We start from the raw sequence: 56987 nt of genomic DNA on the forward strand, positions 1-56987 counted from the left end.
CGAGCTGACCGTCACGTCGATCCCGGCGCGCAGCGCGGGCGCGAAATCGGTATCCACAGTATCCAGCCAGGTCAGCACCGGAGCGGTGATCCCCGACTCGCGCAGCGCGAGCGCCTCGGCCACCGAGCAGGCTCCCAGCCAGTTCGCACCGCCCCGCAACGCCGCCCTCGCCACCGGCACCGCACCGTGACCGTAGCCGTCGGCCTTGACCACCGCCATCGTGCCAGCACCCGACTGCCTCGCCTTCCCGGCCAGCACGGCGACATTGTGGCTGATCGCGGACAGGTCGATGACGGCCTCAGCTCGGGGTGGGTACACGGTTCATCCTCGCACGCGACGCGGTACCGGCATCCTCGGGTGACGCGTCACCGGACCGGACGATACACCGCGGGCGCACACCGTGCAGGCGACCACGATCCCGTCCCAGTGACGTGCTCCCTATCGGCACCCGCGCAAGACTTCCCCATCCGCGCTACTCCCGCGCTAATCCGTGGGCGGAGCGTCGGAGGTCACGGCTCGCACCGAACGCACCGCTTCCGGGATCGCCGCGAGCACATCGGAGGCCGCCACCGGCGCCCCCAGCGCCGCGATCTCGGCGGCCTCGGCGTGCACGTACGCGCAGGCACCCGCCGCCAGCCACGGCTCGACCCCGGCAGCGAGCAACGCGCCGATCATGCCGGAGAGCACATCACCCGACCCGGCCGTGGCCAGCCACGAACCGGGCGGGACCGTCACCAGCACCGCCCCGCCCGGTTCCGCGACGAGCGTGTTGTGCCCCTTGAGCAGCACGACCGCGTCGAACCGGGCGGCTGCCGACCGCACGGCAGCGACCCGGTCGGCGTCGAGTCTCGCACCCACCAGCCGCTCGAACTCCCGCGCGTGCGGGGTGAGCACCAACGGGGTGCCCGGCTCCCGCGCGTCGAGGAGTTCAGGGAAGGTGGCGAGCAGGTTCACCGCATCGGCGTCCACGCACACCGGAACACCCGCTCCGAGCACGGTGCGCAGCGTCTCCCGCGCATCCGTCGCCGTGCCGAGACCCGGCCCCACCACCCAGGACTGCACCCGCCCCGCGTCCGACACCGCACCGGTAGCGATCACCTCGGGCCAACGAGCGCGGACCGCGTCGGCGGCCAACCCGGCGAACCGCACCATGCCCGCGGTCGACCGCACCGCCGCCCCGGTGGCCAGCACCGCGGCCCCGGGGTAGGCGCTCGATCCCGCCGCGATACCGGTCACCCCCTGGGTGTACTTGTCATCCGCCTGCTGCGGGATCGGCCACGCCGCGGCGGCATCGACCGAGTCGATCCGCCACAGCTCCGGTTCCCCCAGCTCACCGGCCAACCCGATGTCGACGTAGCGCACCTCACCGCAGTACGCGGTGTTGAGCACGTGAACCGGCTTCAACGCGCCGAAGGTGACAGTGGCCGCTGCCCGCACCGCGGGGCCAGCCACTTCGCCGGTATCCGGATCGACCCCACTCGGCATGTCCACCGCGAGCACGGGCACTGCGTTGGCGTCGACCTCGTCGATCAGCGGCACGGCCGGGCCGCGAAGCGCGCCCCGCGCGGACAATCCCACGATGCCGTCGACGACAAGGTCCGCGCTCGCCAGCGCGGCGAAGGCCTGCTCGCCCGCAGACACCGCACGACCGCCTGCCGACCGCAGCGCCGCCAATCCCTCAGGGTGGGTGCGCTGCTCCGCCAGCAACACCGCAGTGACCCGCACGCCTCGCTTGCGCAGGAGCGCGCCCGCCCACAACGCGTCGCCACCGTTGTTTCCCGCACCGACCAGCAGCACGACGTGGCGGGCAGCCACCTGCCCCGTGTGCTCGGTCAGCATTCGGGCGGCGTGCACCGAGACCCCGAAGGCCGCCCTACGCATCAGCTCACCCTCGCGGGTGCGCGCCAGCAGCCGCTCTTCAGCGGCGCGTACCTGCTCGGTCGTCCACACTCCGCGCATGGCGCTCCCCCAACTACTCCACCGTGACGGACTTGGCGAGGTTACGGGGCTTGTCGATGTCGTAACCGCGGCTACGCGCGATCTCGGCGGCCAGCACCTGCAGCGGCACGGTGGACACCAGCGGCTGCAGCAACGTCGTCACCGCAGGAACCTCGATCAGCTCGTCGGCGTACGGGCGCACCACGTCGTCGCCCTCCTCGGCGATCACGATCGTGCGCGCGCCGCGCGCCTGGATCTCGCTGATGTTCGACACCAGCTTCGAGTGCAACATCGCGCGCCCCTTCGGCGAGGGCATGACGATCACCACGGGCAGCCCGTCCTCGATCAACGCGATCGGACCGTGTTTGAGCTCACCCGCCGCGAACCCCTCGGCGTGCATGTACGCCAGCTCCTTGAGCTTCAGCGCGCCTTCCAGTGCCACCGGGTAACCCACGTGCCTGCCGAGGAACAGCACAGCCTTGGCGTCAGCTATCCGCCGCGCCAGGTCCCTGACCTGATCCGTGGTGGTCAGCGCCTTCTGCACCGCGGAGGGAGTGTTCGCCAATTCGGCGAACTCCCTGGCGACCTCGTCCGGGTACTTGGTGCCACGTTCCTGCGCCAACGCGAGCCCGACCAGGTAATTCGCCGCGATCTGCGCCAGGAAGGCCTTGGTCGATGCGACCCCGATCTCGGGTCCGGCGTGCGTGTAGAGCACGGCGTCGGATTCGCGCGGGATCTGCGCCCCGTTGGTGTTGCACACCGCCAGCACCCGTGCCTTCTGGCCGCGGGCATGACGCACCGCCTCCAGCGTGTCGGCGGTCTCACCCGACTGCGACACGGCGACCACCAGCGTGTCCCTGTCCAGCACCGGATCCCGATAGCGGAACTCGCTGGCCAGCTCAACCTCGACCGGCAACCGGCACCAGTGCTCGATGGCGTACTTGGCCACCAAACCCGAGTGGTAGGCCGAACCGCACGCCACGACGAACACCTTGTCGATATCCCGCAGGTCCTGCTCGGTAATGCGCTGCTCGTCGAGGGTGATCCTGCCCGCGGCGAAGTGCCCGCGCAGCGTGTTGGCCAGCGCGTCGGGCTGTTCCTCGATCTCTTTGAGCATGAAGTAGTCGTGGCCGCCCTTCTCCGCGGCCGACAGGTCCCAGTCCACCGTGAACGGCCTAGCCGAAGCCGGCTCACCGGTGAAGTCGGTGACCTCGTAACCGTCCCTGGTGATCACCACGACCTGGTCCTGACCGAGCTCAACGGCCCGGCGGGTGTGCTCGATGAACGCCGCGACATCCGAAGCCACGAAGTGCTCGCCGTCGCCGACACCCACGACCAGCGGGGAGGAGCGGCGCGCCGCGACGATCCTGTCCGGGACATCGGAGTGCGTGATCACCAGCGTGAATGCCCCGCGGAGCCGGCGACACACCTCGCGCACGCTCGCATCCAGGTCGCCCGCCGTCTCCCCGCTCGCGTAGGCGCGAGCAACCAGGTGCGCCACCGTTTCGCTGTCGGTGTCGCTGGTGAGTTCGACACCGGCCGCCTCGAGCTCACCGCGTAGTTCGGCGAAGTTCTCGATGATGCCGTTGTGCACCACCGCCACCTGGCCCGATTCGTCCACGTGGGGATGCGAGTTGCGGTCAGCGGGCGGACCGTGCGTCGCCCAGCGGGTATGCCCGATCCCCACGGTCCCGCCGAAGGTGGCACGGCCGTCAGCGTCCAGCACGGCTTCCAGGTTGGCGATCCTGCCCGCCTTACGCGCCACACGCTGCGCACCTCCCCCGCCGAGGAGAGCGACGCCAGCCGAGTCGTACCCGCGATACTCCAACCGGTGCAACCCGCCCAGCACCACCTCCAGCGCCTGCCGGTGCCCCACGTATCCCACGATTCCACACACGAAAGCCAGGGTATCGGGGCGTGCTCGCCCGCCGGGAAGGGCGGTGGCCACGCCTCGGGTCGCGTTTAGCAGGCTAACCGTCAAACCCGGCCACGGCGCGGGTCGCGTTTAGCAGGCTAACCGTCAAACCCGGCCACGGCGCGGGTCGCGTTTAGCAGGCTAACCGGGGGCCCGCTACCCTCGACAGCCATGGCGACCAAGCCCCAAGCCCAGCTCGAGCCGCTCATGGCGCACGGACCCTACGACGTCCTGCGCGGCGACTTGGCGCTCGTCGGGCTTCCCGGCGTCGTGTACACACCACGAGGCGGCCTCGGCCTCCCCGGCATCGCCTTCGGGCACGGCTGGATGCAGCCGCCCGCGCTCTACCGGGGGTTACTGCGCCACCTGGCTTCCTGGGGCATCGTGACAGCGGCGCCTGCCACGCAGCGCGGTCCGCTGCCCTCCCATCGCCTGTTCGCCACCGACCTGGAGACAACTCTCCGGATCATCACGTCGGTGCGGCTCGGCCCGGGCGGTATCAGCGTGGATCCGGAACGACTCGGCCTCGCCGGTCACTCCACGGGAGCTGGAGCGGCCATACTCGCCGCCGCAGCAGGGCAACCGGACGTACAGGCCGTGGCATCGGTGGCCCCCGCAGAGACGGTGCCCTCCGCGATCCAGGCGGGACGCACGTTGCAGATACCGGGATTGCACCTGGCAGCCGCCGAGGACCTCGTCGCGCCCCCTGACGCGCACGCCAGGGCCATCGCGGCCGCGTGGGGTGGCCCCGTGCAGCTGCGCAGCCTGGCGAAATCGACCCACCTGTCGGTCACCGAAGGCATGCACTGGACGCGCCTGCTCCTGCATGGCAAACCCCGCTACGGCACCCAGCGCCTGGTGCGGGGCCTGTTCACCGCGTTCTTCCTCCGCCATCTGGCGGGTGAGAGCGAGCACCAGGAGCTGCTTGACGGCGAGCTGAAGCGTGCCCCCATCGAACTCGATCGCCAGGCGGAACGCACCCGCTGAAGCAGACCTCACTCCCGCTCCGGTGGCCACCGCAGGAAGTCGGTGTACGAGTAGTCCTCCTCGAAACCGCCCTCTTCCACGGTTACCTGTTCATCCGGTACATCCGTCGTAACGGTCCGCTCGCGTTCCCGCCGCGCGAGTGCCTCGGCGCGTTCGACCAGCTCCTCGCGAACTTGTTCGGCGCGCGTACGGAACCGGTCGAGCACCTCGTCGAACTGCACCCGCGCGCGCCGGTACTCCGGGGTGCCCTCACTCACCACGACCTGGCCCTCTCTCCCCAGGCGCCGGCCGCTGGCTCGGCACCTCGCCCCCCTCCTGGCGACCTCCCGCGATGACTTGCCCGGCAGCAGCGTCCGGCCAGTCAGCCTCCCCGCCGAGCAGCCCGCCGATACGGCCACTCGGCGTCGCGCTCGGCACCTCCGACGTATCCGCGAGACCGGCACCCATCGGGGCGTCGTCGGCGCTACCGGTATCGGACACGAGGCCCGCGCCCGCGAAACCGCGACGCTGCTCGCGACCAAGCGCCTCACCGTCGAGATCGACCAGCCCGGCCCCCACATCACCACCGCGCTCGCCCTCGGACCCATCGCCGGGTACGGCTCCCGCCAGGCCTCCCGCGCCGGTAGCACCACCGAAGACGGGCGGTCTCGGATCATCCTCGCCTGCCGGGGCGCCCAGGCGGTAGGTGGTCGCCCCCGATCCGTCGTCCACCGTGACGACGACAGGGCCGTGAGGCCCGTCCGTACGTTCCGCTGTGATCAGCATGCCGCGCGCCTCGAATTCGATCGCACCGTCGTCACCAGGCACATGGACCTCCTCGTCACCCCAAGAATCCAGGAGCCCTGTTGCTTTTCCGGAGCCTGCGTCGCCGGTGAAGTCCAGCAAGTGCCGCTCGCTCGTACCGTCCTGACCTCCAAGCGTGATACGCAACCGGCCGCTATCGGTGACCGGCGTCATCGACAGTTCGTGGTCCCCCTCGGTAACGGTCACCGTCGCCGCTCCCGGCCACGAAGCTCGCGTGGTGTCCCCTGGCTCGGCAACCGAGCCGTGCCCGGCCGCCTCCGGCTCGTCGGTGGTGGCCACGACGCTCGGGCTGGTGCGACCGGTTGCCGCCTGCGCATCGGAACCGGTAGTGCCAGCAGTCGCGGTGCCTGCAGGCGGTACCGCAGCCCGGTCCAGAGGCTCGGTCGCCGCCACCGGCTCGCCCTTATCTCGTACCCCGGTCTGAGGTGAGGTGAACCCGAGGCCGGTGAACGGCTGGCTATGTGCCGGCAGGTGCCCGAGAGCGGCCTCCATCGCACTCGCGCAGTCCGACACCAGGTCGTGGGTGATGGTGACCATGTCACCGAGCGCGGTCACCACCGCACCGTAGTGCTCGGCGAAAACATCGAGGGTGTGCGCGGCTTCCGCGATGTCGTCCAACGTACGAAGCCCGTCGGGGAACTCTTCGACCCGCACCGACCGAAGCCACAACGGTGCAGCATCGATACCGCCACCGTCGACACCATCGAGCCGCGACACCGCAGGCGCTCCAGCCTCCTGCGCGACGCGTTCCGTCAGGTCGTCCCAGGTCGGATACTGGCGCGAAAGCATCATCAATCGATCGGCCAGGTAAGCGTGCTTGTCACGTTCCTCGGCAGGCAGCTCCGCGTAACTCTGGAGGAAGTCCTGCACAGCACCCTCGCGCACCATCCGGCCGAGCTCGCGCACGGCCTCCCTCGTGGCACACGAGAAGCCATCCAGTGCGCCGACGAGCGCGTTGCTCTCGTCCTGGTACACGGCAGCGTCCGAGATCACCTTCGTGATCCGCTCGTACGCCACCTCGGCCGTGTAGCCCTGCCAGTCAGCGACCGCTTCCAGGTGACTGCGGGCCTTCTTGTAGACCGCTCCCAGCTCGTCAGCGATCTCGGCCATGTTCACCATGCGATCACGCAGCGCGTCGATAGCCCCCCAGTGGAACTCGCTGAGCTGGGGCAACACCTGCTGCGCGCCGGTCTCGCACCATTCCGGTGACGCGCCGTCGAACTCGCTGTACGAGCAGCTGCGCCACGTGCTGTAGATGTGCCCCCATCCCGCATGGTCGAGGTTGGTGGCCAGCGCGTTCAGCTCGGTGAGGACGTTCTCGCCGGTATCCGCCGGATCGATGTGCGGTTCGCGGCCCGCGAGCTGCTCGATCACAGCGCCGCCCAGTACTCCCCCCATTACGTCATCTCCTCGTCATGCTGGCGAAGGGCATGCCACGCCGCCGACTCGATTGATTCACCGCCGTCCGCCGTCCCGGTCAACGCCGCACTCAGCTGCTCGGTGACCTCGGAGGCCCCTCGCAGCGCGTCGCCAAGCGCATCGCTGCGCTCGAGAATCCTGGCAGCGGCGTCCCGCGCTTCGGCTACGGCACTGAAGTGATCCACGGACGCGTACCCCCTACCCCCATGCTCCGCAGCGTATCGCAAAGCGCTGGCCACCTCGGCGAGCTCATCGCCGATGCGGCGCAGCTCCTCGGACTCCATGCTCTGGTGATCACCGCGCACCCTACGAACCCCCTTCGTCCGCTGCCCCGTGTCTCCAGTGTGGTGCACAGGGCAGGTATTCGGTGGCGCTTCGTCGCCCCCACGAACGTATCGGGCGAATTCGCGGTCCGCAGCCCTTCCCTGCCGCCTCCTATGGGAAAGCTGAACGTGCTTAGCGAGGTGCATGGGCGACCAGGGTCGCGACGAGCAGAGCCCGAGCGGCCCACGTGACGGGTCAGGACGCTGCTGAGACGACACCGGCGAGCCGGTCGGCGGCTGCTTGTGCCGTCTCCTGGTCCGGTGCTTCCACCATGACCCGGACGAGCTGCTCCGTGCCCGACGGCCGCAACAGCACCCGACCTTTCTCGCCGAGCTCCGTTTCCACATCGGCGACAGCGGTGGCGACCTGCCGCGATTCGACGACGGCAGCCTTGTCGGCCACGCGCACGTTCACCAGCACCTGGGGCAGTCGCTGCATGACACCGGCGAGCTCCGCGAGGGACTTTCCGGTCGCGGCCATGCGCCCCATCAGTCGCAGGGCCGTCAGCAAGCCGTCCCCCGTGGTGGCATGCCCTGGCAGGACCAGGTGTCCGGACTGCTCACCACCGAGCGAGTAGCCGCCCGCGTACAGCTCGTCGAGTACGTAGCGATCCCCGACCGCAGTGGTGCGCAGCTGCAGCCCGTGCTCGCGCATGGCGAGATGCAAGCCGAGGTTGCTCATCACCGTGGCGACGACCGTGCGTTCGGCCAGCTCCCCCGCATCGGCCATGGCGAGCGCGAGGACGGCGAGGATCTCATCGCCATCGACCTCGTCACCGGCAGCGTTGACGGCCAGGCAACGGTCGGCGTCGCCGTCGTGGGCGATCCCCAGGTCCGCCCCGTGCTCCACGACGGCCGCCCGTAGCCCGTCGATGTGGGTGGACCCGCACTCTTCGTTGATGTTGATGCCGTTCGGGGACGCGTTGATCGCCACGACCTCCGCGCCCGCCCGGCGGTAGGCAACGGGGGCGGCTTCCGATGCGGCACCGTTGGCGCAGTCGACCACAACCCGCAGCCCAGCGAGGCGCTGCGGGGCTGCCGTCAAGAGATGATCGACATAGCGATCAACGGCCCCCTCTAGCGCGGTGACACGCCCGATCTCGGCTCCTGTAGGCCGGGTACCCGGGCGATCCAGTTCCTGCTCGATCTCGTCCTCGATGCCGTCGGGCAGCTTGTGGCCGCCCTCGGCGAACAGCTTGATCCCGTTGTCCGGCATGGGGTTGTGCGAGGCGGAGATCACCACGCCGAGGTCCGCCCCGGTGTCGGCCACCAGGTGGGCTACTGCCGGAGTGGGAAGCACCCCGGCTCGGCGCACATCGGCGCCCGCGGAGGTCAGCCCAGCGACGACGGCGGCGTCGAGCATCTCACCGCTCGCGCGTGGATCCCGCCCCACCACCGCGACCGGACGGTGCGAGCGATCGTGCGCGGCGAGTACGCGTGCCGCACTGGCCGCGACCGCCATCGCGAGTTCCGGTGTGAGCTCTGCGTTCGCCAGCCCCCGGACCCCATCCGTGCCAAACAGCCGTGCCATCTCCACCGACCTCCTCGTAGCCGCGATGTGGAACAACGTAACGGGCCCCGCTGCGACCGCACCGCCGGGGCCGGGTGACGTTTCGCGGGCTAACCGCGGTGTGCGAACAGGCCTCCACACACACGAAAGCGCCCACCCGTACGAGGATGAGCGCTTTCGAGTGCTGCCTATCGTGAATAGGCGCGGGTCAACGCTTGCTGTACTGCGTGGCCTTACGCGCCTTCTTGAGGCCGTACTTCTTCCGCTCCTTCGCCCGGGAGTCGCGGGTGAGGAAGCCGGCCTTCTTCAGCGCGGGCCGGTCGTCGGGGTCGATCTCGGCCAGCGCGCGGGAGATGGCCAGGCGGAGCGCGCCTGCCTGTCCCGTGGTGCCGCCACCGACCAGATTGCCGACGACGTCGAAAGAATCCGGCTTATCCACCGTTGCCAGTGGCTCGCGGATGAGCTGCTGGTGAACCTTGTTCGGGAAGTACTCCTCAAGCGGCTTCCCATTGAGCTTGAACTCACCGGTGCCGGGCTTCAGACGCACCCGCACGACAGCTTCCTTGCGGCGCCCCACAGCGTGGGCACTTCCACCAGCGTCACGCGAGGGCCTGGCGGCCGCCGGGGTCTCGCTGGTCGTCACGGCGTCGCCGGACTCGGTCTCAGTGCTGGTCACAAGCTGTTCCTCACTCATTGGGCAACCTTGCTGATCTCATGTGGCTGCGGCTTCTGCGCCGTGTGCGGGTGCTCCGGGCCGGCATAGACCTTGAGCTTCTTCGCCTGCGCACGCCCGAGCTTGTTCTTCGGCAGCATGCCCTTGACAACCTTCTCCACCAGGCGCTCCGGCTTCGTGTCCAAGAGCTCGCCGAAGGTGCGCTTACGCAGACCCCCAGGATACCCGCTGTGGCGGTAAGCGAACTTCTGCTCACGCTTCCGTCCGGTCAACACGACTTTGTCGGCGTTGACGACGATGACGAAGTCACCGGTGTCCACGTGCGGAGCGAATGTCGCCTTGTGCTTGCCGCGCAGCAGTGTCGCCACCTCGGTCGCCAAACGGCCGAGAACGACGTCCTTCGCATCGATCACGTGCCAGGCTCGGGTAATCTCGCCAGGCTTCGGACTGTACGTGGGCACGGTGCTACCTCTGTATCCTACATTGCTTCTGGATGTCTGTGCGGGCCAAGCGCGTCCCACCTGGACGCGCCCCCATCGCACAACGAGGTACCAATGTACCGGCTCGCCCACTCAACGCACGAACCGGGGTCCCTCCATCACCCTGGCACAGGTCGCCAACCGCATCCACGCGCCCTGCGCCTCCCAGCGACCCGCGAGTGACGCGAACGCACCGGAACACCCGCGTGCCACGCGGGTGTGGTGGCCACCACTCCCCGGCCACACAGCTGTGGCCCCGAGCGAGGGTCGCTCGGGGCCACAGGGTGCTGCTCGCGGCGCGATCAGCCACCGAAGCGACGGGCCTGCTGCCCTTCCATCTCGCGGTAGCTGTTGCCGATCTCGTTCAGCGTGATGCCGATCTTGGCAAGGACCTGATTGAGCTCGGCGTGAGCCTGATCCCACTGGTCTTGCAGTGCCTGGTAGTTGGTGTATGCCTCACCTTCCCAAGTGTTGACCAGAGGCGCCAGGTCACCCTTGAGGGTGTCGCTGGCCTGGGTCATCTCGGTGGAGGCCCGGCTCACCTCGTCGGCGGCACTGAACAGCGTCTCGTAATGAACCTTCATTCCTGCGGGCATCTATGCTCTCCTCAACTGATCGTCACGACGTTCGATGGGTGGCCGGAGTCGCTCAGCCGTCCAGCGTGCTGGAGATGGAGCTGACCTGCTCGGAGACCTCCATCTCCTGGGCCTCGTACGTGCTACCCGCAGCTTGCAGCTGCTCACCGATTCCCTGCAGCGCCTGGTTCATCTTCAGCGCGTTCGCGTCGAAGCGCGCCATCAGCTCCTCGAACGCCTTGTTGGCCTGACCCTGCCAGCCGGCGCGGGTCTCCTCGACCGTCGACCGCACCTTGTTGAGGATCTGGTCCAGGTTGGCCTTCGTCGCCTCTACGTTCTGGTGTGCCCGTGTGAATTCCTCGATCTCACCGGAAAATCCCTGTGCCATGCGGGACGAACCCCCTTCGATCATGTCGCGTTCGTACGACGATCTCCGTCGTACGTTGCCTACGACGGAGAGACTGCCACGCCTGGTTCCATGGTGTCCGGCACTTCCGGCAAGTTGTTGCGAGCGCAAACGTCGCACTCGCATCTGCACATGCGCCAGTCACCCGATCGAAGCCGGGCGGCACGTCCCGTGTGGCTGCCCCATTGCATCCAGACCGCAGTGACAGCAACGGGCAGGTGGGGCGGACAACCTCATTCGACGATCGCCAGGGTGCGCACGACCTGCTCGCACGCTTGCTCGACCGGTTCCATCCCGGAACGGGTGTACCGGCATCCCACGCTGACCTGCACGTGACCTTCGGCCATCACGTACCAATCCGTGGTGTGACGCTGGGCCGGCTCGATGTAGTGGATCACATCCCGGCCGGCGAACCGCGCGTCACGCTCGAACCCGGTGAAGCGGTCCCCCGCATCGTGGACCAGCTCTTCCAGCTCATCGGCGAAGCTGGCGAAGTCCCCGTCGATACTCACGTTCAGATCGAACTGCCGCACCACCACGCGGTCATCGCCGCCAGTCGCCTCTTCGGGTTGCATCACCAGCAGCTGACTCTCCTGATCACTACCGGTCTTCACCCATCCAGGCGGCGCTGTGAAGCGGAAGTCATGCTGCTCGATCTGTGTTTCGCCGAAACCGCGCTCGGTCACCGCCAGGATCGCCCCGGTGGCAACGGTCGCCGCGAGAGCGAGACCACCTCCCACCAGCCACGGCACCGTGCGGCGGCGGCGCGTACCGCCACGCGCCGTCCCGGCATCCTGTCCCGGTGCCGCAGTGGCGCGCATCCCGGAGTCCGCCTGCATCGCCTGTCTCGCTCCCGTCGGTGGTGTTCCCGGCGGCACCGGAGGCACCGGCGGCGGCATGCCCGCGGCGACCTGGGCAGGTAGGTGGGCGGGCGGGCGCTGCGGCCCCTGCGGGATGTCCACTGGTCCGACAACGGCGGTGCGCTGTTGCGCCGGTGGCACGACGGGCCCGCTCGGCGACAGCATCGTGCCGGGTAGGGCTCCGGTACGGTCCGGCTCCACCAGCACCGCCCGCATCGCTCCGCGTGCGACCACGGTCTCCGGCTGGTCAAGCGTGGTCGGGACGATACCCAACCGTTCGTGCACCAGCCGGGAGATCAACGGGATACGGCTCGACCCTCCCACCAGGAATATGCCCACGAGCTGCTGCGGTCGCAGGCCCGCATCCGTGATCGCCGCCGAGGTCATCTCGACCGCCCGCCCCAGCGGCGCCGTGATCAGCCGTTCCAGGTCCTCTCGTGTCACGTGGGCATCGGAGAAAGGTTCCGGGAGGGGCACGTCGGTGTAGGCGTGTCGCGACAGCGTCTCCTTCGCCCCCCGCACGTCCTGCCGGAGCATCCGGCGTCGCCGCCTGCCGTCGAGCTCGCGTCCCTCAACCAGCTCCCGCCACGCCTCGGGGGCGTCGGCGGCGACCAACGTCCCGACGTGTTCGAGTAACGCCTGGTCGATATCGGCCCCACCGAACGCGGGGTCGCCACGGGTGGCCAGCACCCGGAACCCTCCCCGGCTCGTGCGCGGCTGCACACCTCGCCCCGACACGGCCAGCCGCTGCACCACGCTGACATCGACCGTGCCGCCACCGAGGTCCAGGACCGCGAGCGCGTCATCGTTCTGCCCGCTAAACGCGACCGTCCGGCCGTCCCCGGCAAGCCGGCCGGCGGCTCGGGATTCGGCGTGGAAGACGGCCGCGGCGACGGGCTCGGGGACGAGCGCGACCTCGCGAGCGAGGTTGCCTGCGGCCTGGCGCAGCACCCGGGTCCGGACGATGCCCCAGTCGGCCGGGTGGGTGAGCACCAGCAGCTCCACCTCGGCGTCACCGGCGAAGCGCCGGGCCTCGGCCACCGCTCTGCGCAGCACCGCGCCCACCGCGTCGCGCACCGGGACCACCGAGGTACCGAGCAGCAGCTCCCCCTCGTCGACCCGCCGCTTGGGATGCGGTTCGTAGCGCGACGGGTCCACAGCGGCGTGCCGCTCGGCCTCGAGACCGGCGAACAACGTGCCGTCGACCGCCGCGTACACCGCCGAGGGCAGCAACGGGTGGCCGTCGATGACCACCACCTGTGGCTCACGCCCGTGCAGCGACGCCACGACACAGGTACTCGAGGCGCCGAAATCCACAGCGACCCGCAGGCTCATGACCGCACCCTACGCACCACCGACGCTGTCCGTGTGCCGCATGCGCAGGATCAGTCCGGGTCGATCCACGACACCTGGATGAGCTGCTTGCCGACCTTCCTGCTGATGAACGTCCCGCGCCCGGGGGGCATCGGGGACGGCTTGAGGTTGCCGAGTAGCTGCCCTTCGTCCTTCGAGCCGTTCATGATCAGACCCGGCATAGCCAGCTCCTTCAGCTTACCGAGGACCTGGTCGTACAGCGCACGGCCTGCACCACCGGTACGGCGGGTGACCACCAGGTGCAACCCGATGTCCTTCGCTTGCGCGAGGAACGGCCCCAGCGGCTGCAGCGGGTTCTTCGACTGGGAGGCCACCAGGTCGTAGTCGTCGACCACCAGGAACAGCTCCGGTCCCTTCCACCACGACCGGTTCTTCAACTGCTCCTGGGTGACGTCCGGGCCGGGGAGCCGCTTGTTCATCGAACTGGCGACGTCGCTGACGATGCCGTCGAGCTGGTTCGCCGATGCCGCGTAGCTCAGCAGCTGGTCGCCTTCGAGGAAGCCCAGCATCGTGCGGCGGTAATCGACCAGGATGACAACGGCTTCCTTCGCGGTGTACCGCTCGCTGATTCCCCGTACGATCTGCCGCAGCAGGTTCGTCTTTCCGGACTCGCCATCAGCGAACGCCAGGAAGTGCGGGTCGGCGTTGAAGTCCAGGTAGACCGGGGCGAGCTCGTCCTCGTTGATCCCGATGGGGATGAGCTTGGAGTCCCGGCGCGAGTCGGCGGCGAGCACGTCCTCGTACCGCACCACCTCGGGTAGGAGCCGCACGCTCGGTGCCGGGCGCCCCCGCCAGGCTCCCTTGATCCGAGTCACGGCATCGGCGACACCCTCACCGATGGTGGTGTCGTCGCTGGACCCGTCGATGCGCGGCAGTCCGGCCAGGAAGTGCAGCTTGTCGTGGGTCAGCCCGCGCCCTGGCCGGTTGGCTGGCACGTTGGCAGCGGTCTTGCGCTCGATATCCGATTCGCCGGGGTCACCGAGTCGGAGCTCGAACCGGGTGCCGAGCATGTCCTTGATCTGCGGCCGGAAGTCACCCCAGCGATTGGTGGCGATCACCACGTGCACGCCGAACGCGAGTCCCTGCGTGGCCAACCTGGTGATCTGCGGTTCCAGCTCCTCGAACTCGTCACGCAACGCTTTCCAGCCGTCCACGATCAGGAATGCGTCACCGAACGCGTCCTGCTCGGAGGTGATCCGGCCCTGGCGCTTCATCGCGCGGAAGTCACCCATCGAGTCGATGCCGAGCTCACCGAAGCGGCCCTCGCGTTCGGACATCAACGTGGTGAGCTCGGCGACGATGCGTCGCGCCTTGTCCGGTTCCCGCCGCGCGACCGCCACGCCGCTCATGTGCGGCAGCTCGGACAGCGAGGCCAGCGTGCCACCACCGAGGTCGATGCAGGCGAACTGTGTCTCCTGCGGGGTGTGTGTCAGCGCCATGGACATGACGAAGGTACGCAACATCATGGACTTGCCCGATTGCGGCCCGCCCACGACGGCCATGTGCCCGGCGCCGCCCGAGACGTCCGCCCACAGCAGATCACGGCGCTGCTCGTAGGGCCGGTCCACGATCCCCAGGGGCACCTGGAGCCTGCTGTTGCCGAAGAAGTCCACCGGCGACAGTCCCCGCTCCTCGGTCGGGTTGAGGTTGGGGAGCAGGGTGTCCAGCGAGTTCGGCTCGTTCAGCGGCGGCAACCACACCTCGTGCGCCGGAGGGCCTTGTCCAACCAGCCGGTCCACGATCACATCGAGCTCGCTCGGCTCGTTCGACTCGTCGGCCTCGGCCTCCTGCTGCTGTTCCTCTTCCGCTTCCGGTTCCGGTTCCGGTTCAGGCTGGGCTGGAGGTTCGATGTAGTCGGGCACGAACAGCTTCGGCCGCTTGTCGGCACGCACCCCGGTTGCCGAGGGCCCGGAGGTCTTCATGCCCGCGGGACGGTAGGGACCCGACACGTAGGCAGCCTGGAAGCGCACCAGGGACTCGGTGTCGTACTTGAGGTAGCCGCCACCGGGGCGAGACGGCAGCTCGAAGGCGTCAGGGACACCGATCGCCGCGCGGGACTCCGCCGCCGAGAAGGTCTTCAGGCCGATGCGGTACGACAGGTGCGAATCCAGCCCGCGCAGCTTGCCCTCCTCAAGCCGCTGCGAGGCCAGCAGCATGTGCATCTGCAGGGATCGGCCGAGCCTGCCGATCGCGACGAACAGGTCGATGAAGTCCGGCTGCGCAGACAGCAGCTCGGAGAACTCGTCGACCACGATGAACAGCGCGGGCATGGGATCCAGGTCGGCGCCATTCTCCCGAGCCTTCTGGTACTCCCACACGTTCTTGAAGTTGCCGCCGTTCTTCAACGCCTCCTGCCGCCGGTTCATCTCACCGGCCAGCGCGTCCTTCATACGATCGACCAACGTGACCTCGTCGGCCAGGTTGGTGATCACGGCGGAAACGTGTGGCGCCTTCTCCAGCCCGAGGAACGTCGCCCCGCCCTTGAAGTCGACGAGCACGAAGTTCAGCACCGTAGACGAGTGCGTGGCCAGCATGCCGAGCACGAGCGTACGGAGGAACTCCGACTTCCCGGATCCGGTGGCGCCGACACACAGCCCGTGTGGACCCATCCCCTCGAGCGCCGCCTCCTTAATGTCCAGCTCGACAGGCTGGCCCTGCTCACCGATACCGAACGGCACCCGGTACCTGTCGCGGATCGGGCGGGGACGCCACGCCTGCTGAATGTCGAAGGTCATCGGATCACCGGGGATGCCGAGCAGCTCGAGGAAGCCGGGCGCCGATGCCAGCGGCGACTCCTCTTCCTCGTCACCCGTCTGCGTGGTGCTGATCCGATACGGCGCGAGCTTGCGTGCCAGCGACTCTGCCTCGACGAGGCTCAGCATGTCGATGCTGCCGAACCACTCGATGCCGCCCGCGTTCTCCGCACCGAGGTTGTCCTTCTCGGCGATGAACCGCATTCCACGACGCGCCGAGAGCCGTTCGAGCTGCCCGGACACATCGATGACGGTCACCCCAGAGATGCCCTCCTCGAGGACGATCCGCTCTTCCTTGGTGAGGTCGGCCTCCTCCACGATGATCACGATGTGCGGGCCGTCGGCGTAAGGCGTCTTCCTAGTGAACCGCGGCCGTGGCGCGAGCTCGTCGGCCAGCCAGCTCTCGATCTCCTCGAGCGAGTTGGACATCATACGGAGCTGACCGATGCCGTCGGTCATCGTCGGGTGCTGCGCGTGCGGCAGCCACTTGACCCATTCCCAGTACTGCTTCGCCCGGCCGGCACTGGCCACCGCCACGAGCACGTCCTCCGGGCTGTGCAGCGTGACGATCTGGCCGAGGAGGGCGCGCACGAACGCCCGGGCGTCCTCCCTCTCGCCCTGCACGGTCACCGAGGCGAACCCCCGGAAGTTCACCTGTGTGGGCAGGTCACGCACCATCGAGTTGGAGCGGGTGAACCGGCGCAGCGCCAGTGTGGAGATGGGCTCGAGCTCATCAACGGGACCGGTCTGGGGAGGAACGAGGCGGGTGGCCAGCCGTTGCGACCCGCGCCCCACCCGCAGGTGCATGAAGTCCTTGTCGCCTGCCCTGCGTTCCCACATGCGGCGGCTGGTCGCGATGGACAGCAACGTCTCCGGATCGGGATGCGCCCACTCCAGCGCGGCCCGCTGCTCGATCATCACGTTGCGGGTCCGCTCCCGCATCTGACCGAGGTACCGCAGGTAGTCCTTGCGGTCCTCGTTCATCTCGGCCTTCTTCTGGTTACCCCCACGATTACCGCCGAAGAACATCGCCGCCATCGACAGCATCATCATCAGCGGCATCATCAGGAACAGCGGGCTGCGAAAGCCACCACCCGAGTCACGCATGGCGGTGAACATGAACGCCACCATGCCGAGCATCGCGACGATCATGACCACGGGCATGAGCTTCATCAGGATGTTGCCCGGGATCTGGCGCGGGATCTCCGGCGGCGGCTCGAGGTGAATCTCCCCGCCCGGCATCCGCGGCGCGGGCAGCCTTGGCGATCGCTTGAACTTCAGCGTGCTCACCGGATGAAACCCCTCTTCGACCTCAGCATGACAGCCCGCATCGTGATCGGGTCGTCAGACTAACCGACCGCGCGTCCACCGACGGCGCCCACGGTAGTCAAGCATGACCGCCGGGGGTAGCACACCCGGAATCGCCCAATCAGTCCCGAACGCGGGCCCGCGCGCAGGCGACGAACTTCCGTAACTGCGAGCGAACCGGCCCCGCCATCCGGTATATGTCACCCGGCAGCGTGCTCGGCACCGGATCGCCCGCCACCGGCTGCGGCGCCCGCGGGAACCGGTTACCGTGCCTGCGCTGTGTCGGCACAGAGGGTTCCGGTAAGTTTCGACACGCAGCATGCTCACGCGTTCAGGGGGCGGATACCAGTGGCTACCGGCACGACGGTTTTCAGCCGGGTAACGATTGTGGCACCGAGGACGCGCATCGACGTCGCGTTGCCATCCGATGTGGCGGTGGCGGATCTCGTGCCACTCGTGGTCGATATGGCCAACGAGCGCACACCCGACGGTGGTTCACGTCACGGCGGCTGGGTACTCGCCAAGCTCGGCGACGCACCCCTCGATCCGAGCCGCACGCTCGCCTCGCTCGGGATCGTCGACGGTGAGCTGCTGCAGCTACGCAAGCGCAGCGAGAATCCCCCGCCGCCGCTGTTCGACGACGTGGTGGACGCGATCGCCGAGACCGATCCCGACAACTTCCGGCCGTGGACCCCCGACACCGCCCGGCGCGCGGGCCACATCGCTGGCACGCTCGCACTGCTGGCCGCCGCCGTGGCACTGTTCGCGGGCGGAGCGATGTTCGGCGGTGGTCACCTGGTTCCCGCCATCGTCGGCGGGGTGGCCGCGGTCGCCTGCCTCGCGCTGGGTTCGGTGCTGGCCAAGGTCTACGAGGCGGAAGCCACCGGTGTGGTGATCGCGGCGGCCGGGGCATTACCGATGGCTTTCGTCTGCGGCTTCTACGCGGTGCCCGGCGTATCGGTCCGTGCCAACCTGTTACTCGCCAGCGTGCTGGTGGTGATCGTGGCCGCCGCGGCGATCATGCTGATCGGCGCAGGCCTGGCCGTGTTCGTCGCAGCGGCCACGACCGCAGCCATCGGCGCCGTTACCTTCACGTTCGCGGTGTTCATCGCCCACCCCCCGGACGGTCTCGCCGCAGGGGCCACCGCTGTCGCCCTCGGGCTGATCTCGGTGCTACCCAGGGCCACGATATGGCTGGCCAAGCTACCGCTGCCGCATGTGCCCAGCACCGCAGAGGAGCTCAAGCAGGACACCGGCATGTCCGATTTCGGGGCGATCGAACAGCGCACCAGCATCGCGCACGAGCACATGACCGGCCTGCTCATCGGCTGCGGTGCCGCGGTGGCCGCCGGTGCGATCGTGTCGGCCTCGGACGGGAACGTCTTCGGCATCATCCTGGCGATCACCGCCACGGTGGCGCTGCTGCTCCGCTCGCGCACCTACGCCAACGGAACGCAGGCCGTCGCGCTGCTGACCACGGGCATCGCCTCCGGAGCGGGCCTGCTGCTCGCATGGTTGTGGGTGTCCGACCCCACCGCGCGGACCGCGTGGGTGTTCAGCGCGCTCGTCCTCATCGCGGCGGGAGCGCTGGTGCTCGGCGTGATCTTCCCCCAGCAGCGGTTCTCCCCGCCGATGCGCCGGAGCGTGGAGATCTTCGAGGCGATCTGCATCGCCGCCGTTCTGCCGCTGGCGCTCGGCGTGATGGGACTGTACGGACACCTGCGCGTCGTCGGTTCCGGCATCCTCGGATAAGGCGAGGGTTGTTCGATGCACACGCTCAGGCACCTCACGCTCCGGACCACCGGCCGCCGCGCCACCCGCGATGGCCAGTACGAAGGGCGGTGGGCAGCCCGAGCACACACCCGCGAGGGAGCCGCGGCCCGCTCGCCGCACAAGCGAACCACGCGGGCTGGCGCCATGCTGGTCGCCACCACGCTCGGACTGCTGACCGCGGCCATGCCGCCGCTGCTGTCGGCTTCGGCTACCGCGGTAGCGGACGAACGCCCGGAATGGGCGCCGCCCCCACCGAGCGGTTCGCCTCCGGACGACAACAACGGCGAGCCGGACCAGCGGTACACCCAGCGGCAGGAATGCGTCGAGCGGGCTGAGCTGGACGACGACGTCTCGCTGCCCAACATCCCGTGGGGGCAGATGCACCTGCGCATCGACGACGTGCACTCCTACGTCAAGCAACATGCCGACTCGATCGGCGACGGCATGGGCGTCGCCGTGATCGACACCGGCGTCACCGAGCATCCCTACCTCGACGGGCGGGTACACGACGGGGGTGATTACGTCCTCGGCGAGGACGGCCTGCACGACTGCGACGGGCACGGAACTCAGGTCGCGGGCATCATCGCCGCCGACCCTGACGATCCCAATATCGGCTTCACCGGGGTAGCTCCGGACGCCGAGATCGTGTCCATCCGCCAGTCCAGCCAGAACTACTCCCCCGAGACGGAAGACGAAGCCGAGCAGCGCAGGCTACGAGAGGAAGCCGAAGAGGACGACGACAACGGCGACGAGGACAACGGCGACACCGAACCGGACGCCGTCTCGCCGGGAACCGTACCGTCACAGGACGACGGTGCGCCTCGGGTACTCGGCGAGGAAGGCGCGGGCGACTTGCGCACGCTGGCGCAGGCGGTCCGGCGCGCCGCGGACACCGACGGCGTCGAGGTCATCAACATGTCGGTCGACAACTGCCGCAGCGCCGACGGACCCGAGATCACCAGCAAGGAACGGGAGCTGCAGGCGGCGGTGCGCTACGCGGTGGACAACGACATCGTTGTCGTAGCCGCCGCGGGCAACGTGTCCGAAGCCTGCGAGCAGAACGATCAACCGAACCCGCTCGCGCCGCGCACGATCGTTTCCCCACCCTGGTTCTCGGAGGACCTGCTCGCCGTAGCGGCGATCGACCGGACGGGTGGTGTCGCACAGTTCAGCATGAACGGACCGTGGGTGAGCGTCGCCGCCCCCGGCACCGAGATCATCTCGCTCGACCCGGCCGAGGGTGCCGAGCACCTCGCCAACCTGACCATCGAGGGCGGCGAGGCAGTCGAGTTGCAGGGCACGAGCTTCGCCGCGCCCTACGTCGCCGGGCTCGCCGTGCTGGTCCGACAGATGCATCCGGACCTCGACGCCAGGGAAGTGATGCACCGGATCAAGCACACAGCACAGCATCCCGGCGCCCACGACGGGCACGATCAGTTCATCGGCCACGGGGTCGTCAACCCGATGGCCGCACTGACCGCCACCGTTCCGGAGGAGGAAGGCATCACCCCCGCCTCCGACGTCGAGCTTGCCTCCGACGTCCCACAGCCGGGTGGTCCGCACCCGATGGCTGTCACCGTGGCGCTGTCGGGTTCAGCCGGTGCGCTTGCCGCACTCGGCATCACGTTGTTCGTGGTGCACACGGTACGGCGCAGCCGAGCGAAAAACGCCAGCGCCACAGCAGGCGAGGTCGGCTCCGGCTGAACTACGGCAGCGGCGATCGGCTTCGGCAGGCGGGGCAGCGTCACTGCGCGCCATCGTGGCACGCAGGCGCCCCTGCCGCTGCCTGCCCTCACGGCCTCGGTTCTCGTCGGTGGCCTCAGCCCTCGTCGCCGTCGGCGTCGTAGTAGCCGGAGTCAGGGTCGAGTCGCACGGAGTCGAACGTACGCATGGCATCCTGGGGGTTCAGCGACGAGCCGGTCGGCAGCAGCCGCACGATCGCATCGGGCGCGGGCCGTTGCTCCGGCACCCCGAGATGCGCCGCGGTCTCCTGATCCGGGATGCCGTAACGCAGCCCGCGATCGGAGATCAGGTAGATCGGGCCGCTGTCGAAGGAATGCCGCGACGTCGCCGCACGCACCGGCGCGGCGTTGCCCGGCGGCATGAAGAACCCGTCCAGCCGGACACCGTCCGGGCTGGCCTGGCCCACCTCGAGCATGCGCATCGGTGTGCCGTCCTCGTCCTCCGGCAGCGGCATCTCGTTGCCGACATAGACGGCCGTGCGCTCGTCTACGTCGTCACCGTCACCCCGCAGGGTCCATCCGAGGCACATGGTGGAATGTCCCTGGAACGGGTCGAGCACCGTCGGAACCTCACCGGGGTAATCCTCCACGTCGAGGTAGCCCTCATAGTCGTCGGAGACGGTCGACACCTGAGCTGCCCGCTCGGGCATGATCGCCGGGACGGGGTCGGGATCGGTTTCCTCGGCGAAGCGGATCATGTCCGCCACCGCTTCGGAGACCGGCTGCCTGCCTTCCGGGAGCAGCACGTTGTACTCGGTGGTCTCGGCGCGATGCACGGCGAACACATCACCCACGCGCAGGTCCTCGATGTTGTACTCGCTCTCCTCGCCGTGCTCCGGGACGCTCGGCGCCTCCAGCGCGCTCACCTCGGGAATCGCGTTGAGCACGCCCATCGACATGCTGCGCGGCTCGTGCCCTGACAGCTGCAGCGCCGTCGTGACAGAAGGCTGGTCGAGGTCCACCCGCGCGCGCACCATGTCCGACGGGCGGTTCGGATCCTCCTCCGGCCGGTAGATCAGGTAATCGTTGCCGTCGTCGCCAGCAGCGAGGATCGCCTCGTCCCCACCGAGCTCGGTGCCGAGCTCGCTCACCCCCGCGAGCACGGCCGTCTCACGCTCGGCCTGTTCTCGTGCCTCAGCCTCGGTCAGGTCGTCCCGGAAGTCGATGTTGTCGCACACCGCCCAGTGATCGGAGACGATCTGGTCCTCCTCGGGGATCAGCGGCGGCCCGTCCGGGATCCCGTGCATCCGGCCGCGCTCGATACCCTCCAGACGGTCGTCCGGCACCACCTCCGGCTCCACCGCCTCGATCCCGCCGCCGTCACCGCCTGCTTCCTCCTCGTCCCCCTGCTGGCGCGCCATCAACACCAGCCGAGCCGAGGCAAGGTTGAAGGTGGGCGTCAGCTGTGCCGGATCCTCCTCGGTCGCCGGGGTCTTGACGTAGACCTGGCCGGATTCCTGGCCGATGACGATGCCCTCGTTGGGTGGCTGCGGCGCGGGCCGCAGGATGCCGAAGATGAGGAACCCGAGCAGGCCGATTGCGGCGATCACCACGCCAACGCCGGTGGCGCGGTTGTGCGTGCGCAGCGGATCGTGCAGCATCACTGCGTCCCTGCGCACCAGCGCCGACTGCATCCGGCGCAACACGAAGCGGTAAGCCTGGACCTGAGACTTCGTCGTCGGATTCGATGGCATTACGGACCCACAGCCCTCCCAGTCGGGGTACGGTACCGCAGGATAGCCGCAAGCGGACCGTCAGTGTTGCTTTCTACCAATGAGCGATAGTCTGCACACTCGCGGGGCCAGTACGTGTCGGCCGTACACGACGAGGGGAAAGAGATCGAGCGGATGTCCGTCAGCACATCTCCGCGCCCGACAGGGCCACAGCCGGCTACACCGCCGCCCGGTGGCCGCCCCCCGACACCGCCTCCCGGCCGCGAACGCGGCCCGGCACCGCCACCGGCCCGGCCCACAGGGCCCGGACGTCCCGGTGGCCCGCCTGCGCAGCCGGGCGCACCAGGAGGACGACCTCCCGGTCCCGGCCCGGCGCCGGGCGGGCCTCCAGCCCCTGGCGGGCCCGGGGGCCGGCCAGGCCCGGGAGGCCCGGGAGGGCCAGGCGGACCTGGGGGACCTGGCGGACCGCGAGGCCCCGGCGGACCAGGCGGCCCCGGGGGACCAGGCGGGCCTGGGGGACCGGGTAGGCACGGCGGGCAGCAACCGCAGCCCGAAGGTGAGGAACCCACCGCGCAAGACCGGCCCACCTACGTCAATACCTCGGCACGGCGCAGGAGCACCAGCAAGCAGCTGTTCGGGCTCCCGGTGGCCAACCTGATCGTGCTCGAGGTCGGACTGGCCATCGGTCTGATCCTGATCGCGATCGACCCCTCGCTGCGCTATGTCGCCCTCGGCGTGCTGCTGGTGGCCACGCTCGCCGCATTCCTGCGCGTACGCGGTCAGTGGTTCACGCACTGGTGCGCACGGATCGTGCGTTTCCGGCTCCGTTCACGCCAACGAGTGGCCACACCCGTCGCCCAAGCGAGCCTGGCTGACATCGCGGAGGAAGCCGAGGACGACAGCTCCGTGATCGCCGACGGCGATCCGCGAGTCAACCTCCTCCGGCTGACGATCCCCGACCTGTTCGTGGCTCAAGGAATGGATCACGATCGCCGCCCGGTCGGGCTGGCCTGGCACGACGGTGTCTGGACCGCGGTCCTGCTCGTCGAGCCCACCCCGTCGCTGGTCTCGCGCGCGAGCGAAGCACCGAGCCTGCCGCTATCGGCGCTGGTGCCGTGCCTGGAGGATCGCGGCGTGGTGCTGGACTCGCTCAAGGTCATCTGGCACTGCTACCCGGGCAGCAACGCCCTGCCGTCCGATTCGCCCGCGCTAGGGGCATACATGGAGCTGCTCGGGCCGCTTCCTGCCGCGGCTCGGCGTACCACCTGGATCGCGGTGCGGCTCGACCCGCGCCGCTGCCCGGCGGCGATCCGCGAACGGGGTGGCGGGGTCGTCGGGGCGCACCGCGCGCTGATCGGGGCGATCTCACGTATCCGCAGCGCGCTGGACGCCTGCGATATCCCAACCCGCCCGCTTGATCCGGACGAGCTACTGCGCTCCGGCATCTCCAGCGCCGAACTCACCTCCGCGACCGCATCGGACGAACCGGTGACGATGAACGAGCGGTGGGAAGGAGTGACCGCTGCCGGTATCGGTCACGCCAGCTACGCCATCACCGGCTGGCCTAAAGGCAAGATCACCGATACTCTCAACGCCTTGACCAGCGTACGTGCGCTGTCGTCCACGGTCGCGCTGGCGATCTCGCCCGCCACCGACGACGGTGAGGTCGGCCTCAGCGGCCTCATCCGCGTCAGCGCTCGCAACCCCCGCGAACTCGATGCCGCCGACCAGCGGTTGGAGAGCATCTCCGAACGGCTCGGCTTCTCGCTGACCCCGTTACGAGGTCTCCAGGTGGCTGGACTCGCCGCGACGCTACCGATGGGAGGAACTGCGTGAGCACACGTGTACGTGAGGGCAGCGCACGCACCGAGGTAGCACCGGAATTCATCGTCGAGCCCGAACTACTCGACGCGATCAGCCCATCGGGAGATCGCGGGGGGATCGTGCTGGGGTCTACGACGAACGGGGAGCCGCTGACGGTGTCCGCGTTGCGAGCGAGCCCCACCCGGATCGTCCTTGTCGGCGGCCTGTACCTGGCACGCCAGGTTGCCTTGCGCGCCATGGCGGTCGGTGCGTGGATCGTCGTCGCCACAGGCCGCCCAGCGGCGTGGCAGATGCTCAAGCACGCCGCGGGTACGCAAGCGGACGGGCGCCCCTCCCCGCACGTCCAGATCCGACGCCTCTCCCCTGTCGAGCTGCCCCGGCCGTCCGAGAACGCCCCGCTGCTGGTGATGCACGACGGCGGTCCGACGCCACAGGACCTGTTCCCACCGCGGTCGCCGTGGCAAACCACGGTGTACGTGCTGCCGTACCTGCACCCGCAGGCCAGCTCCACGGCGAACGCGTCGGATCTGGTGTTCATGCAGCGTCTGCCCGCCGGCCAGGCCGAGCTGGCCGGACGTATGTGGTCGCTGCCACCCCACCTGGTCCAGCAGCTGACCACCCTCGCCGACGATCAGGTCATCGCCCTCGGACGTAACCTCTGGCAACCCATTCGCCTGGTCACCACCCAAAGCGAGCAGCAGATACTCGGCCCGATCCGCCGCGGCGACTGACACCACCCCAACGCCCTTGCCCGAGCCGGTGTCGTTGCCGACGTGGCACCTGTCCGCGTTTAGCGGGCAAACTGTCGCGCGGCGGTAGCGGTTAGCCCGCTAAACGCGGACAGGTAACGAGACCGAGGAACACAGCACCGGACAGCTTTTCGGGGATTGAACGAAAATTTGTGGTACCGAGTGTCCCACCGGTACAACGATAGTCTTGTCGACCCTTCGCGGTTGCCACATATTGGTCTTCGTGACTGTTTCACGTACTCCACAACTCACCGACGTGTTCCGCGGCTCCGAAGCGCGGAAGGCTGGACTCATCACCGAATCTCAGCTTCGAAGTGGCCGGTATCGCAGGTTGTTCCAGGACGTATACGCACCTGCTGATCTGCCCGTCACCCACGAGCTGCGGTGCCGGGGTGCCGCGCTGCTGGCGCCTCCACAGGCGGTACTCACCGGCCGATCCGCTGCGACAGTACGTGGTATCGAACTAGCGAAGCCACACGATCCTGTGGAGATGGTTGTCCCCGAAGAACACCGTTTCGGCCCCATCCGCGGCATCGAGATACGTCGCACCGAAACCAAGCCCGCTGAAACCAAGCCATGGCATGGGATCAAGATAGCGCGCTCTCGCCGTATCGCCCTGGATCTCGCACTACGACTGTCGCCGCGGAAGCATGGCTGGATCATGCGTCTCCGCATCGCCACACCTGACCTGGATGCTGTCTTGCGTGCCGGTTTGGTCAAACGTGGGGCGCTGGTCAGAATGTTCCGGAACCGACGCAACCGAGGAATCCGTCTCGCGCGAGCCGCGTTGGATCTCACCGACAAGCGTGCTGAGTCATTACCCGAATCAGATCTCCGCGTTGTTCTGCATTTCGGCGGGTTCAACGTCACACCACAACATGTCGTACGCCACAACGGCAAATTCATCGGCAGACTGGACCTTGCACTGCGGAAACACAAGATCGGTATCGAATACGACGGCCGATGGCACAATACCGTGGACCAACGACGACGCGACCAGGTGCGACGCGCGCGGTTACGACAAGCTGGGTGGCACATCATCGTAGTGACAGCCGAGAGGCTCCTCCACGATGTGCCCGGACTCCTGGAAGAGGTGCGCCAAGCTCAAGCGGGCAGCTTACGTGATCAACTCACGGCGTGATCATCAGGAGTGCGTCGACGCCGGGTACGAGTCGCCTGCGCTTCGAGCTCACTACTATCCGGGTACTCGACCTCGGTGAGCGTCAGCCCGTGCGGCGGCGCGACAGCACTGCACCGCTCACCCCGCGCCAGCATCGCTCCGGGCCACTCCACTCCCCGGCGCCCATCGCCAACCAGTAGGAGTGCTCCTACGAGACTGCGTACCATCGAATGGCAGAACGCGTCGGCGGCTACGTGAGCTTCGAGTACGTCCTCCGAAACGCGGCGCCATGTCAGGTCTTGAAGTTCCCTGATCGTCGTTGCCCCCGCGCGCTGCTTGCAGAACGCAGCGAAGTCATGCAATCCGATCAAGGCAGCCGAAGCCCTGTTCATCCGTTCGACGTCAAGCGTGTGGTGCCAAGCCAACGTATCGGCTCGTCGTAACGGATCGACCCCCCACTTCGCGTCCGAGACGCGGTACCGATAATGCCGCCGGATCGCCGAGAAGCGAGCATCGAACCCCTTCGGCGCCACGGTAAGACCAGTGACTCGGATATCTCCAGGAAGGAAACGATTCCAGCGGTGGCACACGCGATCAAGTTCCGGCACCCCCCAGGAGTCGACGGTTAGGCCGCTAAACGTGTCCCCCGGTTCGGCGGGCTCGACATCGATATGGGCGACCTGGCCGGTCGCGTGGACACCGGCATCGGTGCGGCCCGCGACGACAATGGCGCGCGCCAGCGCGGCTCCGGGAGGGTGTTTGGCCAGCGCGTCGTCCAGGACGCCCTGCACGGTACGCAAACCCGGTTGCTTCGCCCAGCCCGAGAACGCAGTGCCGTCATAGCGGATGTCGAGGCGCAAACGGACGAGCCCGCCCTCCCCGTGCGGGAGGGCGGGCTCGTCGTGGAACTCCTCAGATGTCAGGATTCGTCCTTCTTGTCCTCGCCGGTCTGGCTGGTGTCGCCGGACTCGGATGCCACTTCCTGGTCATCCGCGACCTCGGCTTCCGCTGCTTCACCGCCCTCAGCGGTCTCGGCATCCGCGACGGTACCCTCCTCCTGCTCACTGGCGGATTGGGTGTCCTCGGTCGATGTCTCCGCGTCCGCCACATCGCCCGAGTCCGCGAGTACCTCGTCAGCGGCGGCGTGGCCAGCCGCCTTGGCCGAATCCTTCTCCTCGTCCTTCGCGAACCGCGTGCCGCGCGCCCGCTCCGCCTCGGAAGTCACCGTCTTCTCCGAGACCAGCTCGATCACGGCCATCGGCGCGTTATCGCCCTTCCGAGGAAGCGTGCGTGTGATCCGGGTGTACCCGCCATTGCGGTCCTCGTAGAACGGACCGATCTCGGTCATCAGCCGGTGCACCACCGACTGGTTACGGATTACCTTCTGGATCTGCCTGCGGTTGTGCAGATCACCGCGCTTCGCCTTGGTGATCAGCTTTTCCGCCAGCGGGCGCAAGCGCCGCGCCTTCGCCTCGGTAGTGGTGATCCGACCGTGCTCGAACAACGATGTCGCCAAGTTCGACATCATCAACTTCTCGTGAGCAGGTGACCCGCCGAGACGGCGGCCCTTCGTTGGAGTAGGCATTTACAGCTGCTCCGTCTCTGCGTAGTCCTGGCCGTCATCGTGGCCGTTATCCGAAATCTCGTCGACGTCCGAGACTGTGTCGAAGCCCTCGGACCAGCTCTCGCTTTCGAAGTTCGCCGCAGCCGCACTGGGATCGAACCCGGGCGGGCTGTCCTTCAACGCGAGGCCGAGGCCGACCAGTTTCATCTTGACTTCATCGATCGACTTGGCGCCGAAGTTCCGGATGTCAAGGAGATCCGCCTCGCTACGCGACACCAGTTCACCGACGGTGTGAATGCCCTCCCGCTTGAGGCAGTTGTAGGACCGCACCGTCAAGTCAAGGTCCTCGATCGGCATCGCGTACGCCGCAATGGTGTCCGCTTCCTGCGGCGACGGCCCGATCTCGATCCCCTCGGCGTCGATGTTGAGCTCCCGCGCGAGACCGAACAACTCCACCAGCGTGCGCCCGGCCGACGCGACAGCGTCCCGGGGAGTGATGGACGGCTTGGTCTCCACGTCCAGGATCAACTTGTCGAAGTCGGTCCGCTGCTCGACACGTGTCGCCTCGACCTTGTACGACACCTTGAGCACCGGCGAGTAGATCGAGTCCACCGGGATTCGACCGATCTCCGCGCCTGACTGCTTGTTCTGCACCGCGGGCACATAACCGCGGCCACGCTCCACCACAAGCTCCATCTCGAGCTTGCCCTTCGCGTTGAGCGAGGCGATGTGGAGATCCGGATTATGCACGGTCACACCGGCCGACGGCACGATGTCCGCCGCCGTCACCTCACCAGGCCCCTGCTTGCGCAGGTACATGGTCACCGGCTCGTCCTCCTCGGAGGAGACGACCAGTTCCTTGATGTTCAGGATGATGTCGGTGACATCCTCCTTCACACCGGGAACCGTCGAGAACTCGTGCAGCACACCGTCGATCCGGATACTGGTAACGGCAGCACCCGGAATGGACGACAGCAGCGTACGCCGCAACGAGTTGCCGAGCGTATAGCCGAATCCGGGCTCAAGCGGCTCGAGCGTGAACCGGGAACGGGTCTCGGTAACTGTCTCCTCGGACAGTCCCGGGCGCTGGGAAATCAGCACTGTCGATCTTCCTTTCCTGCCGGCGCCCGCCATATGACGCCGGGTTTCTTTGTCATCCTCGTGCCCGGCCTCGAAGCCGGGAACACGATCACTTCGAGTAAAGCTCCACGATCAGCTGCTCCTGCACCGGAACATCGATCTGAGCGCGTTCCGGAAGCTGGTGGACGAGCACCCGCAGGTTCGACGGCACGACCTGGAGCCAGCCGGGAATCGGTCGCTCACCGAAAGCTTCCTTGGCGGCAACGAACGGCAGCATCGACAGCGACTTCGGCCGCACGTCGATGATGTCGAACTTGCTCACGCGATAGCTCGGGACATCGACCTTCTTGCCGTTGACCAGGAAGTGGCCGTGGCTGACCAGCTGTCGTGCCTGCCGGCGGGTACGTGCGATACCCGCGCGGTACACCACGTTGTCCAGCCGCGATTCGAGGATCTGCAGCAGGTTCTCGCCGGTCTTACCCTGGCGGCGCACAGCCTCTTCGTAGTACCGGCGGAACTGGCGCTCGAGCACACCATAGGTGTAACGAGCCTTTTGCTTCTCCTGCAGCTGCAGGAGGTACTCGCTCTCCTTGATCCTGCCGCGACCGTGCTGCCCCGGCGGGTACGGACGACGCTCGAATGCCTGATCGCCACCGACAAGGTCGACCTTGAGCCGGCGGGACTTCCTGGTTACGGGTCCGGTGTATCGGGCCATATCTTCTCTCGCTCCTCCCCGCTCGTCAGACCCTGCGTCGCTTCGGTGGGCGGCAGCCGTTGTGCGGCTGAGGCGTCACGTCCTGGATCGTCCCGACCTCGAGGCCTGCGGCCTGGAGCGAGCGGATCGCGGTCTCGCGGCCCGAGCCCGGACCCTTCACGAACACATCCACCTTCTTCATACCGTGCTCGCTCGCCTTACGGGCAGCGTTCTCGGCAGCCATCTGCGCGGCAAACGGGGTCGATTTCCGGGATCCCTTGAACCCGACGTGCCCGGACGACGCCCACGCGATCACCGCACCCGTCGGGTCGGTGATCGAAACAATGGTGTTGTTGAAGGTGCTCTTGATGTGCGCATGACCGTGCGCTACGTTCTTTTTCTCCTTGCGCCGGACTTTCTTTGCGCCCGACGCCCGAGACTTCGGTGGCATAGTTGGGGCTTCTCTCCTCTTAACGCGAGTTCTCTCGGTGTGCGGCTGCTGCTTCACGCTGACCCCGCCGGATCACGGATCCGGCGTCGGCGTAGAGCTGGCGCAGGGCCAGTGGCCGGGCATACAACGCCTTCGCTGACATACACGAGCCACGGCGGCGCTGGCCACGAGCCATCCGCACGGGCTTTCCACGTTGCGCGTTCACCGTTACCTGGCCTTCTTCTTCCCTGCGACGGTCTTCTTCGGGCCCTTGCGTGTGCGCGCGTTGGTCTTGGTGCGCTGACCGCGCACCGGGAGACCGCGCCGCCAGCGCAGGCCCTCGTAGCATCCGATCTCGATCTTGCGACGGATGTCCGCGTTCACCTCGCGCCGGAGGTCGCCCTCGACCTTGTAGTTGTCCTCGATGTGATCCCGCAGCTTGACAAGGTCCTCGTCGGTGAGCTCCTTTACCCGGGTGTCCGGGTTCAGGCCGGTCACGTTAATGAGTTCCTTGGCACGCGTGCGGCCGATACCGTAGATGTAGGTGAGCCCGATCTCCAACCGCTTCTCACGGGGAAGATCGACACCTGCGAGTCGTGCCATTGACCCTTTCACTCCTCGTGTCGTCAGTGCTTCAGGTTTGCTCCCCGTCCGTTTCCGGGACCGACTCGCGTCACCACCGCCTGCTCTCGCCTGCGGTGTCCCGGCCCCGGCCTGAAGTCCCGGGGGTAGGTCGTGGCATCCCGCCACGACAGGTACGGGGAGGCATCATGGAGTTGTCGTCGCGAATCCCGCGTCGCGCCTCGCTGTCAGCCCTGCCGCTGCTTGTGCCGCAGGTTGTCGCAAATGACCATGATCCGTCCGTGACGACGGACGATCTGGCACTTGGCGCAGATCCGCTTGACGCTCGGCCTTACCTTCACGTCTGCTGCTCTCCTGCTTGTGGTGTCCGTGTCAGCCCCTCGACGGAGCCATCCCCTCTCACGCTCGCCCCGATCACTTGTAGCGGTAGACAATGCGACCGCGTGACAAGTCGTAAGGCGACAGCTCAACGACCACCTTGTCCTCAGGCAGGATACGAATGTAGTGCTGTCGCATCTTGCCGCTGATGTGTGCAAGGACCTGATGGCCGTTCTCCAACTCGACGCGGAACATCGCGTTGGGGAGTGGCTCGATCACGCGGCCTTCGACCTCGATGGCCCCGTCTTTCTTGCCCATGTCCTCCGCGTTTCGTGATTAGTTGAGCACGGTATGTTCGTCACTGTTCTCCAGCGGCACGCACGCCACCCCGACTCCTGTGAGCCATGTTCGCGAGGGAGTTCACGAGCAGGTCGGAACCGGCGTGATGAGCACGCCAAATACCTAGTGTACGCAGCCGTGTCGCGCCAGGGTAACCGGGGCTCCCTCTGCTAGGTAGAGCACCCCACCCCGAACCGCGTTTCGCAAGCTAACCGTAGTTCCGGGAGGCCCCAGGGGCCGCGTTTAGCCCGCGAAACGTGTCTCCTCGACAGAGGTGAGTACCCACGGACCGTCAGCCGTGATGGCGACTGTGTGTTCCCAGTGAGCCGCGCGCGAACCGTCCGCGGTCACCACCGTCCAGCCGTCTTCCAGCTCGAGGGTTTCTTCGGAGCCCCCGGTCAGCATCGGTTCGATCGCGAGCGCCATACCGGGAGCGAGCCGCGGTCCCCTGCCCGGGCTACCGGCGTTGGGCAGGAACGGCTCCATGTGCATCGCACGCCCAATGCCGTGACCGCCGTATTCGGTGATCAAGCCGTAGGTTCTGTCATCCTCGTTCTCGGCTTCCTCCACCGCGCACTGCACCGCGTGGGAGATGTCCGTCAGCCTGCCGCCGGGCCGAGCGGCCGCGACCCCGGCCAGCATCGCCTCCCGCGTCCGCCTGGAGAGGATCTGGTCACTCCGCGTGACCTCGCCGACCTCGATCGTGACCGCTGCGTCGCCGTGCCACCCGTCCAGGATCGCGCCGCAATCCACCGAGAGCAGGTCGCCCTTTTCCAAGACCTCGTCCGCTGCCGGTATGCCGTGCACAACCCGCTCGTTCACCGAAGCACAGATCGACCTGGGAAAGCCGTGGTAGCCCTTGAACGCGGGTACCGCACCGGCATCCCGGATCCGCTGTTCGGCGAGCTCGTCCAGCTCGGCCGTACTGATCCCCGGCTTCGCCTCAGCCTCGATCGCGGCGAGCGTGCGGGCCACGATCAACCCGGACGCGCGCATCGCCTCGAGCTCACCGGGCGACTTGAGCTCGATGGCGTGCTTACGCCGCAGGCCACGTAGCATTCTGAGAAACCGGGAGCTCATGAACCGCCGGTGAAGGCGTTCAACGCGTCAAGCGCACGCGCGGAGATCTCGTCGACGTCTCCCAGACCGTCGATCGTGATCAACCGGTCGGCGTAGTACTCAAGCAGCGGAGCTGTCTCGGTGTGGTAGACGTTCTGCCGGTTCCGGATAACGTCCTCGGTGTCATCGGTCCGTCCCCGCGCGAGCAACCGCTGCACCACTTCCTCGGTGTCGACCTTGAGCTCGAGCACCGCATCCAGCTTCGCGCCGTACTCGGCGAGCATAGACTCCAGCTCGCCGGCCTGCGCCGTGTTCCTGGGAAAGCCGTCCAACACGAAGCCGCGCTGTGCGTCGTCCTCGGCCAGCCGCTGCCGAACCATCCCGTTGGTCACGCTGTCCGGCACGAGCTCGCCGGCGTCCATGTAGCGCTTCGCCTGCACACCGAGCTCGGTCTCCTCGCTGACGTGCTTGCGGAACAGGTCGCCCGTCGAGATGTGCGGTACGCCGAGCTTGCCGGAGAGCGCGACCGCCTGCGTCCCCTTACCTGCTCCCGGTGGGCCGACCAGAACAACACGCGTCATCGGAGGAACCCTTCATAGTTTCGTTGCATCAGCTGGCTTTCGATCTGCTTGACGGTGTCGAGACCCACACCCACCATGATCAGCACCGCGGTGCCGCCGAACGGGAAGTTCAAGTTCTGGCCTTCCTGCGTGACCGCGAGGAAGAAGTTGGGCAGGATCGCCACGGTGCCGAGGTACAGCGACCCCGGCAGGGTGATCCGGTTCAGAACGAACCTCAAGTACTCGGCTGTCGGCCGACCCGGACGGATCCCCGGCACGAAGCCGCCGAACTTCTTCATCTCCTCGGCACGGTCATCCACGTTGAACGTGATCGAGATGTAGAAGTAGGCGAAGAACATGACCAGGGCGAAGTACCCGACGATGTGCACCGGACTCGACTGATCGACAACGTGGCTCTGGATGAACGTCTGGAGCCAAGTCGCGTCGGTCTGCTCGACAGCCAGTCGCTGAAGCAGGTCAGGTAGGTAGAGCAGTGAGGTCGCAAAGATCAGCGGAATGACACCGGCCTGGTTGACCTTGATCGGCAGGTAGGTCGATGTCCCGCCGTACATCCGGCGGCCCACCATCCGCTTCGCGTACTGCACGGGGATGCGGCGCTGCCCCTGCTCGACGAAGATCACACTGCAGATCACCGCGAGGGCGAGGAAGCAGACGACGACGAAGACGGCCTCGGAGTTGTTCTCCAGGATGTTCGCACCCTCGACCGGGATCTGCGACGCGATGTTCAGGAAGATCAGCAGCGACATGCCGTTGCCGATGCCGCGCTCGGTGATCAGCTCACCGAACCACATCATGGTCGCGGTGCCCGCGGTCATGGTCAGCACCATCATCGCCGTGGTCAGCACGGTGTCCTCGGGGATGACCGGCTGGTCACAGCCAGCGAACATCTGGCCGCTGGCTGCCAGCGCCACCAGACCGGTGGCCTGCAAGGCAGCGAGGGCGAGGCACAAGTACCGGGTGTACTGCGTGAGCTTGGCCTGGCCGGACTGCCCCTCCTTGTTCAGCTGCTCGAAGTGGGGGATCACCACCTTGAGCAACTGCACGATGATGCTGGCGGTGATATACGGCATGATGCCGGTCGCGAAGATGGACAGCTGAGTTAAGGCACCGCCGCTGAAGAGGTCCATCAGCCGGTGCAGGACGTCCTCGTCCATCTGTTCCCGGCAGGCCTGCACCGCAGGGTAGGACACTCCTGGAGCCGGAATAACCGCGCCGAGCCGGTAGGCGGCCACGATCATCAGCACGAACAGGATCTTCCGGCGCAGGTCCGGCGTGGCCATAGCCGAACGGATCGCGCTTAGCACCCGGGGGACCTCCTCGGCTCGCCGGCGTGGCTGCCGGCGGTGAGCTCAGCCGGCACAATCACCGGCAGGCAACGTCACATCACACTGGCAAACTGGCCAGCGGCACACCCGGCATTCTTCACCGGGAGCTCTCGCGACTCTAACAGCCGCGGGCACAAGTCGTGCAGGTAGCCTGTACTTCCTGAGACTATCTATCCATCGCGTAAGAGACGTGTCAACCGGCGTTCGTGCCGATATACACGACCACGACAACGATAGGCTCGGCCGTCCCGCCCGATCACGTTTAGCCCGCTAACCGTGATGCCACACCCGAGTCGGCACCACGGTTAGCCCGCTAAACGTGGTCCCCGCCCGGCGCGACAACGCCCCCTGCTGTGGCGGGAGGACACAGCAGGGGGACGAAGTCGGTAGCGGAGCGGGTCGGGAGGGATCAGCTGGTGGCGGTCCGCTCGACCGTCGCCGAACCGCCCGCGCTCTCGATCTTGGTACGGGCCGATGCGGAGAACTTGTCCGCGGTGATCTCGAGCTTGATGCCCCCGACCTCGCCGTCACCGAGCACTTTCACCGGCCTGCCCTTGCGGACGAGACCGTTCGCCGCGAGATCAGCCGCGGTGATCGTGCCGCCGGACGGGAAGGCGCTAGCGATGTCTCCGACGTTGACCGGCTGGTACTCGACCCGGAACGGGTTGTTGAAGCCGCGCAGCTTGGGCAGCCGCTTGTGCAGCGGCATCTGCCCACCCTCGAAGCCGGCAGGCACGTTCTTACGTGCCTTGGTGCCCTTCGTGCCTCGGCCCGCGGTCTTGCCCTTCGAAGCCTCGCCACGCCCGACGCGGGTCTTCTCCTTCTTCGCGCCAGGCGCAGGCCGGAGGTGGTGAATCTTGATGGTCATGAACTGACCTCCTCGACCGTCACGAGATGACGGACCGTGTGTACCAGTCCGCGCACCTCGGCAGTGTCGTCGCGCACCACGGACTGGCGGATCTTCCGCAAGCCGAGGGTGCGCAACGTATCGCGATGGTTCTGCTTCGCCCCGATCTTGCTTTTGACCTGGGTGATCTTGAGCTGTGCCACCGTCGTCACACCTCCTGTCCAGCACGCTGCCGCAGCATGCGCGCGGGAGCCACATCCTCCAGCGGCAGGCCGCGGCGTGCGGCGACCTGCTCGGGCGGCTGCAGCTGCTTGAGCGCGGCCACAGTGGCGTGCACGATGTTGAGCGCGTTGTCGCTGCCGAGCGACTTCGTCAGCACGTCGTGCACCCCGGCACACTCGAGCACGGCACGAACCGGGCCGCCGGCGATGACCCCGGTACCGGGGCTCGCGGGACGCAGCAGCACCACACCCGCGGACGCCTCTCCCTGCACCGGGTGCGGGATGCTGCCCGCGATCCGCGGCACGCGGAAGAAGTTCTTCTTGGCCTCCTCGACGCCCTTGGCGATCGCCGCGGGCACCTCCTTGGCCTTGCCGTAGCCGACACCCACGTGGCCGTCACCGTCACCGACGACGACCAGCGCGGTGAAGCTGAAGCGCCGGCCACCGGAGGCGACCTTGGCTACGCGGTTGATCGAGACCACGCGCTCGAGGTAGTTGGACTTCTCCTGGGCGGCCCCACCGCGGCCGCCATCACGACGGTCCTTGCGGTCCTTGCCACCACCGCGTTCACGGTCGTTGCCTGGGCCGCCCTGGCCGCCGGAAGCTCGGGTACGTCCCGGCATCAAGCTGTCCTTCCGTTATCGATCGTGCTGAACATCTAGAACTCCAAGCCCCCTTCACGAGCCGCGTCAGCCAGTGCCGCGATTCGGCCGTGGTAGGCGTTGCCGCCCCTGTCGAACACCACGGCCGAGACACCGGCGGACTTGGCACGCTCGGCGACCAGTTCGCCGACCTTCGTCGCTTTGGCTTTCTTGTCGCCGGAGACCGCCTGTACATCGTTCTCCAGGCTGGAAGCCGCCGCCAGCGTGTGACCCACAGTGTCGTCGATGACCTGCACGGAGATGTGCCGCGACGAGCGGTGCACCGCCATGCGCGGACGCTGCGGCGTCCCGCTGATCTTCTTGCGGAGCCGGAAGTGCCTGCGGGACCGCGACACGCGCCGCCGGGTGGATACGTCCTTGCCGACGGGCTTCCTCTTCGTCGTTTCGCTCATGATCACTTACCCGTCTTTCCGACCTTGCGCCGAATCCGCTCGCCCTCGTAGCGCACGCCCTTGCCCTTGTACGGGTCGGGACGGCGCAGCTTGCGAATGACGGCGGCCGTCTGGCCGACCTTCTGCTTGTCGATCCCGCTCACCGAGAACCTGGTGGGGCTCTCGACGTTGAACGTGATCCCTTCCGGGGCGGCGACGTGCACCGGGTGGGAGTAGCCGAGCGAGAACTCCAGATCTGAACCCTTCGCCTGGACGCGGTACCCCACGCCGTGGACCTCGAGTCGCTTCTCGAAGCCTTCCGTCACCCCGACCACCAGGTTGTTGATCAAAGTTCTGGTCAGCCCGTGCAGCGAGCGCGCGTGGCGTTCGTCGTTCGGCCGTTTCACCTCGATGCTGCCGTCCTCGGCGCGCTCGACACTGATCGGCTCGGGGACGGAGTGCTCCAGCGTCCCCTTCGGCCCCTTGACCGTGACGTGCTGGCCATCGATGGTCACCTCGACCCCGGAGGGGACGGTGATCGGATGCTTTCCGATACGGGACATGCCTCGCTCCCCTCTCACCACACGTAGGCGAGGACTTCCCCGCCCACACCGTTGCGCATTGCCTGCCGGTCGGTTTGCAGCCCGGACGAGGTGGAGATGATGGCGATCCCGAGACCGCCGAGCACCTTCGGCAGCTCGGTCGACTTCGCATACACTCGCAGGCCCGGCTTGGAAACGCGCCGCAGCCCGGCGAGCCCACGCTCGCGGTTCGGACCGTACTTCAACGTCACGACCAGGTTCTTGTGCTTGCCGCTCGTGTCATCGCGGTAGTCCGCGACGTAGCCCTCCCGCTTGAGGATCTCGGCGATGTTCGCCTTCAGCTTGGAGTGCGGCACCACAACCTCGTCGTGGTACGCGGAGTTCGCGTTACGCAGACGTGTCAGGAAGTCTGCGATGGGGTCGGTCATCGTCATGGTGACCTGTCAACCTTTCTCGCCACGGTTCCCCGGCCGTGTCGCGGCGAACTGCCTGCGACACCACCGAGGCCTGTAGCGAACGTGGAGTCGTTACCAGCTTGACTTGTGCACGCCAGGAAGCTCGCCGGCGTGCGCCATCTCGCGGAAGCAGATGCGGCACAGCCCGAACTTGCGGTACACCGACCTCGGGCGCCCGCACTTCTGGCACCGCGTGTAGGCACGCGCCGCGAACTTCGGCTTGCGCGCGGCCTTGGCGATCAGGGACTTCTTGGCCATGGTTGTTCTAGCTCTCCTTGAACGGGAATCCGAGCTTGGTCAGCAGCGACCGACCTTCGTCATCGTTGTTCGCCGTGGTCACTACCGTGATGTTCATGCCACGCGGCCGGTCGATGTCGTCCGGGTTGATCTCGTGGAACATCGACTGCTCGTTCAGGCCGAACGTGTAGTTGCCGTGACCATCGAACTGTGCGCCGGACAGTCCCCTGAAGTCCCGGATCCTGGGCAGCGCGATGGTGAGCAACCTGTCGAGGAACTCCCACATCCGGTCGCCGCGCAGCGTGACCCGCACGCCGATCGGCATGCCCTCACGCACCTTGAACTGCGCGATCGACTTGCGGGCGCGACGAACCTCCGGCTTCTGACCCGTAATGGTCGCCAGGTCACGCACCGCGCCCTCGATCAACTTGCCGTCCCGCGCCGCTTCGCCGATCCCCATGTTGACCACGACCTTGACCAGCCGGGGGATCTGATGCACGTTGGGGAGCTCGAACTCCTGCTGGAGCTGCCCGGCGATCTCGTCGCGGTACCGGGTGCGCAGCCGCGGCTCGATCTTCTGCTCACCAGCCGCCGGAGCGGCCACCTGCTCATCGCTTGCTGTCGGAGCACTCATCAGATGTCCTCACCAGTCCTACGCGCGACGCGGACCTTCTTGCCCTCCTCGTCGAAGCGGTAACCGATCTTCGTCGGCTTACCTTCCGCGTCGACGACCTGCACATTGGACACGTGGATCGGCGCTTCCTGCGTCACGATGCCGCCGGACTGCCCACCCCGCTGTGTCTGGGTGATACGGGTGTGCTTCTTGACCCGGTTCACGCCCTCGACCAGAACCTTGTTGTCCTTGGGGTACGCCTGGATCACCTTGCCCTTGGCGCCCTTGTCCTTACCGGCGATGACCAGGACCGTGTCGCCCTTACGCACCTTCACCTACAACACCTCCGGCGCGAGCGAAATGATCTTCATGAACTTGCGATCGCGCAGCTCGCGACCTACAGGTCCGAAGATGCGAGTACCACGGGGCTCATTGTCGTTCTTGATGAGCACGGCGGCGTTCTCATCGAACCGGATGTAGGAGCCGTCCTGGCGACGCTTCTCCTTCACCGTGCGGACGATGACGGCCTTGACCACATCGCCCCGCTTTACGTTGGCTCCCGGCATGGCGTCTTTCACGGTGGCGACGATCACATCACCGACACTCGCGTAGCGCCGTCCCGAGCCACCGAGCACACGGATGGTCAGGATCTCCTTCGCACCCGTGTTGTCGGCGACGCGTAGTCGCGACTCCTGCTGAATCACGTCAACTCCTGTGTGTCTCGCCGGTTCTCGGTTCCCGCCCGAGCCTTGCGGAACTTGCGGGGCTCACTCCGAGCAATACTCCAGCCCCAGTTGCTTACTTGGCCTGCTCGACGACTCGCACAAGTCGCCAACGCTTGGTCGCCGACAGCGGCCGGGTCTCCATGATCAACACCCGGTCACCGACGCCGGCCGTGTTCTGCTCGTCATGCGCCTTGACCTTCTTGGTCGAGCGCATGACCTTGCCGTACAGCGAGTGCTTCTTCCGGTCCTCGAGCTTGACCGTGATGGTCTTTTCCATCTTGTTCGAGACCACGTAGCCCTGCCGAACCTTCCGGTAATTCCGACCGGTTTCGATTCGCTGTGCCGGCTTCTCCACCGACTGGTTGTCAGTCTGCTGCTCACTCATACGGTGGCATCCTCTTCGGTTTCTACCTCGTCAGGGGAAAGGGAGAGGCCGAGCTCGCGCTCGCGCATGACCGTGTAGATCCGCGCGATGTCCTTCCGAACGGTGCGCAGCCGCCGGTTGTTCTCCAGCTGACCGGTCGCCATCTGGAACCGGAGGTTGAACAGCTCCTCCTTGGACTCCTTCAGCCTCAGCACAAGCTCCTCGGAAGTGAGCTCACGCAGCTCCGACGCGGCAGTTCCTCCGCCCGGCTTGCTCACTGGAACTCACCACCTTCACGGGTCACGATCCGGCACTTCATCGGCAGCTTGTGAATCGCGCGCCGCAGCGCCTCGCGGGCCACCGGCTCGTTCGGGAAGCTCATCTCGAACATCACGCGGCCCGGCTTGACGTTGGCGACCCACCACTCGGGCGAGCCCTTACCGGAGCCCATCCGCGTTTCCGCCGGCTTCTTGGTGATCGGCCGGTCGGGGAAGATGTTGATCCAGATCTTCCCGCCACGCTTGACGTGGCGCGTCATGGCGATACGGGCGGACTCGATCTGCCTGTTGGTCACGTAACCGTGCTCGAGCGCCTGGATACCGTACTCACCGAAGTTGACCGCGGTGCCGCCCTTGGCCCGCCCGCTCCGCTTCGGCGCGTGCTGCTTGCGATACTTGACCTTGCGTGGGATGAGCATCGCTCAGCCCTCCCCGTTCTCGTTCGTCGAGCCGGAGTCGCCGGCACCGCCGGCTGCCTCCGGTGCAGCGTCACTGGCGGCATTGGAGCCCGCCTTGCTCTGCTTGGCGGCTTCCGCGGTCGCGGCACGGCTGGACTCGGTACCCGCGGCGGTGGTCCCCGCAGCACCCGACCGGCGCCCGCGGCCGGAACGCTCGCTGCGCTCCTTCTTCGGAGCGCGCTCGGATGCCGCCGCGGCGTCCCGTGCCTCACGCGCCTTCAGGCCGCCGACCAGGTCGCCCTTGTAGATCCACACCTTGACCCCGATGCGGCCGAAGGTCGTGCGGGCCTCGAAGAAGCCGTAGTCGATGTCGGCCCGCAGGGTGTGCAGCGGCACGCGGCCGTCGCGGTAGTGCTCCGAGCGGGACATCTCGGCACCGCCGAGCCGGCCGCTGCACTGCACCCGAACGCCCTTCACCTGCGGCGAGCGCATGGTCGTCTGGATCGCCTTGCGCATGGCGCGACGGAAAGCGACGCGGTTCGACAGCTGCTCGGCCACACCCTGGGCGACCAGCTGCGCGTCGGCCTCGGGGTTCTTCACCTCGAGGATGTTGAGCTGAACCTGCTTGCCCGTAAGCTTCTCGAGCGAGCCCCGGATCCGGTCGGCTTCGGCCCCTCGGCGGCCGATGACGATGCCGGGCCGGGCAGTGTGGATGTCCACACGCACCCTGTCCCGCGTCCGTTCGATCTCGACCTTCGAGATCCCCGCGCGTTCCATGCCCGTCGATAGCAGCTTGCGGATCTTGACGTCCTCGGCGACGTAGTCCGCGTACTGCTTGTCGGCGTACCAGCGGGACTTCCAGTCGGTGGTGATGCCCAGCCGGAAGCCGTGCGGGTTGATCTTCTGGCCCACTACTGGCCACCTGCCTTCACGCTGTCATCGGCCTGCTTGCTGGCCTTCGTGCCAGTCTGCTTCTGCTTGCTCTTCCTGTTGGCCTGCTCGCCTTTCGGGCGGGACTCGACCACCACGGTGATGTGGCTCGTGCGCCGCCTGATCCGGTACGCACGCCCTTGCGCGCGCGGCCTGATCCTCTTCAGGGTCGGGCCTTCATCAGCCGTCGCGTTGCGGATCCACAAGGTGTCCGGATCGAGCCCCTGGTTGTTCTCCGCGTTGGCAACGGCGCTCTCGACCACCTTCGCCAGCTGCTTGCTGGCCGCCTGCGGAGCGAACCGGAGCACGGCCAGAGCTTCGTTGGCGCTGCGACCCTTGATGAGCTCGATCACCCGGCGCACCTTCATCGGCGAGTCCCGGACGAAGCGAGCCCGCGCCACGGCGGTCGGCAGCTCGCCATCTGGCACCGCCGTACCCGTAGCGTTCGTCTGGGCGTTCATCGCTGCTTCCTTCTGCTCTCGGGTGCGGGATACGAACCCCACACGCTGCGTTCCTGTCCGCTCAGCGGCGGCGTGACTTCTTGTCGTCCTTGACGTGGCCCTTGAAGGTCCGCGTGGGTGCGAACTCCCCGAGCTTGTGTCCCACCATCGCCTCGGTGATGAACACCGGAACGTGCTTGCGCCCGTCGTGCACCGCGATGGTGTGCCCGATGAAGTCCGGGGTGATGGTCGAGCGACGCGACCATGTCTTGATCACGGTCTTCTTACCGGACTCGTTCAGCGCGTCCACCTTCTTGAGCAGGTGGTCGTCCACGAACGGGCCCTTCTTAAGGCTGCGTGGCATTGTCTGTTACCTCCCTGCTCAACGCCTCTTGCCGGTACGGCGACGGCGGACGATCATCCGGTCGCTCTCCTTGCGCTTCCTCGTTCGTCCCTCGGGACGACCCTTCGGGTTCACCGGGTGGCGACCACCGGAGGTCCTGCCCTCACCACCACCGTGGGGGTGGTCGATCGGGTTCATCACGACACCACGCACCGTCGGACGCTTGCCGCGCCAGCGGCTACGGCCCGCCTTACCCCAGTTGATGTTGGAGTGTTCGGCGTTACCGACCTCACCGACCGTGGCACGGTTGCGCACGTCCACGTTGCGGATCTCACCGGAGGGCATCCGCAGCTGCGCGAAGCGGCCCTCCTTGGCGACCAGCTGGACTCGCGAGCCAGCCGAACGCGCGATCTTCGCGCCACCACCGGGCCGAAGCTCGATCGCGTGGACCACGGTGCCAACCGGGATGTTGCGCAGCGGCATGTTGTTCCCCGGCTTGATGTCCGCTCCCGGTCCGTTCTCGACCGTGTGGCCCTGCTTGAGCTTGTCGGGCGCGATGATGTAGCGCTTGTCACCGTCCGCGTAGTGCAGCAACGCGATACGCGCCGTCCGGTTGGGGTCGTACTCGATGTGCGCGACCTTCGCCTGGACACCGTCCTTGTCGTTGCGCCGGAAGTCGATCACGCGGTAAGCGCGCTTGTGCCCGCCACCCTTGTGCCGCGTCGTGATCCTGCCAGCCGAGTTACGCCCCGCCTTCTTGGGTAGCGGGCGCACCAGGGACTTCTCCGGAGTCGTCCGGGTGATCTCGGAGAAGTCCGACACGCTCGAGCCGCGACGCCCCGGGCTCGTCGGCTTGTGCTTGCGGATGCCCATTTCTACGCAGTCCTCACCCTCTAGACGGCAGAGCCGAATATCTCGATCCGCTTGCTGTCCTCGGACAGGGTCACCACGGCTCGCTTGGTGTCCTTACGCTTGCCGTAACCGAACCTCGTCCGCTTGCGCTTGCCCTCGCGGTTGAGCGTGTTCACCTTGACGACCTTCACGTCGAAGACCTTCTCCACCGCGATCTTGATCTGGGTCTTGTTCGCGTCAGGGCGGACCAGGAACGTGTACTTGTTCTCCTCGAGCAGCCCGTAAGACTTCTCGGAGATGACCGGCGCGATCAGCACATCGCGATAGTCGGGTATCGCTACGCTGCTCACTGCTCGTCACTCCCTTCCTCGGCACCCGCAGCACCCGAACGGGCCTTGGCGGCGGTGGGTCCCCTGCCTGCCAGGAACGCGTCGAGAGCTGCCTTCGTGAAGATCACGTCGTCGTTGACCAGCACGTCGTAGGTGTTGAGCTGATCAGGAGTGATCACGTGTACGTAGCTCAGGTTGCGCGCCGAACGCCAGCCCACTTCGTCGTCGCGGTGCAGCACCACGAGCACGCGCTTGGCCTGGGACACCGCGGCGATGGCGGCCTTGGCCGCCTTCGTGGACGGCGACTCACCGCCTGCCAGCTCGCTGATCACGTGAATCTGGCCTGCCCGCGCCCGATCCGACAAGGCTCCGCGGAGTGCGGCCGCCTTCATCTTCTTGGGTGTCCGCTGGCTGTAGTCACGCGGCTTCGGGCCGTGCACCGTACCGCCACCGACGAACTGGGGAGCCCTGATCGAGCCCTGGCGCGCGCGCCCGGTGCCCTTCTGCCGGTACGGCTTCTTGCTGCCGCCCCGAGTCTCCCCCCGGGTCTTCGTGTCGTGCGTGCCCTGCCGTGCCGCGGCGAGTTGCGCGGTGACGACCTGGTGCATCAGCGGGATGTTCGCCTGCACGTCGAAGATCTCGTCAGGCAGCTCCACGGTGCCGTCCGCCTTACCTGCGGGAGTCTTCACCTCGACCGTGCTCATGCCTGCGCACCACCCTTCGCGGCGGACTTCACCAAGACGAGACCACCCTTCGGCCCGGGAATCGCGCCCTTGATCAGCAACAGCCCGTCGTCCGGCCGCACGTCGTGCACCGTCAGCCCTTGGGTCGTCACCTTGCGGTTGCCCATGCGGCCCGGCATCTTCTTGCCCTTGAACACGCGTGACGGGGTCGCGGCTCCGCCGATGGCGCCCGGCTTGCGGTGCACGGCTTGCGTACCGTGAGTGGCACCCTGCCGCGCGAACCCGTAGCGCTTGATGGTGCCCGCGAAGCCCTTGCCCTTACTGGTTCCTGTCACGTCGACCCTCGACCCGGCCTCGAAAACCTCGGCCGTGATCTCCTGGCCCACCTCGTAATTGTCGGCGTCCGAGGTCCGGAGCTCGACGATGTGGCGCCGGGGCGTCACGCCCGCCTTCTCGAAGTGACCGGCCTTCGGCTTGGTGACCTTCCGCGGGTCGATAGCACCGAACGCCAGCTGCACGGCCGAGTAGCCGTCGTTGTCCTTGCTGCGCACCTGGGTCACCACGTTCGGCCCAGCCTTGACCACAGTCACCGGGACCACCCGGTTCTGCTCGTCGAAGAGCTGGGTCATACCGAGCTTGGTGCCCAGAATGCCCTTTACTTGCCTGTCAGACATGAGTCTCAAATCTCCGCCGCTGCGCTGCGCTTACTGGATGTTGACGTCGACGCTAGCCGGAAGATCGATGCGCATGAGCGCATCCACCGTCTTCGGGGTCGGATCGACGATGTCGATCAGACGCTTGTGCGTGCGCATCTCGAAGTGCTCGCGCGAGTCCTTGTACTTGTGCGGCGAGCGGATGACGCAGTAGACGTTCTTCTCGGTTGGCAGCGGCACCGGCCCGACCACGTTGGCACCGGTACGCGTCACCGTCTCGACGATCTTGCGCGCGCTCGTGTCGATCGCTTCGTGGTCATAGGCCTTGAGCCGGATGCGGATTTTCTGTCCCGCCATGGTGGCAGCTCATTCCTTATCAGTCTCGTGCCGCTAACTTCACTGGCCAGCTCCGCGCACGGAACATCCGTACACGTGCCCTGGTTTCCGCACGTCAACGTCGAACCATCCGGTCCACGCGGTCGGGCGTGTCGCCCACGGAGCACACACCTAGCCGCAGGTGTCGTTGCCGTGCCTGGTAAGTCCTCTGGTCTTCAGGTGGCCGATACGGACACCTTCGGATCACGCTGCCTCTGCGAGGCGAAACGTAACCCCACATCCCCTCGCGCCGGGGCGGCTTCGCACACGGTGCAGCCACCCCGCGACGAGCAACTCTCATAGTTTGCCATATCCGACCAGGTCACCCCGAAGCGGGGGCGGCTATCGGGCAAACCCGGCCTGATGGCTGGGGCGGCCCACCCGGGCCGCCCCAGCCACGGCAGATCATTTCGTGATCTTGGTGACCTGACCGGCGCCGACCGTCTTGCCACCCTCGCGGATGGCGAAGCGCAGGCCTTCCTCCATGGCGACCGGCTGGATCAGCTCGACGCTGATCTCGGTGTTGTCGCCCGGCATGACCATCTCGGTGCCCTCGGGAAGGGTCACAACACCGGTCACGTCGGTGGTACGGAAGTAGAACTGCGGCCGGTAGTTGTTGAAGAACGGCGTGTGGCGGCCGCCCTCGTCCTTGGCCAGGATGTACACCGAGGCGTCGAAGTTGGTGTGCGGCGTGGTCGAGCCCGGCTTGACCACGACCTGGCCGCGCTCGACGTCCTCACGCTTGATACCACGCAGCAGCAGGCCGACGTTGTCACCGGCCTCACCGTAGTCGAGGATCTTGCGGAACATCTCGACGCCGGTCACCGTGGTCTTGAAGGACTTCTCACGGATGCCGACGATCTCGACCTCTTCGTTGACGTTGATCTTGCCCCGCTCCACACGGCCGGTCACGACCGTGCCGCGGCCGGTGATGGTGAAGACGTCCTCGATCGGCATCAGGAAGGGCTTGTCGGTGGCACGCACCGGGTCCGGGATGTTCTCGTCCACGGCATTCATGAGGTCCATGACCTTCTGGGACCATGCCTCGTCGCCCTCGAGCGCCTTCAGCGCCGACACCTGGATGACCGGGGCGTCGTCACCGGGGAACTCGTACTCGTTGAGCAGCTCCCGCACCTCGAGCTCCACCAGCTCCAGGATCTCCTCGTCGTCCACCATGTCGGCCTTGTTCAGCGCGACGACAATGTACGGGACCCCGACCTGGCGGGCGAGCAGCACGTGCTCCTTGGTCTGCGGCATCGGGCCGTCCGAGGCCGCGACCACCAGGATCGCGCCGTCCATCTGGGCGGCGCCGGTAATCATGTTCTTGATGTAGTCAGCGTGTCCGGGAGCGTCGACGTGCGCGTAGTGGCGCACCTCAGTCTGGTACTCGACGTGCGCGATGTTGATCGTGATACCGCGCTGCTTCTCCTCAGGCGCGTTATCGATCATGTCGAACGCCGAAACCTGGTTCAGCTCCGGGTGCTTCTCGTGCAGCACCTTGGTGATCGCCGCGGTCAGCGTGGTCTTGCCGTGGTCGACGTGACCAATGGTGCCGATGTTGACGTGCGGCTTGTCCCGCTCGAACTTCGCCTTCGCCACTGGAATGTCCTCCTGGACTTGTTCTCGTGCGCGCCGCCCTCCCGTGCAGTGGGCGATCGCTTTTCGTCTGGTCGGTGTTGTGCGGACCTTAGGGAGGACCCCTCCGCCCGCGAGCTCGGGGTTCTACTCCCCCGTCGCCTTGGCGATGATTTCCTTCGCCACGTTGCTGGGAACCTCGCCGTAGGAATCGAAGTGCATCGAGTAGTTCGCCCGTCCCTGTGTCTTGGAACGCAGGTCACCGACGTACCCGAACATCTCCGAGAGCGGAGCAAGTGCCTTCACGACACGAGTCCCCGAACGTTCCTCCATGGCCTGAACATGACCGCGGCGGGAGTTCAGGTCGCCGATGACGTCACCCATGTACTCCTCGGGTGTCGTCACCTCAACCGCCATCAGCGGTTCCAGCAGTACCGGTTTCGCCTTCTGGCAGGCTTCCTTCATCGCCATCGATCCGGCGATCTTGAATGCCATCTCAGAAGAGTCGACCTCGTGGTACGCACCGTCCACCAAGGTCACCTTGACCCCGACGAGCGGGTAGCCTGCCAGCACGCCGTACTGCATGGCGTCCTGCGCACCCTCGTCGACCGAAGGGATGTACTCCTTCGGGATACGGCCACCGGTGATCTTGTTCTCGAACTCGTAGAGCGCACCGTCCGCAGAGGTCTCGAGCGGCTCCAGGTTGATGATCACCCGGGCGAACTGTCCAGAGCCACCCGTCTGCTTCTTGTGCGTGTACTCGTGTCCGGTGACCGGCTTCCTGATCGTTTCCCGGTAAGCCACCTGCGGCTTACCGATGTTGGCCTCGACCTTGAAGTCGGACTTCATCCGGTTGACGAGCACGTCGAGGTGCAGCTCACCCATCCCCGACACGATCGTCTGCCCTGTCTCATCGTCCAGGTGCACCCTGAACGTCGGGTCTTCCTCCGCCAGCTTCTGAATGGCGTTGGACAGCTTCTCCTGATCCGAGCGGGTCTTCGGCTCGATCGCCACGGAGATGACCGGCTCGGGGAACGTCATCGACTCGAGCACGACCGGATTCGCCGTGTCGCTGAGCGTGTCCCCGGTGCTTGTCTCCTTGAGCCCCTGCACGGCGTAGATGTGCCCGGCCTGGGCCTCGTCGATCGGGTTCTCCTTATTGGAGTGCATCTGGAACAGCTTGCCGATGCGCTCCTTGCGCCCCCTCGTGGCATTCAGCACCTGGGTGCCCGAGCTGACCTTGCCCGAGTACACCCTGATGTAGGTGAGCTTGCCGAAGAACGGGTGCGCCGCGACCTTGAACGCCAGCGCCGAGAACGGCTCCGAGGTGTCCGCCGAGCGAGTCACCTCGGTCACTTCGTCCGGCAGCTTGCCCTCGACGGCCGGAACGTCGAGCGGCGAGGGCAAGTAGTCGACGACCGCGTCGAGCATGGGCTGCACGCCCTTGTTCTTGAACGCCGAACCGCACAACACCGGGAAGGCCTCGCGGCTGACGGTCAGCGAGCGGATGCCTGCCTTGATCTCATCCTCGGTCAGCTCCTCACCACCGAAGTACTTCTCCAGCAGTGACTCGTCCGCCTCGGCCACCGCCTCCAGCAGCTGCTCACGGTACTTCTGGGCGGTCTCGGCGAGCTCGGCCGGGATCTCCTCGACCTCGTACTTACGGCCCTTCTCGACGTCACCGCGCCAGGTGAGCGTGCGCATCTGCACCAGGTCGATGACGCCCTCGAAGTCGGACTCCGAGCCAACCGGCAGCTGGATCACCAGCGGGCGGGCGCCGAGGCGATCGGAGATCGTGCCGACGGTGAAGTAGAAGTCCGCCCCCAGCTTGTCCATCTTGTTGATGAAGCAGATCCGCGGTACCTCGTACTTGTCGGCCTGGCGCCAGACCTGCTCGGACTGCGGCTCGACGCCTTCCTTCCCGTCGAACACCGCGACGGCACCGTCGAGCACGCGCAGCGAACGCTCCACCTCGACCGTGAAGTCGACGTGACCCGGCGTGTCGATGATGTTGATCTGGTTGCCTTCCCAGAAGGTGGTGGTGGCGGCAGAGGTGATCGTGATCCCCCTGCTCTGCTCCTCCTCCATCCAGTCCATCGTCGCGGCGCCGTCGTGCACCTCGCCGATCTTGTAGTTGATCCCGGTGTAGTACAGGATCCGCTCAGTGGTAGTCGTCTTGCCGGCATCGATATGCGCCATGATGCCGATGTTGCGGACCTTGTTGAGGTCGGTCAGCACGTCGCGTGCCACGAGAGTTTCCCCTGTCTTCAGCGTCGATCCCGGCCCGCTGCTGTCTGTCGCTGCTCGAGCCCGGGAAGGCGGTCACCAACGGTAGTGGGCGAATGCCTTGTTCGATTCGGCCATCTTGTGCGTGTCTTCGCGGCGCTTCACGCTGGCCCCGAGACCGTTGCTCGCGTCGAGCAGCTCGTTCTGCAGGCGCTCGCTCATCGTCTTCTCCCTGCGCTGCTTGGCGTAACGCACGATCCAGCGCAGGGCAAGCGTCGTCGAACGCCCGGAGCGCACCTCGACCGGCACCTGGTAGGTGGCGCCACCGACTCGGCGGCTGCGCACCTCCAGCGTCGGCTTCACGTTGTCCAACGCGCGCTTGAGGGTGATCACCGGATCGGTCCCGGTCTTCTCGCGGGCACCCTCGAGCGCCCCGTACACGATGCGCTCGGCGAGGGAGCGCTTCCCGTCGCGCAACACCTTGTTGATCAGCTGGGTCACCAGCGGGGAGCTGTAGACGGGATCAGAGATCAGCGGCCGCTTCGGGGCCGGACCCTTGCGGGGCATCAGCTCTTCTCCTTCTTCGCGCCGTACCGGCTGCGCGCCTGCTTGCGGTTCTTCACACCTTGGGTGTCCAGTGAGCCGCGGACAATCTTGTAGCGAACGCCAGGGAGGTCCTTCACACGACCACCACGCACGAGCACCATGGAGTGCTCCTGCAGGTTGTGCCCCTCGCCTGGAATGTAGGCTGTGACCTCGACTCCGCTGGTCAACCGCACACGCGCGACCTTGCGCAGCGCCGAGTTCGGCTTCTTGGGAGTGGTGGTGTACACACGCGTGCACACACCTCGACGCTGAGGGCTTCCCTTGAGCGCCGCGGTCTTCAGCTTCGCAGCCTTGTCCTTGCGGCCCTTACGGACCAGCTGCTGAATCGTGGGCAATGGACCAGCTTTCTCTTTCGTTCACGTCAGTACTGTCGCTGTCCCCGGTCCCCGAGGTCGGGCGTGTCGGCGCCGGAGTACAACGGCACGCCGACTGCCAGTCCTCCGAGGTATCCGAGGGTTTCTCCGCTTCACGCCGAACGCTCGTCGCTCATGCTGAACGCCTGCACACGTCCGGCGGGCATACGGAGAGGCCCGACATCGCCGGGCACAGGCATCAAAGATACCCGCCCTCGCATGAGCGGCTGACGTCGGGGGGTGGTTCAGCGACCAGCCACACCGACCAGCCGCATCAACCGACTGTCGCGCACCATCGTAGCAACGCCGCTCACCGCCGTCAGAGGGCGTGGCCTGCGACGCGGCTCGACCTCACAGCGGACCCGTTACCCCGTGATTCGACCGGCTCTCCCATGAGTGGAACCAGCGCGCCGCGCACGACGTCCGTATCGAGTACCGACCATAGATCGACCATCGAGCAACGTGGGGGCGCCAGTGTCTTCCGGGTCTTACGAATCTTACGGGTCAGCCGGGTCAGCCGGGTCAGCCGGGTCAGCCGCATTCGACCGGCTGACCGCCGAGTTCGACAAGCTCACCTCCAAGATCAACGAGATCGACCGCAACTTCGCGACCGTCGATGAGATGCAGCAGGAGATCCGCAACCTCGAGGTCAGCGTCAGCGCACCGGACCGCTCGGTCACCGTCACCGCTGGTGCCGGTGGCTCCGTGGTCAACATCGAACTCAGCAACGATGCGTTGCGGCAGCAGCCGGGTTCGCTCGCCGCGTCCATCCTGTCCACCCTCCAGCAGGCGACCGCGGAATCCGCACGACGGGAGGCGGCCATCATCGAGGCGCATCTCGGGAGCGCCTCGACCCTCGGATCCGCCGAGCAGGTATTGCGCGCGCAATCACAGGCTTTGGATACCAGCGTGGCGGACCTGCGGTCGCAGATGCCGGACGCGCACCGCCCGGCTTCGGCCGCCGGATCCGGGCGCACCGGGCGAGCGGCGCCTCCCGATCCCGACTACCCCGACGACCCCGACGACGAGGACTTCAGCAGGCGGTCCTTCCTCGGCAGTCAGCGAACGTCCGGCACCTCCGGCGAATCAGGGCCGGTGTCCTCGCCAGAAGGCTCGCCGGGGGATGCGTTCCTGCACAACGTGTTGAAAGAGAAGGAGGACGGGCGATGAGCGCATCGGGATTCCGCGTCGACCCGGACGACATCGACCGCTACGCGAGCGACCTCGGGCAGTACCAGGACCAGGCTTCGGAGATCAAGTCCCTGGTCGCCGAGGCCGACGTTGGTGACGAGTCGTGGGGAATCATCGGTCTGTTCACAAAACAGTCCTACACCGAGGCGCTCGAGCAGCTCCAAGAGCAGATGCAGGCGCTGATCGACGGGGTGGAAACCGCGTCGGAGAAGTTCCGCGCGGCCGCACGCGACTACCGGGAACTCGAGGACACGTGCCGCCAGACACTCAGCGGCATCCTCGATGAGGCCGGTTAACGCGCGAGAGCCCGCACCGGCACGTCACACCACATTCCCAGTACGGCGGTCCCCGATACGACACCGCCCCGAGCGTACGGAGGTTAGTTCCCATGGCCGAAGTCGAGGACGTGGCCTCGGGTATCGAGCTCGATTCGCACGATGCGCCCACCATCGATCCGCACGGTGCTGTGAGTGAGATCCCGATCTACGGCAGCGCGCGCGATCTCAGCAGCGACCTTATGGGCACCGGGCAGAGCGTGGCAGGCCTGTTGCACGGTGGCGAGAACGAGCCGGGCGTCGCGGAGGTCGCAGCCGAAGCAGGCGAGCTGGTCACCGACACCGGCAGCTTCGTCGCGGAATGCGCCAATACCGCCAGCAGCATGATCACCAGTCCGGGAACCTGGCTCGCGAGCAATGGGCTCGATTTCCTACTGGAGTACATCACCCCGTTGCAGGACATGCTGAACCAGGTCACCGGGGACGCGGCGGCGCTGGAGAGGGCCGCGGGGAACTTCACCAGCATCGGCGAGGGCCTGCAAGCGATGAGCACGAACTTCGTCGACGTGGCGGACTCCTCGCTGGCCGAATGGGCAGGCGACGGCGCGGACCGCGCGCGAGAGCGCCTGGCGGAATTCGCCGACGGGATCAGCGGAATCGCGGCACATTCCGGGAATGTAGCCGATATCCTCCGATCCTCGGCAATGATGATGGAGGCCGTGGAAACGGCGGTGAAATCCCTCATTTCCGAGCTGGTGGGAAATCTGATCGAGATCTGGCTTCCGGCGCTGGCCGCCAGCGTCGTGAGCTTCGGAACGTCTGTGGCGGCCGCCAAGGGAGTCACCGCCGCCAGGGTCGCGACCACATCGACGCGGGTCGGGCGGCTCGTCAACCGGCTGATGGGCCTGTTGCGCAAGCTCGCCAACTTCTTCAACCGGATCAGCGGCACGCTGAAGCGCGGCGGGGGCGTGCTCGGCAAGGCCCTCGGTGGCGAGCGCGGCCAGAAGATCGGTGAGATCGGCGGCAAAGCCTTCGGCAAGGCCTTCATCGACGGCGCGGGCGAGTACGTTCAGCAGCGCACCGGAATCGATGTCGGCGCGCTGACGGATACTACCGACGAGAACAAGTCCACCTTCGGGAATTTCCTCGACGCGGGCAGTACGTTCGCCGACCACCATCTCCCGGACAGCGAGTCCAGCGGGAGCACGATTCCCGATGAGGTGCCGTCCGATGCCGAGGTCCGGCGCGACCTCGACTACTGAAACGGCAGCGGCGGATCGGGGAGCACCGCTACACTGCCGCACCGTGGAACCCGCCCTCGTACACCGAGGGCAGCGGCCTAAGGAGGGACGCCATCCATCCCGATACGCTGGGAGCTCTCGCACTCGGAGCGTTCGTGTTGCTCGCCGTGCTGGCCTACGTGGCACACCGGGTACGGCAGCGCAAGGCAGCGGCGCACCTGGACGCGCTGGCGCAGCAGCTCGACGGGATCGAACGCACGAACGACCCCGACAACCAGCCAAGCTTCGGTGTCCGGCCCCGACGGCTCATCGGCCACGGCGGCATACCGCGTGAACGCGGTGACTTCGACAGGGCGATCGAGGCCCGCCGGGGCGACGTTCCCGTGCTGCTGGTGGACTACACCGTCGACCACCCACCTGAGGCACGCTCCCGGCACGGGAACTCCCAGCAAGGTGCTCGGCACATGGTGCAGGTGCAGACCCCGCTCGTGCCCACGTTATGCATCCAACGACGTCCCAGGAACTTCCGGTACAACCATCCCACCAGCCTGCACTTCGTCAGCGACGAGGAACTGGCCGAGTATGCCACGGGCGACGCGCGGTTCGACGAGCTCTTCCAGGTGCTCACGGCGAGCCAGGCGTTCGCCGCCGACCTGTTGACCGCCCAGCTCGTCGGGCTCATGACCTCCGACGAGTGGTTCCACCGCCGCATGATCGTGTTCGAGTCCGGCACCGTCTGGACGCAGGACGGCGATCACATGGCCGACGTCGACGTCCTCGACACGGTGGATCGGCTGATCCGGTTCGCGCGCACGGTGCCGTCCCGAACGTGGGAGCAACACGCTATCGCGCGCTGAGCTGCGGCGTTACATGCGTGACGCACGATACACCGCATCGGCTGATCTCACGGCCCGCGGCGTCATCATCCGGCACCGATCGCATCTCCCCGGTACCAAGCCCATCGCGCCGGCTTCCACACCGGCCAGCTGACCAGGAGGAGGGCGACATATGACCGCCAACGCAGCGCGCAACGACCGGTTCATCAACCTGCACAGCGAGCACACCCCGGTGCTGTCCCGCTGGTCGTACGACCCCGAGGAGCCGTACGCCGTCACCGTGGCGTTCCAGATCGGCGTCGACCAGTGGGTGGAATGGGTGTTCGCCCGCGACCTGCTGATGGCCGGCGTGGTCGGACCCGCAGGTATCGGGGACGTGCGCTTCGTCCCCTTCGACGAGCCCGACAGCGAGCACGGTGAGCGGTTGTTGCTGCTCCAGATCGAGTCCGACCAGGGCCGGGCCTCGTGGTTCCTGAACAGGGACGAAGCCGACGAGTTTCTCGAGATGACGCTCCAGATCGTGCCGTCCGGCGAAGAGGAGAACCACTTCGACGTCGACAAGCTCATCGAGGAGATCGCCGACGTGTGATTCCCGCTCGCGAAGCGATGCCGATGTGCTTGGTGACACCCCGCCGGAGCGACGACCGGCAGTGGGATACGCAACAGCCGGGACACACAGGCGACGGCCCGGGGACACCTCCCGCGTCCCCGGGCCGTCGCTTAGGTTGTGTGGCTCACTGCCCTCCGTGTCACCGGAAATCGCGACCGAAATCGTAATCGTCCAACGGGACCGCCACACCGGTTCCGGTACCGAACACGTCCGGGGTGTAGTAGCCGTCGTCGTAGGAGGGGATGGCGTAAGCGGCCACCCTGGCCTCCTCGGTGGGCTGCACCTGGATGTTGCGGTACCTGTTGAGCCCGGTTCCCGCAGGGATCAGCTTCCCGATGATCACGTTCTCCTTCAGCCCGAACAGCTGGTCGGACCTGCCGTTGATCGCGGCATCGGTGAGCACCCTGGTGGTCTCCTGGAAGGAGGCCGCCGACAACCACGAGTCGGTGGTCAGCGACGCCTTCGTGATCCCCATCAGCACCGGTCGACCGGAGGCCGGATCGCCGCCCTCGGCCACCGCCTGCCTGTTGACCGCCTCGAACCGAGCACGCTCCGGCAGCTCGCCCGGCAGGAAGTCGGTGGACCCGGAGTCGATGACCGTGACCCTGCGCAGCATCTGCCGGACCACGACCTCGATGTGCTTGTCGTGGATGGCCACACCCTGCGCCCGGTACACCTTCTGCACCTCGTCGACCAGGTGGATCTGGGCCTGCCTGGGCCCCATCACCCGCAACACCTCGTGCGGGTCCGGGGTGCCTTCCAGCAGCTGCTGTCCGACCGCGACGTGGTCACCGTCACCGATCGGGCCGTCCGGCGTGACGGCCAGCCGCTGCCGCTTGGACAGCTTGTCCAGCACGATCTCGTCGCTGCCGTCGTCCGGAATCAACGTGATCTTCCAGAATCGGTCGCTCTCCTCCACCCGGATTCGACCGTCGACCTCGGCGATGGGCGCCTTGCCCTTCGGCATTCGCGCCTCGAACAGCTCCTGGACACGGGGCAAACCCGTGGTGATGTCGTCACCGGCGACACCACCCTGGTGGAACGTCCGCATGGTCAGCTGGGTACCCGGCTCACCGATGGACTGCGCGGCCACGATGCCGACGGCCTCGCCGACGTCGACGAGCTTGCCGGTGGCCATCGACCTGCCGTAGCACATCGCGCAAACTCCGACGACCGACTCGCAGGTGAGCACGCTGCGTACCTTGACCCTGGTCGCCCCGACCGAGAGCAGACGCTCGATGGCCGGATCACCCAGGTCGTCACCGCGGTTGACCACGACGTTGCCGTCGGAGTCGGTGGCGTCCTCCGCGGCGGTGCGGGCGTAGACGCTCGTCTCCACGTGCTCCGGGCGCTGGATCGAGCCGTCGGCCGACTCCTCGCCGATGGTCATCTGGATGCCCCGGGTGGTGCCACAGTCGCGCTCGCGCACGATGACGTCCTGCGACACGTCCACCAGACGGCGAGTGAGGTAGCCCGAGTCCGCCGTCCGAAGGGCGGTGTCGGCCAGACCCTTCCGCGCACCGTGGGTCGAGATGAAGTACTCGGCCACTGACAGGCCCTCACGGAAGTTCGACTTGATCGGGCGCGGGATGTACTCACCCGAGGGGTTGGACACCAGACCGCGCATCCCGGCGAGCGAGCGAACCTGCGTCATGTTGCCGCCCGCACCGGAGCGCACGATCATCGCGATCGAGTTGTCGTCCGGGAAGTGAGCCTCCATGGCCTCGGCGACGTCCTCTGTGGCCTTCGCCCAGACCTTGACCAGCTCGGCGTTGCGCTCCGCGTAGGACAGCTGCCCCCGCTGGTAACGCTTCTCGACCTTGGCGGCCCTGTCCTCGTACTCCTCCAGGTACTGTTGCTTCTCCTCCGGGACCAGCACATCGGAGATGGCCACGGTGACCCCGGACCTGGTGGCCCAGTAGAAGCCTGCATCCTTCAACTTGTCGAGGATCTGGGCGACGTAGGTCATCGGGTACCGCTCGGCCAGGTCGTTCACGATCGCCGACTGGCTCTTCTTCGCCAGCGCATCGTTGACGAACCGGTAGTCGTTCGGCAGCAGCTCGTTGAACAGCACCCGTCCGAGCGTGGTCTCGGCCAGCCACGGCTGTCCCGGCTCCCTGCCGTTCTCGGCGAGCTGCGACTCCAACTCCTTCGGCGGCTCACGGTCGGAGATCCGGATCTTCACCGGGGCGTGCAGACCGATCATGCCGCGGTCGTAGGCCATGATGGCCTCCGCCGGTGAGGCGAAGGACAGGCCGGCGCCCTCGGCTTCGGGATCCTGCCGTGTGAGGTGGTACAGGCCGGTGACCATGTCCAGCCGCGGCATCGCCAGCGGCCTGCCCGAGGCGGGCGAGAGGATATTGTTCGCCGAAAGCATCAGCACCCTCGCCTCGGCCTGCGCCTCGGCAGACAGCGGCAGGTGGACGGCCATCTGGTCACCGTCGAAGTCCGCGTTGAACGCCTCACACACCAGCGGGTGCAGCTGGATGGCCTTCCCCTCGACCAGCTGTGGTTCGAAGGCCTGGATACCCAGCCGGTGCAGCGTGGGCGCACGGTTGAGCAGCACGGGATGCTCGGTGATGACCTCCTCGAGCACATCCCAGACCTGCGAGCGCGAACGCTCGACCATGCGCTTGGCCGACTTGATGTTCTGCGCGTGGTTCAGGTCGACCAGCCGCTTCATCACGAACGGCTTGAACAGCTCGAGCGCCATCTGCTTCGGCAGCCCGCACTGGTGCAGCTTGAGCTGCGGGCCAACGATGATGACCGAGCGGCCCGAGTAGTCGACGCGCTTACCGAGCAGGTTCTGCCTGAACCGGCCCTGCTTGCCCTTGAGCAGGTCGGACAGCGACTTCAGCGGCCGATTGCCCGGCCCGGTGACCGGGCGACCACGCCTGCCGTTGTCGAACAGCGCGTCGACAGCCTCTTGCAGCATGCGCTTCTCGTTGTTGACGATGATCTCCGGCGCACCGAGATCCATCAGGCGCTTGAGCCGGTTGTTGCGGTTGATCACCCGGCGGTACAGGTCGTTGAGGTCCGAGGTGGCGAACCGGCCACCGTCGAGCTGCACCATCGGCCGCAGGTCCGGTGGGATCACCGGGATGGCGTCGAGCACCATGCCGCGCGGGTCGTTGGTGGTGGACTGGAACGCCGCGACGACCTTCAGTCGCTTGAGCGCGCGCAGCTTACGCTGGCCCTTGCCGTTGCGGATGACCTCGCGCAGCCCCTCCGCTTCGGCGTCGACGTCAAACTCCGCGGCGAGCTTCTGGATCGCCTCGGCACCCATGCCGCCGGTGAAGTACTCGCCGTAGCGGTCGTACAGCTCGCGGTACAGCGTCTCGTCCGAGATCATCTGCCGCGGCTCCAGCTTGGTGAAGGTGTTCCAGATCTCCTCGAGCCGGTCCAACTCGCGGTTGGCCTGCTCGCGGATCTGGCGCATCTCGCGCTCGCCGCCTTCCTTGACCTTGCGCCGGGTGTCGGACTTGGCGCCCTCCGACTCGAGCTCAGCCAGGTCGGCCTCGAGCTTCTGCGCCCGCTCCTCGATGTCGGAGTCACGCTTCGACTCGATCGACTTGCGCT

Annotated in this window: 63 protein-coding genes (2 of these 63 running past the window's edge); 11 read left to right on the forward strand and 52 right to left on the reverse strand. The window is 66.8% G+C overall.

Annotated features, from left to right (window positions below; translation table 11 throughout):
- From alr to glmS, 3 genes are all read right to left on the reverse strand, one after another.
- Positions 1-318, reverse strand: partial view of an alanine racemase gene (gene alr, locus F8178_RS11465; RefSeq protein ID WP_317494737.1) — the 5' end (the start) only. The gene continues 810 nt to the left of window position 1, outside the view; the window shows 318 of its 1128 coding nt (coding positions 1-318); the start codon lies at positions 316-318; the stop codon falls past the left edge of the window.
- Between the two features lie 165 nt (positions 319-483).
- Complete coding sequence (locus tag F8178_RS11470; RefSeq protein ID WP_317494738.1) at positions 484-1959, reverse strand: NAD(P)H-hydrate dehydratase; 1476 nt, start codon at positions 1957-1959, stop codon at positions 484-486.
- A gap of 13 nt (positions 1960-1972) precedes the next feature.
- On the reverse strand, positions 1973-3835 hold the full coding sequence (gene glmS, locus F8178_RS11475) for a glutamine--fructose-6-phosphate transaminase (isomerizing) (protein WP_317494739.1): 1863 nt from the start codon (positions 3833-3835) through the stop codon (positions 1973-1975).
- Between the two features lie 189 nt (positions 3836-4024).
- Here glmS and F8178_RS11480 point away from each other — a divergent pair, with 189 nt between their 5' ends.
- A complete protein-coding gene (locus F8178_RS11480; RefSeq protein WP_317494740.1) occupies positions 4025-4840 on the forward strand; it encodes a chlorophyllase/cutinase-like alpha/beta fold protein in 816 nt (271 codons plus the stop codon).
- 8 nt (positions 4841-4848) lie between these two features.
- Here F8178_RS11480 and F8178_RS11485 read toward each other — a convergent pair whose 3' ends face one another.
- The 10 genes from F8178_RS11485 to eccCa all read right to left on the reverse strand — a co-directional run bounded on the left by F8178_RS11485 (position 4849) and on the right by eccCa (position 17306).
- A complete protein-coding gene (locus F8178_RS11485) occupies positions 4849-5100 on the reverse strand; it encodes a hypothetical protein (RefSeq protein WP_317494741.1) in 252 nt (83 codons plus the stop codon).
- Positions 5090-7042 carry a hypothetical protein gene (locus F8178_RS11490; RefSeq protein WP_317494742.1) on the reverse strand — a complete coding sequence of 651 codons (1953 nt, stop codon included), beginning with the start codon at positions 7040-7042 and terminating at the stop codon, positions 5090-5092. Before F8178_RS11490 ends, F8178_RS11485 begins: the two co-directional genes overlap by 11 nt.
- Positions 7042-7368 (reverse strand): hypothetical protein, encoded by a 327-nt coding sequence (locus F8178_RS11495; protein ID WP_317494743.1) that lies wholly within the window; start codon positions 7366-7368, stop codon positions 7042-7044. Before F8178_RS11495 ends, F8178_RS11490 begins: the two co-directional genes overlap by 1 nt.
- Before the next feature lie 214 nt (positions 7369-7582).
- Positions 7583-8917, reverse strand: a complete 1335-nt coding sequence (glmM, locus tag F8178_RS11500) for a phosphoglucosamine mutase (protein WP_317494744.1) — start codon at positions 8915-8917, stop codon at positions 7583-7585.
- 187 nt (positions 8918-9104) lie between these two features.
- On the reverse strand, positions 9105-9590 hold the full coding sequence (gene rpsI, locus F8178_RS11505) for a 30S ribosomal protein S9 (RefSeq protein ID WP_317494745.1): 486 nt from the start codon (positions 9588-9590) through the stop codon (positions 9105-9107).
- Complete coding sequence (gene rplM, locus F8178_RS11510) at positions 9587-10030, reverse strand: 50S ribosomal protein L13 (protein ID WP_317494746.1); 444 nt, start codon at positions 10028-10030, stop codon at positions 9587-9589. The genes rpsI and rplM overlap by 4 nt, the downstream gene beginning before the upstream one ends.
- Positions 10031-10350: 320 nt before the next feature.
- Positions 10351-10644 carry a WXG100 family type VII secretion target gene (locus F8178_RS11515; RefSeq protein WP_317494747.1) on the reverse strand — a complete coding sequence of 98 codons (294 nt, stop codon included), beginning with the start codon at positions 10642-10644 and terminating at the stop codon, positions 10351-10353.
- Between the two features lie 52 nt (positions 10645-10696).
- Positions 10697-11011, reverse strand: coding sequence for a WXG100 family type VII secretion target (locus tag F8178_RS11520; protein ID WP_317494748.1), 315 nt, complete (start codon positions 11009-11011; stop codon positions 10697-10699).
- Positions 11012-11262: 251 nt separating this feature from the next.
- Positions 11263-13224, reverse strand: a complete 1962-nt coding sequence (locus F8178_RS11525; RefSeq protein ID WP_317494749.1) for a type VII secretion-associated protein — start codon at positions 13222-13224, stop codon at positions 11263-11265.
- Between the two features lie 50 nt (positions 13225-13274).
- Positions 13275-17306: a type VII secretion protein EccCa gene (gene eccCa, locus F8178_RS11530; protein ID WP_317494750.1), complete on the reverse strand. Its 4032-nt coding sequence runs from the start codon at positions 17304-17306 to the stop codon at positions 13275-13277.
- 366 nt (positions 17307-17672) lie between these two features.
- On the opposite strand from eccCa, the gene eccD reads away from it, so the two are divergent.
- Both eccD and mycP read left to right on the forward strand, forming a co-directional pair.
- Positions 17673-19076, forward strand: a complete 1404-nt coding sequence (gene eccD / locus F8178_RS11535; RefSeq protein WP_317494751.1) for a type VII secretion integral membrane protein EccD — start codon at positions 17673-17675, stop codon at positions 19074-19076.
- 15 nt (positions 19077-19091) lie between these two features.
- Positions 19092-20801 carry a type VII secretion-associated serine protease mycosin gene (gene mycP, locus F8178_RS11540; protein WP_317494752.1) on the forward strand — a complete coding sequence of 570 codons (1710 nt, stop codon included), beginning with the start codon at positions 19092-19094 and terminating at the stop codon, positions 20799-20801.
- 115 nt (positions 20802-20916) lie between these two features.
- Here mycP and eccB read toward each other — a convergent pair whose 3' ends face one another.
- Positions 20917-22533, reverse strand: coding sequence for a type VII secretion protein EccB (gene eccB, locus F8178_RS11545; protein WP_317494753.1), 1617 nt, complete (start codon positions 22531-22533; stop codon positions 20917-20919).
- 624 nt (positions 22534-23157) lie between these two features.
- Between eccB and eccE the strand changes: the two genes are divergently transcribed.
- The 3 genes from eccE to F8178_RS11560 all read left to right on the forward strand — a co-directional run bounded on the left by eccE (position 23158) and on the right by F8178_RS11560 (position 26226).
- On the forward strand, positions 23158-24348 hold the full coding sequence (gene eccE, locus F8178_RS11550; RefSeq protein WP_317494754.1) for a type VII secretion protein EccE: 1191 nt from the start codon (positions 23158-23160) through the stop codon (positions 24346-24348).
- On the forward strand, positions 24345-25067 hold the full coding sequence (locus F8178_RS11555) for a hypothetical protein (protein WP_317494755.1): 723 nt from the start codon (positions 24345-24347) through the stop codon (positions 25065-25067). Before eccE ends, F8178_RS11555 begins: the two co-directional genes overlap by 4 nt.
- 241 nt (positions 25068-25308) lie before the next feature.
- Positions 25309-26226, forward strand: coding sequence for a DUF559 domain-containing protein (locus tag F8178_RS11560; protein ID WP_317494756.1), 918 nt, complete (start codon positions 25309-25311; stop codon positions 26224-26226).
- On the opposite strand, the gene truA is transcribed toward F8178_RS11560, so the two are convergent.
- From truA to rpsL, 37 genes are all read right to left on the reverse strand, one after another.
- Positions 26211-27065, reverse strand: a complete 855-nt coding sequence (truA, locus tag F8178_RS11565) for a tRNA pseudouridine(38-40) synthase TruA (protein WP_317494757.1) — start codon at positions 27063-27065, stop codon at positions 26211-26213. The two genes, F8178_RS11560 and truA, sit on opposite strands and share 16 nt — an antisense overlap.
- 59 nt (positions 27066-27124) lie before the next feature.
- A complete protein-coding gene (gene rplQ, locus F8178_RS11570) occupies positions 27125-27790 on the reverse strand; it encodes a 50S ribosomal protein L17 (protein WP_317494758.1) in 666 nt (221 codons plus the stop codon).
- The gene (locus F8178_RS11575; protein WP_317494759.1) at positions 27791-28870 is read right to left on the reverse strand and encodes a DNA-directed RNA polymerase subunit alpha; all 1080 of its coding nucleotides are present in this window, start codon (positions 28868-28870) and stop codon (positions 27791-27793) included.
- Between the two features lie 88 nt (positions 28871-28958).
- Entirely contained in the window at positions 28959-29564 is a 606-nt protein-coding gene (rpsD, locus tag F8178_RS11580) for a 30S ribosomal protein S4 (protein WP_317494760.1), read from the reverse strand.
- 25 nt (positions 29565-29589) lie between these two features.
- Positions 29590-29994 carry a 30S ribosomal protein S11 gene (rpsK, locus tag F8178_RS11585; protein WP_317494761.1) on the reverse strand — a complete coding sequence of 135 codons (405 nt, stop codon included), beginning with the start codon at positions 29992-29994 and terminating at the stop codon, positions 29590-29592.
- A gap of 19 nt (positions 29995-30013) precedes the next feature.
- Positions 30014-30199, reverse strand: coding sequence for a hypothetical protein (locus F8178_RS20425; protein WP_396345352.1), 186 nt, complete (start codon positions 30197-30199; stop codon positions 30014-30016).
- Positions 30200-30201: 2 nt separating this feature from the next.
- Positions 30202-30576, reverse strand: a complete 375-nt coding sequence (gene rpsM / locus F8178_RS11590) for a 30S ribosomal protein S13 (RefSeq protein WP_317494762.1) — start codon at positions 30574-30576, stop codon at positions 30202-30204.
- A 206-nt stretch (positions 30577-30782) separates the two neighbouring features.
- Entirely contained in the window at positions 30783-30896 is a 114-nt protein-coding gene (gene rpmJ, locus F8178_RS11595; RefSeq protein ID WP_089302348.1) for a 50S ribosomal protein L36, read from the reverse strand.
- Positions 30897-30969: 73 nt separating this feature from the next.
- Positions 30970-31191 (reverse strand): translation initiation factor IF-1, encoded by a 222-nt coding sequence (gene infA / locus F8178_RS11600; protein WP_089302347.1) that lies wholly within the window; start codon positions 31189-31191, stop codon positions 30970-30972.
- A 264-nt stretch (positions 31192-31455) separates the two neighbouring features.
- Positions 31456-32292, reverse strand: coding sequence for a type I methionyl aminopeptidase (gene map / locus F8178_RS11605; protein WP_317494763.1), 837 nt, complete (start codon positions 32290-32292; stop codon positions 31456-31458).
- Positions 32289-32852 (reverse strand): adenylate kinase, encoded by a 564-nt coding sequence (locus F8178_RS11610; protein WP_317494764.1) that lies wholly within the window; start codon positions 32850-32852, stop codon positions 32289-32291. The genes map and F8178_RS11610 overlap by 4 nt, the downstream gene beginning before the upstream one ends.
- Positions 32849-34156 (reverse strand): preprotein translocase subunit SecY, encoded by a 1308-nt coding sequence (secY, locus tag F8178_RS11615; RefSeq protein WP_317494765.1) that lies wholly within the window; start codon positions 34154-34156, stop codon positions 32849-32851. The genes F8178_RS11610 and secY overlap by 4 nt, the downstream gene beginning before the upstream one ends.
- Before the next feature lie 430 nt (positions 34157-34586).
- Positions 34587-35045, reverse strand: a complete 459-nt coding sequence (gene rplO, locus F8178_RS11620) for a 50S ribosomal protein L15 (RefSeq protein ID WP_317494766.1) — start codon at positions 35043-35045, stop codon at positions 34587-34589.
- Positions 35042-35227, reverse strand: a complete 186-nt coding sequence (gene rpmD / locus F8178_RS11625) for a 50S ribosomal protein L30 (RefSeq protein ID WP_317494767.1) — start codon at positions 35225-35227, stop codon at positions 35042-35044. Before rpmD ends, rplO begins: the two co-directional genes overlap by 4 nt.
- Positions 35228-35232: 5 nt before the next feature.
- A complete protein-coding gene (gene rpsE, locus F8178_RS11630) occupies positions 35233-35868 on the reverse strand; it encodes a 30S ribosomal protein S5 (protein WP_317494768.1) in 636 nt (211 codons plus the stop codon).
- A gap of 35 nt (positions 35869-35903) precedes the next feature.
- Entirely contained in the window at positions 35904-36305 is a 402-nt protein-coding gene (gene rplR, locus F8178_RS11635) for a 50S ribosomal protein L18 (RefSeq protein ID WP_317494769.1), read from the reverse strand.
- On the reverse strand, positions 36302-36841 hold the full coding sequence (gene rplF / locus F8178_RS11640) for a 50S ribosomal protein L6 (RefSeq protein WP_317494770.1): 540 nt from the start codon (positions 36839-36841) through the stop codon (positions 36302-36304). The genes rplR and rplF overlap by 4 nt, the downstream gene beginning before the upstream one ends.
- Positions 36842-36855: 14 nt before the next feature.
- The gene (gene rpsH / locus F8178_RS11645; RefSeq protein WP_317494771.1) at positions 36856-37254 is read right to left on the reverse strand and encodes a 30S ribosomal protein S8; all 399 of its coding nucleotides are present in this window, start codon (positions 37252-37254) and stop codon (positions 36856-36858) included.
- A gap of 93 nt (positions 37255-37347) precedes the next feature.
- A complete protein-coding gene (locus F8178_RS11650; protein ID WP_317494772.1) occupies positions 37348-37533 on the reverse strand; it encodes a type Z 30S ribosomal protein S14 in 186 nt (61 codons plus the stop codon).
- 7 nt (positions 37534-37540) lie between these two features.
- Entirely contained in the window at positions 37541-38146 is a 606-nt protein-coding gene (rplE, locus tag F8178_RS11655; RefSeq protein ID WP_317494773.1) for a 50S ribosomal protein L5, read from the reverse strand.
- Complete coding sequence (gene rplX / locus F8178_RS11660) at positions 38146-38460, reverse strand: 50S ribosomal protein L24 (RefSeq protein WP_317494774.1); 315 nt, start codon at positions 38458-38460, stop codon at positions 38146-38148. Before rplX ends, rplE begins: the two co-directional genes overlap by 1 nt.
- Positions 38461-38829: a 50S ribosomal protein L14 gene (rplN, locus tag F8178_RS11665; protein WP_317494775.1), complete on the reverse strand. Its 369-nt coding sequence runs from the start codon at positions 38827-38829 to the stop codon at positions 38461-38463.
- Positions 38830-38923: 94 nt separating this feature from the next.
- Positions 38924-39235, reverse strand: a complete 312-nt coding sequence (rpsQ, locus tag F8178_RS11670; protein WP_317494776.1) for a 30S ribosomal protein S17 — start codon at positions 39233-39235, stop codon at positions 38924-38926.
- A complete protein-coding gene (rpmC, locus tag F8178_RS11675) occupies positions 39232-39492 on the reverse strand; it encodes a 50S ribosomal protein L29 (protein WP_317494777.1) in 261 nt (86 codons plus the stop codon). Before rpmC ends, rpsQ begins: the two co-directional genes overlap by 4 nt.
- Positions 39489-39911, reverse strand: a complete 423-nt coding sequence (gene rplP / locus F8178_RS11680) for a 50S ribosomal protein L16 (protein WP_317494778.1) — start codon at positions 39909-39911, stop codon at positions 39489-39491. The genes rpmC and rplP overlap by 4 nt, the downstream gene beginning before the upstream one ends.
- A gap of 3 nt (positions 39912-39914) precedes the next feature.
- A complete protein-coding gene (gene rpsC, locus F8178_RS11685) occupies positions 39915-40802 on the reverse strand; it encodes a 30S ribosomal protein S3 (RefSeq protein WP_317494779.1) in 888 nt (295 codons plus the stop codon).
- Positions 40802-41281: a 50S ribosomal protein L22 gene (gene rplV / locus F8178_RS11690; RefSeq protein WP_317494780.1), complete on the reverse strand. Its 480-nt coding sequence runs from the start codon at positions 41279-41281 to the stop codon at positions 40802-40804. The genes rpsC and rplV overlap by 1 nt, the downstream gene beginning before the upstream one ends.
- Before the next feature lie 61 nt (positions 41282-41342).
- Entirely contained in the window at positions 41343-41624 is a 282-nt protein-coding gene (rpsS, locus tag F8178_RS11695; protein ID WP_317494781.1) for a 30S ribosomal protein S19, read from the reverse strand.
- A gap of 18 nt (positions 41625-41642) precedes the next feature.
- Positions 41643-42476, reverse strand: coding sequence for a 50S ribosomal protein L2 (gene rplB / locus F8178_RS11700; protein WP_317494782.1), 834 nt, complete (start codon positions 42474-42476; stop codon positions 41643-41645).
- Positions 42477-42496: 20 nt separating this feature from the next.
- Entirely contained in the window at positions 42497-42805 is a 309-nt protein-coding gene (gene rplW, locus F8178_RS11705) for a 50S ribosomal protein L23 (protein ID WP_317494783.1), read from the reverse strand.
- Complete coding sequence (gene rplD / locus F8178_RS11710; protein WP_317494784.1) at positions 42802-43488, reverse strand: 50S ribosomal protein L4; 687 nt, start codon at positions 43486-43488, stop codon at positions 42802-42804. The genes rplW and rplD overlap by 4 nt, the downstream gene beginning before the upstream one ends.
- Positions 43485-44141, reverse strand: coding sequence for a 50S ribosomal protein L3 (gene rplC / locus F8178_RS11715; protein WP_317494785.1), 657 nt, complete (start codon positions 44139-44141; stop codon positions 43485-43487). The genes rplD and rplC overlap by 4 nt, the downstream gene beginning before the upstream one ends.
- A 30-nt stretch (positions 44142-44171) precedes the next feature.
- A complete protein-coding gene (gene rpsJ / locus F8178_RS11720; RefSeq protein WP_089302323.1) occupies positions 44172-44477 on the reverse strand; it encodes a 30S ribosomal protein S10 in 306 nt (101 codons plus the stop codon).
- Positions 44478-44900: 423 nt separating this feature from the next.
- Positions 44901-46094 (reverse strand): elongation factor Tu, encoded by a 1194-nt coding sequence (gene tuf / locus F8178_RS11725; RefSeq protein WP_317494786.1) that lies wholly within the window; start codon positions 46092-46094, stop codon positions 44901-44903.
- Between the two features lie 123 nt (positions 46095-46217).
- The gene (gene fusA / locus F8178_RS11730) at positions 46218-48320 is read right to left on the reverse strand and encodes an elongation factor G (RefSeq protein WP_317494787.1); all 2103 of its coding nucleotides are present in this window, start codon (positions 48318-48320) and stop codon (positions 46218-46220) included.
- A 72-nt stretch (positions 48321-48392) separates the two neighbouring features.
- Positions 48393-48863 carry a 30S ribosomal protein S7 gene (rpsG, locus tag F8178_RS11735; protein WP_317494788.1) on the reverse strand — a complete coding sequence of 157 codons (471 nt, stop codon included), beginning with the start codon at positions 48861-48863 and terminating at the stop codon, positions 48393-48395.
- Complete coding sequence (gene rpsL, locus F8178_RS11740) at positions 48863-49237, reverse strand: 30S ribosomal protein S12 (RefSeq protein WP_317494789.1); 375 nt, start codon at positions 49235-49237, stop codon at positions 48863-48865. The genes rpsG and rpsL overlap by 1 nt, the downstream gene beginning before the upstream one ends.
- A gap of 492 nt (positions 49238-49729) precedes the next feature.
- On the opposite strand from rpsL, the gene F8178_RS11745 reads away from it, so the two are divergent.
- The 5 genes from F8178_RS11745 (at position 49730) to F8178_RS11765 (ending at position 53387) form a co-directional block, all read left to right on the forward strand.
- A complete protein-coding gene (locus tag F8178_RS11745) occupies positions 49730-50425 on the forward strand; it encodes a YbaB/EbfC family nucleoid-associated protein (RefSeq protein WP_317494790.1) in 696 nt (231 codons plus the stop codon).
- Positions 50422-50742 carry a type VII secretion target gene (locus tag F8178_RS11750; RefSeq protein ID WP_317494791.1) on the forward strand — a complete coding sequence of 107 codons (321 nt, stop codon included), beginning with the start codon at positions 50422-50424 and terminating at the stop codon, positions 50740-50742. Before F8178_RS11745 ends, F8178_RS11750 begins: the two co-directional genes overlap by 4 nt.
- A gap of 92 nt (positions 50743-50834) precedes the next feature.
- Positions 50835-51983: a hypothetical protein gene (locus F8178_RS11755; protein WP_317494792.1), complete on the forward strand. Its 1149-nt coding sequence runs from the start codon at positions 50835-50837 to the stop codon at positions 51981-51983.
- Between the two features lie 134 nt (positions 51984-52117).
- Positions 52118-52819: a hypothetical protein gene (locus tag F8178_RS11760; RefSeq protein ID WP_317494793.1), complete on the forward strand. Its 702-nt coding sequence runs from the start codon at positions 52118-52120 to the stop codon at positions 52817-52819.
- A gap of 151 nt (positions 52820-52970) precedes the next feature.
- Entirely contained in the window at positions 52971-53387 is a 417-nt protein-coding gene (locus tag F8178_RS11765) for an SsgA family sporulation/cell division regulator (protein WP_317494794.1), read from the forward strand.
- 160 nt (positions 53388-53547) lie between these two features.
- On the opposite strand, the gene F8178_RS11770 is transcribed toward F8178_RS11765, so the two are convergent.
- Positions 53548-56987: the 3' portion of a DNA-directed RNA polymerase subunit beta' gene (locus F8178_RS11770; protein ID WP_317494795.1), read on the reverse strand. The gene runs 472 nt beyond the window's last position; only the last 3440 of its 3912 coding nucleotides appear in the window; the start codon falls outside the window, past its right edge; its stop codon occupies positions 53548-53550.

Source organism: Haloechinothrix sp. LS1_15 (assembly GCF_033042135.1).
Lineage (GTDB): Bacteria > Actinomycetota > Actinomycetes > Mycobacteriales > Pseudonocardiaceae > Haloechinothrix.

Coding starts and splice junctions, on each gene's coding strand:
- F8178_RS11470 (WP_317494738.1), bottom strand. CDS start 1,959: ATGCGCGGAGTGTGGACGACCGAGCAGGTACGCGCCGCTGAAGAGCGG.
- F8178_RS11480 (WP_317494740.1), top strand. CDS start 4,025: ATGGCGACCAAGCCCCAAGCCCAGCTCGAGCCGCTCATGGCGCACGGA.
- F8178_RS11490 (WP_317494742.1), bottom strand. CDS start 7,042: ATGGGGGGAGTACTGGGCGGCGCTGTGATCGAGCAGCTCGCGGGCCGC.
- glmM (WP_317494744.1), bottom strand. CDS start 8,917: ATGGCACGGCTGTTTGGCACGGATGGGGTCCGGGGGCTGGCGAACGCA.
- rpsI (WP_317494745.1), bottom strand. CDS start 9,590: ATGAGTGAGGAACAGCTTGTGACCAGCACTGAGACCGAGTCCGGCGAC.
- F8178_RS11515 (WP_317494747.1), bottom strand. CDS start 10,644: ATGCCCGCAGGAATGAAGGTTCATTACGAGACGCTGTTCAGTGCCGCC.
- F8178_RS11520 (WP_317494748.1), bottom strand. CDS start 11,011: ATGGCACAGGGATTTTCCGGTGAGATCGAGGAATTCACACGGGCACAC.
- F8178_RS11525 (WP_317494749.1), bottom strand. CDS start 13,224: ATGAGCCTGCGGGTCGCTGTGGATTTCGGCGCCTCGAGTACCTGTGTC.
- mycP (WP_317494752.1), top strand. CDS start 19,092: ATGCACACGCTCAGGCACCTCACGCTCCGGACCACCGGCCGCCGCGCC.
- eccB (WP_317494753.1), bottom strand. CDS start 22,533: ATGCCATCGAATCCGACGACGAAGTCTCAGGTCCAGGCTTACCGCTTC.
- rplQ (WP_317494758.1), bottom strand. CDS start 27,790: ATGCCTACTCCAACGAAGGGCCGCCGTCTCGGCGGGTCACCTGCTCAC.
- rpsD (WP_317494760.1), bottom strand. CDS start 29,564: ATGGCCCGATACACCGGACCCGTAACCAGGAAGTCCCGCCGGCTCAAG.
- rpsK (WP_317494761.1), bottom strand. CDS start 29,994: ATGCCACCGAAGTCTCGGGCGTCGGGCGCAAAGAAAGTCCGGCGCAAG.
- rpsM (WP_317494762.1), bottom strand. CDS start 30,576: ATGGCACGACTCGCAGGTGTCGATCTTCCCCGTGAGAAGCGGTTGGAG.
- infA (WP_089302347.1), bottom strand. CDS start 31,191: ATGGGCAAGAAAGACGGGGCCATCGAGGTCGAAGGCCGCGTGATCGAG.
- map (WP_317494763.1), bottom strand. CDS start 32,292: ATGAGCTCCCGGTTTCTCAGAATGCTACGTGGCCTGCGGCGTAAGCAC.
- F8178_RS11610 (WP_317494764.1), bottom strand. CDS start 32,852: ATGACGCGTGTTGTTCTGGTCGGCCCACCGGGAGCAGGTAAGGGGACG.
- rplO (WP_317494766.1), bottom strand. CDS start 35,045: ATGACCATCAAGATTCACCACCTCCGGCCTGCGCCTGGCGCGAAGAAG.
- rpsE (WP_317494768.1), bottom strand. CDS start 35,868: ATGCCGGGACGTACCCGAGCTTCCGGCGGCCAGGGCGGCCCAGGCAAC.
- rplF (WP_317494770.1), bottom strand. CDS start 36,841: ATGTCCCGTATCGGAAAGCATCCGATCACCGTCCCCTCCGGGGTCGAG.
- rpsH (WP_317494771.1), bottom strand. CDS start 37,254: ATGACGATGACCGACCCCATCGCAGACTTCCTGACACGTCTGCGTAAC.
- F8178_RS11650 (WP_317494772.1), bottom strand. CDS start 37,533: ATGGCCAAGAAGTCCCTGATCGCCAAGGCCGCGCGCAAGCCGAAGTTC.
- rplE (WP_317494773.1), bottom strand. CDS start 38,146: ATGAGTGCTCCGACAGCAAGCGATGAGCAGGTGGCCGCTCCGGCGGCT.
- rpsQ (WP_317494776.1), bottom strand. CDS start 39,235: ATGAGTGAGCAGCAGACTGACAACCAGTCGGTGGAGAAGCCGGCACAG.
- rplP (WP_317494778.1), bottom strand. CDS start 39,911: ATGCTCATCCCACGCAAGGTCAAGTATCGCAAGCAGCACGCGCCGAAG.
- rplV (WP_317494780.1), bottom strand. CDS start 41,281: ATGAACGCCCAGACGAACGCTACGGGTACGGCGGTGCCAGATGGCGAG.
- rpsS (WP_317494781.1), bottom strand. CDS start 41,624: ATGCCACGCAGCCTTAAGAAGGGCCCGTTCGTGGACGACCACCTGCTC.
- rplB (WP_317494782.1), bottom strand. CDS start 42,476: ATGGGCATCCGCAAGCACAAGCCGACGAGCCCGGGGCGTCGCGGCTCG.
- rplD (WP_317494784.1), bottom strand. CDS start 43,488: ATGAGCACGGTCGAGGTGAAGACTCCCGCAGGTAAGGCGGACGGCACC.
- rplC (WP_317494785.1), bottom strand. CDS start 44,141: ATGTCTGACAGGCAAGTAAAGGGCATTCTGGGCACCAAGCTCGGTATG.
- rpsJ (WP_089302323.1), bottom strand. CDS start 44,477: ATGGCGGGACAGAAAATCCGCATCCGGCTCAAGGCCTATGACCACGAA.
- rpsG (WP_317494788.1), bottom strand. CDS start 48,863: ATGCCCCGCAAGGGTCCGGCCCCGAAGCGGCCGCTGATCTCTGATCCC.
- F8178_RS11750 (WP_317494791.1), top strand. CDS start 50,422: ATGAGCGCATCGGGATTCCGCGTCGACCCGGACGACATCGACCGCTAC.
- F8178_RS11755 (WP_317494792.1), top strand. CDS start 50,835: ATGGCCGAAGTCGAGGACGTGGCCTCGGGTATCGAGCTCGATTCGCAC.
- F8178_RS11765 (WP_317494794.1), top strand. CDS start 52,971: ATGACCGCCAACGCAGCGCGCAACGACCGGTTCATCAACCTGCACAGC.